The organism is Streptomyces murinus, assembly GCF_002154555.1.
GTDB lineage: Bacteria > Actinomycetota > Actinomycetes > Streptomycetales > Streptomycetaceae > Streptomyces > Streptomyces murinus.
Map to the genome: position 1 here is coordinate 1 of NZ_MUNF01000015.1, position 55,518 is coordinate 55,518.

At 70.9% G+C, this 55,518-nt stretch carries 57 protein-coding genes, 1 tRNA gene and 2 pseudogenes (1 of these 60 only partly in view); 31 read left to right on the forward strand and 29 right to left on the reverse strand.

Translation table 11 applies throughout. From position 1 onward, the window contains the following. From CCN72_RS01345 to CCN72_RS01355, 3 genes and pseudogenes are all read left to right on the forward strand, one after another. Nucleotides 1-353: pseudogene (locus tag CCN72_RS01345) on the forward strand (hypothetical protein); the annotation flags it as partial. Nucleotides 354-424: 71 nt separating this feature from the next. Further along, nucleotides 425-1,141 carry a molybdopterin-dependent oxidoreductase gene (locus CCN72_RS01350; RefSeq protein ID WP_086805967.1) on the forward strand — a complete coding sequence of 239 codons (717 nt, stop codon included), beginning with the start codon at nt 425-427 and terminating at the stop codon, nt 1,139-1,141. Then, nucleotides 1,125-1,763 carry a cytochrome b/b6 domain-containing protein gene (locus CCN72_RS01355; protein WP_086805968.1) on the forward strand — a complete coding sequence of 213 codons (639 nt, stop codon included), beginning with the start codon at nt 1,125-1,127 and terminating at the stop codon, nt 1,761-1,763. Before CCN72_RS01350 ends, CCN72_RS01355 begins: the two co-directional genes overlap by 17 nt. Nucleotides 1,764-1,835: 72 nt before the next feature. Here CCN72_RS01355 and CCN72_RS01360 read toward each other — a convergent pair whose 3' ends face one another. Both CCN72_RS01360 and CCN72_RS01365 read right to left on the reverse strand, forming a co-directional pair. Further along, nucleotides 1,836-3,233: a GntT/GntP/DsdX family permease gene (locus CCN72_RS01360; protein WP_086805969.1), complete on the reverse strand. Its 1,398-nt coding sequence runs from the start codon at nt 3,231-3,233 to the stop codon at nt 1,836-1,838. A 37-nt stretch (nt 3,234-3,270) separates the two neighbouring features. After that, on the reverse strand, nt 3,271-3,795 hold the full coding sequence (locus CCN72_RS01365) for a gluconokinase (RefSeq protein ID WP_085563993.1): 525 nt from the start codon (nt 3,793-3,795) through the stop codon (nt 3,271-3,273). A 141-nt stretch (nt 3,796-3,936) separates the two neighbouring features. Here CCN72_RS01365 and CCN72_RS01370 point away from each other — a divergent pair, with 141 nt between their 5' ends. Then, nucleotides 3,937-4,638, forward strand: a complete 702-nt coding sequence (locus tag CCN72_RS01370; protein ID WP_037661936.1) for a FadR/GntR family transcriptional regulator — start codon at nt 3,937-3,939, stop codon at nt 4,636-4,638. 35 nt (nt 4,639-4,673) lie between these two features. On the opposite strand, the gene CCN72_RS01375 is transcribed toward CCN72_RS01370, so the two are convergent. Continuing rightward, nucleotides 4,674-5,048 carry a YchJ family protein gene (locus tag CCN72_RS01375; protein ID WP_086805970.1) on the reverse strand — a complete coding sequence of 125 codons (375 nt, stop codon included), beginning with the start codon at nt 5,046-5,048 and terminating at the stop codon, nt 4,674-4,676. 181 nt (nt 5,049-5,229) lie between these two features. Between CCN72_RS01375 and CCN72_RS01380 the strand changes: the two genes are divergently transcribed. Next, a complete protein-coding gene (locus CCN72_RS01380) occupies nt 5,230-5,547 on the forward strand; it encodes a dsRBD fold-containing protein (protein WP_037661940.1) in 318 nt (105 codons plus the stop codon). A gap of 9 nt (nt 5,548-5,556) precedes the next feature. Next, a complete protein-coding gene (locus CCN72_RS01385; protein ID WP_086805971.1) occupies nt 5,557-6,888 on the forward strand; it encodes a phosphoribosyltransferase family protein in 1,332 nt (443 codons plus the stop codon). A gap of 165 nt (nt 6,889-7,053) precedes the next feature. Here CCN72_RS01385 and polX read toward each other — a convergent pair whose 3' ends face one another. Then, nucleotides 7,054-8,778 carry a DNA polymerase/3'-5' exonuclease PolX gene (gene polX, locus CCN72_RS01390; RefSeq protein WP_086805972.1) on the reverse strand — a complete coding sequence of 575 codons (1,725 nt, stop codon included), beginning with the start codon at nt 8,776-8,778 and terminating at the stop codon, nt 7,054-7,056. A gap of 67 nt (nt 8,779-8,845) precedes the next feature. Next, nucleotides 8,846-8,933, reverse strand: a tRNA-Leu gene (locus tag CCN72_RS01395). A gap of 213 nt (nt 8,934-9,146) precedes the next feature. Here CCN72_RS01395 and CCN72_RS01400 point away from each other — a divergent pair. The 3 genes from CCN72_RS01400 (at nt 9,147) to CCN72_RS01410 (ending at nt 11,821) form a co-directional block, all read left to right on the forward strand. Next, complete coding sequence (locus CCN72_RS01400; protein ID WP_086805973.1) at nt 9,147-10,472, forward strand: M20/M25/M40 family metallo-hydrolase; 1,326 nt, start codon at nt 9,147-9,149, stop codon at nt 10,470-10,472. Nucleotides 10,473-10,637: 165 nt separating this feature from the next. Further along, complete coding sequence (chpH, locus tag CCN72_RS01405) at nt 10,638-10,871, forward strand: chaplin ChpH (RefSeq protein ID WP_085563988.1); 234 nt, start codon at nt 10,638-10,640, stop codon at nt 10,869-10,871. A 140-nt stretch (nt 10,872-11,011) separates the two neighbouring features. Continuing rightward, entirely contained in the window at nt 11,012-11,821 is an 810-nt protein-coding gene (locus CCN72_RS01410) for a chaplin (RefSeq protein WP_086805974.1), read from the forward strand. A gap of 151 nt (nt 11,822-11,972) precedes the next feature. Here CCN72_RS01410 and CCN72_RS01415 read toward each other — a convergent pair whose 3' ends face one another. Beyond that, nucleotides 11,973-12,161 (reverse strand): DUF5703 family protein, encoded by a 189-nt coding sequence (locus tag CCN72_RS01415; protein WP_037661951.1) that lies wholly within the window; start codon nt 12,159-12,161, stop codon nt 11,973-11,975. A gap of 47 nt (nt 12,162-12,208) precedes the next feature. On the opposite strand from CCN72_RS01415, the gene CCN72_RS01420 reads away from it, so the two are divergent. Continuing rightward, nucleotides 12,209-12,967 carry a hypothetical protein gene (locus CCN72_RS01420; RefSeq protein WP_086805975.1) on the forward strand — a complete coding sequence of 253 codons (759 nt, stop codon included), beginning with the start codon at nt 12,209-12,211 and terminating at the stop codon, nt 12,965-12,967. A gap of 94 nt (nt 12,968-13,061) precedes the next feature. Here the strand turns inward: CCN72_RS01420 and CCN72_RS01425 are convergent, their stop codons facing one another. Both CCN72_RS01425 and CCN72_RS01430 read right to left on the reverse strand, forming a co-directional pair. After that, nucleotides 13,062-15,449 carry an ATP-dependent DNA helicase gene (locus tag CCN72_RS01425; protein ID WP_086805976.1) on the reverse strand — a complete coding sequence of 796 codons (2,388 nt, stop codon included), beginning with the start codon at nt 15,447-15,449 and terminating at the stop codon, nt 13,062-13,064. After that, the gene (locus CCN72_RS01430; RefSeq protein ID WP_086805977.1) at nt 15,446-16,429 is read right to left on the reverse strand and encodes an aldo/keto reductase; all 984 of its coding nucleotides are present in this window, start codon (nt 16,427-16,429) and stop codon (nt 15,446-15,448) included. The genes CCN72_RS01425 and CCN72_RS01430 overlap by 4 nt, the downstream gene beginning before the upstream one ends. A 139-nt stretch (nt 16,430-16,568) precedes the next feature. On the opposite strand from CCN72_RS01430, the gene CCN72_RS01435 reads away from it, so the two are divergent. Beyond that, on the forward strand, nt 16,569-17,624 hold the full coding sequence (locus CCN72_RS01435; protein ID WP_085563983.1) for an LLM class F420-dependent oxidoreductase: 1,056 nt from the start codon (nt 16,569-16,571) through the stop codon (nt 17,622-17,624). 172 nt (nt 17,625-17,796) lie between these two features. On the opposite strand, the gene corA is transcribed toward CCN72_RS01435, so the two are convergent. After that, nucleotides 17,797-18,798: a magnesium/cobalt transporter CorA gene (corA, locus tag CCN72_RS01440; protein ID WP_161216214.1), complete on the reverse strand. Its 1,002-nt coding sequence runs from the start codon at nt 18,796-18,798 to the stop codon at nt 17,797-17,799. Between the two features lie 62 nt (nt 18,799-18,860). Between corA and CCN72_RS01445 the strand changes: the two genes are divergently transcribed. The 4 genes from CCN72_RS01445 (at nt 18,861) to mshC (ending at nt 22,364) form a co-directional block, all read left to right on the forward strand. Continuing rightward, entirely contained in the window at nt 18,861-19,547 is a 687-nt protein-coding gene (locus CCN72_RS01445) for a histidine phosphatase family protein (RefSeq protein WP_086805979.1), read from the forward strand. A 97-nt stretch (nt 19,548-19,644) separates the two neighbouring features. Continuing rightward, complete coding sequence (locus tag CCN72_RS01450; RefSeq protein WP_037661964.1) at nt 19,645-20,235, forward strand: DUF3090 domain-containing protein; 591 nt, start codon at nt 19,645-19,647, stop codon at nt 20,233-20,235. Then, entirely contained in the window at nt 20,199-21,026 is an 828-nt protein-coding gene (locus tag CCN72_RS01455; RefSeq protein ID WP_086805980.1) for an SCO1664 family protein, read from the forward strand. The genes CCN72_RS01450 and CCN72_RS01455 overlap by 37 nt, the downstream gene beginning before the upstream one ends. 108 nt (nt 21,027-21,134) lie before the next feature. Next, nucleotides 21,135-22,364, forward strand: coding sequence for a cysteine--1-D-myo-inosityl 2-amino-2-deoxy-alpha-D-glucopyranoside ligase (mshC, locus tag CCN72_RS01460; protein WP_086806009.1), 1,230 nt, complete (start codon nt 21,135-21,137; stop codon nt 22,362-22,364). A 182-nt stretch (nt 22,365-22,546) separates the two neighbouring features. Here mshC and CCN72_RS01465 read toward each other — a convergent pair whose 3' ends face one another. From CCN72_RS01465 to CCN72_RS01485, 5 genes are all read right to left on the reverse strand, one after another. Continuing rightward, entirely contained in the window at nt 22,547-23,476 is a 930-nt protein-coding gene (locus tag CCN72_RS01465) for a PAC2 family protein (protein WP_086805981.1), read from the reverse strand. 249 nt (nt 23,477-23,725) lie between these two features. Then, a complete protein-coding gene (locus CCN72_RS01470) occupies nt 23,726-25,342 on the reverse strand; it encodes a glycerol-3-phosphate dehydrogenase/oxidase (protein WP_086805982.1) in 1,617 nt (538 codons plus the stop codon). A gap of 48 nt (nt 25,343-25,390) precedes the next feature. Next, nucleotides 25,391-26,929: a glycerol kinase GlpK gene (gene glpK / locus CCN72_RS01475; RefSeq protein ID WP_086805983.1), complete on the reverse strand. Its 1,539-nt coding sequence runs from the start codon at nt 26,927-26,929 to the stop codon at nt 25,391-25,393. A gap of 76 nt (nt 26,930-27,005) precedes the next feature. Beyond that, nucleotides 27,006-27,797, reverse strand: a complete 792-nt coding sequence (locus tag CCN72_RS01480) for an MIP/aquaporin family protein (protein ID WP_037661973.1) — start codon at nt 27,795-27,797, stop codon at nt 27,006-27,008. Nucleotides 27,798-28,151: 354 nt separating this feature from the next. Continuing rightward, nucleotides 28,152-28,916, reverse strand: a complete 765-nt coding sequence (locus CCN72_RS01485; protein WP_086805984.1) for an IclR family transcriptional regulator — start codon at nt 28,914-28,916, stop codon at nt 28,152-28,154. 303 nt (nt 28,917-29,219) lie between these two features. On the opposite strand from CCN72_RS01485, the pseudogene metH reads away from it, so the two are divergent. From metH to CCN72_RS01510, 5 genes and pseudogenes are all read left to right on the forward strand, one after another. Beyond that, a pseudogene (gene metH, locus CCN72_RS01490) lies at nt 29,220-32,706 on the forward strand (methionine synthase). Continuing rightward, nucleotides 32,703-33,560, forward strand: coding sequence for a methylenetetrahydrofolate reductase [NAD(P)H] (metF, locus tag CCN72_RS01495; RefSeq protein WP_086805985.1), 858 nt, complete (start codon nt 32,703-32,705; stop codon nt 33,558-33,560). The pseudogene metH and the gene metF overlap by 4 nt, the downstream one beginning before the upstream one ends. Continuing rightward, nucleotides 33,550-34,980, forward strand: coding sequence for an adenosylhomocysteinase (gene ahcY, locus CCN72_RS01500; RefSeq protein WP_086805986.1), 1,431 nt, complete (start codon nt 33,550-33,552; stop codon nt 34,978-34,980). The genes metF and ahcY overlap by 11 nt, the downstream gene beginning before the upstream one ends. A gap of 3 nt (nt 34,981-34,983) precedes the next feature. Then, nucleotides 34,984-35,766 carry a methylmalonyl-CoA mutase family protein gene (locus CCN72_RS01505; protein ID WP_086805987.1) on the forward strand — a complete coding sequence of 261 codons (783 nt, stop codon included), beginning with the start codon at nt 34,984-34,986 and terminating at the stop codon, nt 35,764-35,766. Nucleotides 35,767-35,958: 192 nt separating this feature from the next. Further along, entirely contained in the window at nt 35,959-36,846 is an 888-nt protein-coding gene (locus CCN72_RS01510; RefSeq protein WP_086805988.1) for a Bax inhibitor-1/YccA family protein, read from the forward strand. A 76-nt stretch (nt 36,847-36,922) separates the two neighbouring features. On the opposite strand, the gene CCN72_RS01515 is transcribed toward CCN72_RS01510, so the two are convergent. After that, a complete protein-coding gene (locus CCN72_RS01515) occupies nt 36,923-37,153 on the reverse strand; it encodes a DUF4287 domain-containing protein (protein WP_037653570.1) in 231 nt (76 codons plus the stop codon). Nucleotides 37,154-37,252: 99 nt separating this feature from the next. Here CCN72_RS01515 and CCN72_RS40185 point away from each other — a divergent pair, with 99 nt between their 5' ends. Beyond that, nucleotides 37,253-37,564, forward strand: a complete 312-nt coding sequence (locus CCN72_RS40185) for a hypothetical protein (protein ID WP_232987413.1) — start codon at nt 37,253-37,255, stop codon at nt 37,562-37,564. 65 nt (nt 37,565-37,629) lie between these two features. Here CCN72_RS40185 and CCN72_RS01525 read toward each other — a convergent pair whose 3' ends face one another. The 3 genes from CCN72_RS01525 to CCN72_RS01535 form a co-directional block, all read right to left on the reverse strand. After that, the gene (locus tag CCN72_RS01525) at nt 37,630-38,409 is read right to left on the reverse strand and encodes a hypothetical protein (RefSeq protein WP_086805989.1); all 780 of its coding nucleotides are present in this window, start codon (nt 38,407-38,409) and stop codon (nt 37,630-37,632) included. Between the two features lie 308 nt (nt 38,410-38,717). After that, nucleotides 38,718-39,938 carry an acetyl-CoA C-acetyltransferase gene (locus CCN72_RS01530; protein ID WP_085565085.1) on the reverse strand — a complete coding sequence of 407 codons (1,221 nt, stop codon included), beginning with the start codon at nt 39,936-39,938 and terminating at the stop codon, nt 38,718-38,720. Between the two features lie 291 nt (nt 39,939-40,229). Further along, nucleotides 40,230-41,249, reverse strand: coding sequence for an SGNH/GDSL hydrolase family protein (locus tag CCN72_RS01535; RefSeq protein ID WP_208637889.1), 1,020 nt, complete (start codon nt 41,247-41,249; stop codon nt 40,230-40,232). A gap of 158 nt (nt 41,250-41,407) precedes the next feature. Here CCN72_RS01535 and CCN72_RS01540 point away from each other — a divergent pair, with 158 nt between their 5' ends. Continuing rightward, a complete protein-coding gene (locus CCN72_RS01540; protein WP_086805990.1) occupies nt 41,408-42,799 on the forward strand; it encodes a cystathionine beta-synthase in 1,392 nt (463 codons plus the stop codon). A 70-nt stretch (nt 42,800-42,869) separates the two neighbouring features. On the opposite strand, the gene CCN72_RS01545 is transcribed toward CCN72_RS01540, so the two are convergent. From CCN72_RS01545 to CCN72_RS01580, 8 genes are all read right to left on the reverse strand, one after another. Further along, nucleotides 42,870-43,160 (reverse strand): DUF6087 family protein, encoded by a 291-nt coding sequence (locus CCN72_RS01545; protein ID WP_086805991.1) that lies wholly within the window; start codon nt 43,158-43,160, stop codon nt 42,870-42,872. A 123-nt stretch (nt 43,161-43,283) separates the two neighbouring features. Next, nucleotides 43,284-43,535 carry a hypothetical protein gene (locus tag CCN72_RS01550; protein ID WP_086805992.1) on the reverse strand — a complete coding sequence of 84 codons (252 nt, stop codon included), beginning with the start codon at nt 43,533-43,535 and terminating at the stop codon, nt 43,284-43,286. Nucleotides 43,536-43,714: 179 nt separating this feature from the next. Then, nucleotides 43,715-43,903: a DUF397 domain-containing protein gene (locus CCN72_RS01555; protein ID WP_086805993.1), complete on the reverse strand. Its 189-nt coding sequence runs from the start codon at nt 43,901-43,903 to the stop codon at nt 43,715-43,717. After that, a complete protein-coding gene (locus tag CCN72_RS01560; protein WP_086805994.1) occupies nt 43,900-44,094 on the reverse strand; it encodes a DUF397 domain-containing protein in 195 nt (64 codons plus the stop codon). The genes CCN72_RS01555 and CCN72_RS01560 overlap by 4 nt, the downstream gene beginning before the upstream one ends. Next, nucleotides 44,091-44,285 (reverse strand): DUF397 domain-containing protein, encoded by a 195-nt coding sequence (locus CCN72_RS01565; protein WP_086805995.1) that lies wholly within the window; start codon nt 44,283-44,285, stop codon nt 44,091-44,093. Before CCN72_RS01565 ends, CCN72_RS01560 begins: the two co-directional genes overlap by 4 nt. After that, nucleotides 44,282-44,473, reverse strand: a complete 192-nt coding sequence (locus tag CCN72_RS01570) for a DUF397 domain-containing protein (RefSeq protein WP_086805996.1) — start codon at nt 44,471-44,473, stop codon at nt 44,282-44,284. Before CCN72_RS01570 ends, CCN72_RS01565 begins: the two co-directional genes overlap by 4 nt. Beyond that, nucleotides 44,470-44,664 carry a DUF397 domain-containing protein gene (locus tag CCN72_RS01575; RefSeq protein WP_086805997.1) on the reverse strand — a complete coding sequence of 65 codons (195 nt, stop codon included), beginning with the start codon at nt 44,662-44,664 and terminating at the stop codon, nt 44,470-44,472. The genes CCN72_RS01570 and CCN72_RS01575 overlap by 4 nt, the downstream gene beginning before the upstream one ends. After that, entirely contained in the window at nt 44,661-45,497 is an 837-nt protein-coding gene (locus CCN72_RS01580) for a helix-turn-helix domain-containing protein (RefSeq protein WP_086805998.1), read from the reverse strand. Before CCN72_RS01580 ends, CCN72_RS01575 begins: the two co-directional genes overlap by 4 nt. Before the next feature lie 121 nt (nt 45,498-45,618). Here CCN72_RS01580 and CCN72_RS01585 point away from each other — a divergent pair, with 121 nt between their 5' ends. The 4 genes from CCN72_RS01585 to CCN72_RS37830 all read left to right on the forward strand — a co-directional run bounded on the left by CCN72_RS01585 (nt 45,619) and on the right by CCN72_RS37830 (nt 47,063). Next, nucleotides 45,619-46,077 (forward strand): hypothetical protein, encoded by a 459-nt coding sequence (locus CCN72_RS01585; RefSeq protein WP_086805999.1) that lies wholly within the window; start codon nt 45,619-45,621, stop codon nt 46,075-46,077. 160 nt (nt 46,078-46,237) lie between these two features. After that, nucleotides 46,238-46,411, forward strand: a complete 174-nt coding sequence (locus CCN72_RS38825; protein ID WP_158101310.1) for a hypothetical protein — start codon at nt 46,238-46,240, stop codon at nt 46,409-46,411. Between the two features lie 35 nt (nt 46,412-46,446). Continuing rightward, nucleotides 46,447-46,824, forward strand: a complete 378-nt coding sequence (locus tag CCN72_RS01590; protein WP_086806000.1) for a hypothetical protein — start codon at nt 46,447-46,449, stop codon at nt 46,822-46,824. Nucleotides 46,825-46,835: 11 nt separating this feature from the next. Continuing rightward, the gene (locus CCN72_RS37830; protein ID WP_107430044.1) at nt 46,836-47,063 is read left to right on the forward strand and encodes a hypothetical protein; all 228 of its coding nucleotides are present in this window, start codon (nt 46,836-46,838) and stop codon (nt 47,061-47,063) included. Nucleotides 47,064-47,452: 389 nt separating this feature from the next. Here the strand turns inward: CCN72_RS37830 and CCN72_RS01600 are convergent, their stop codons facing one another. The 3 genes from CCN72_RS01600 to CCN72_RS01610 form a co-directional block, all read right to left on the reverse strand. Then, complete coding sequence (locus CCN72_RS01600; protein ID WP_085565083.1) at nt 47,453-47,896, reverse strand: hypothetical protein; 444 nt, start codon at nt 47,894-47,896, stop codon at nt 47,453-47,455. Nucleotides 47,897-48,012: 116 nt separating this feature from the next. Continuing rightward, nucleotides 48,013-48,666 carry a carbonic anhydrase gene (locus CCN72_RS01605; RefSeq protein ID WP_086806002.1) on the reverse strand — a complete coding sequence of 218 codons (654 nt, stop codon included), beginning with the start codon at nt 48,664-48,666 and terminating at the stop codon, nt 48,013-48,015. Between the two features lie 99 nt (nt 48,667-48,765). After that, the gene (locus CCN72_RS01610; RefSeq protein ID WP_086806003.1) at nt 48,766-49,206 is read right to left on the reverse strand and encodes a MerR family transcriptional regulator; all 441 of its coding nucleotides are present in this window, start codon (nt 49,204-49,206) and stop codon (nt 48,766-48,768) included. 68 nt (nt 49,207-49,274) lie between these two features. Between CCN72_RS01610 and CCN72_RS01615 the strand changes: the two genes are divergently transcribed. The 5 genes from CCN72_RS01615 to CCN72_RS01635 form a co-directional block, all read left to right on the forward strand. Continuing rightward, nucleotides 49,275-50,486: an MFS transporter gene (locus tag CCN72_RS01615; RefSeq protein ID WP_244174100.1), complete on the forward strand. Its 1,212-nt coding sequence runs from the start codon at nt 49,275-49,277 to the stop codon at nt 50,484-50,486. Between the two features lie 526 nt (nt 50,487-51,012). After that, nucleotides 51,013-52,941: an AAA family ATPase gene (locus tag CCN72_RS01620; RefSeq protein WP_086806005.1), complete on the forward strand. Its 1,929-nt coding sequence runs from the start codon at nt 51,013-51,015 to the stop codon at nt 52,939-52,941. Between the two features lie 148 nt (nt 52,942-53,089). Further along, nucleotides 53,090-54,226, forward strand: coding sequence for a hypothetical protein (locus CCN72_RS01625; protein WP_244174101.1), 1,137 nt, complete (start codon nt 53,090-53,092; stop codon nt 54,224-54,226). Between the two features lie 163 nt (nt 54,227-54,389). After that, complete coding sequence (locus tag CCN72_RS01630; RefSeq protein WP_172427541.1) at nt 54,390-55,232, forward strand: MurR/RpiR family transcriptional regulator; 843 nt, start codon at nt 54,390-54,392, stop codon at nt 55,230-55,232. A 147-nt stretch (nt 55,233-55,379) separates the two neighbouring features. Then, nucleotides 55,380-55,518: the 5' portion of a hypothetical protein gene (locus CCN72_RS01635; protein WP_086806006.1), read on the forward strand. Its footprint extends 416 nt past the window's final position; the window shows 139 of its 555 coding nt (coding positions 1-139); the start codon lies at nt 55,380-55,382; its stop codon lies off the right edge, out of view.

Below are 55,518 nucleotides of genomic sequence, written 5' to 3' on the forward strand. Positions count from 1 at the left end.
TGCCGGTCGTCGCCCTCGCCGAGCGCTACCGGGTGCTCGCCGCCACCGGCCTCGCCCCGGCCGACCCCACCGCCTCGGCGCACTGGTCCGGGCCGCGTGCCCGCCGGATCCTGCGGGCCGGCTTCGACTGGTGGCTGGAGTGGGAGCAGGACGAACACCCCCGCCGCCACATCGACCTCAACCACCTGGCGTTCGCGCTGTCCTGCGCGGGCCGCCCGGCCGAGGCCGCCGTCCTCTTCCGGCGCATCGGCGCCCACGCCACCCGGGCCCCCTGGAGCTACCCGCACCGCGACCCGCGCGCCGCCTTCCGCGCGGCCCGCGCCCAGGCCTCGGCATTCCTTGCGCATCCCTGAATTCCTTACGAATCCCTGACCGGGGCCCCGATTCCCTGGCCACCCCGCAGGCCCGGTGTTCGAATGAGGAGGTGAACCCCGAACCCTCCGAGGAGCGGGACGGCACCCCCGTCGGCCGCCGTGTCTTCCTCGGCACCCTCGGCCTGGGCGCCCTCGGCGTGCTCGCCGCGCCCACCCTGCAACGCGCCCTGGAGGGCATCGCGGGCAAGGACCCGACGGGCCTGACCGGTCTGCTGCCCAACGGCGGCGGCTTCCGCTACTACTCGGTCGCCGCCTCCGTCCCCGACAAGAACGCCACGGACTACCGCCTGACCGTCGGCGGCCTGGTCGACCGACCTCGTGCCTACACCCTCGCCGAGCTGCGCGCCCTGCCACAGACCCGGCTGGTCAAGGACGTCCAGTGCGTCACCGGCTGGCGGGTCCCCGGCACCCCCTTCGAGGGCGTACGCCTCGCCGACCTCCTCGACGCGGCCGGGGTCCGCCGCGGCGCCAAGGCGATCCGCTTCACCTGCTTCGACGGCACCTACAGCGAGAGCCTCACCCTCGACCAGGCCCGCCGCCCGGACGTCCTGGTCGCCCTGCGCATGCAGAACAAGGACATCGGCCACGACCACGGCGGCCCCGTCCGCCTCTATGTCGCGCCCATGTACTTCTACAAGTCCGCCAAATGGCTCTCCGGCATCACCGTCACCGACCGCGTCGAGCCGGGCTACTGGGAGAACCTGGGCTACGACGTCGACGCCTGGGTCGGCCGTTCGAACGGACGCACCGATGAGCCTACGAGCTGACACCCCGGCCCGCCCCGCCGCCCGGATCCGCCGCTTCTCCCGGGCCGAACGCTGGGTGCACCGGACCACGGCCGCGCTGATGGGCGTGTGCGTGGTGACCGCGGCCGTCCTCTACATCCCCCAGCTCGCCGTCCTGGTCGGCCGCCGCGCCCTGGTCGTCCGCGTCCATGAGTGCGCCGGGCTCGCGCTGCCCGCCCCCGTCCTGCTGGGCCTGGCCTCCCGCGCCTTCCGCGCCGATCTGCGCTTCCTCAACCGGTTCGGCCCGCACGACAAGGTCTGGCTGCGGGCCGCCCTGCGCCGCGACCGACGCCCGCAGGTGCGCCCGGCGGGCAAGTTCAACGCCGGGCAGAAGATCTACGCCGCCTGGATCGCCGGGGCGACCCTGGTCATGCTCGGCACCGGCCTGCTGATGTGGTTCACCCATCTCGCCCCACTGGTCTGGCGCACCTCCGCCACCTTCGTCCACGACTGGCTCGCCCTCACCATCGCGGTCGTCCTGGCCGGCCATATCGGCATGGCGCTGGGCGATCCGGAGGCGCGGGAGGGGCTGCGCACGGGCACGGTCAGCGAGGAGTGGGCTAAACGGCAGCACCCGCTGTGGCGAACCCGCCCGCGCCCCTGAACGGGTCCGGGTCCACGAAGAGGCCCGCCCCCCGGAAAAGGGGGGCGGGCCTCCGTCGTCGTACCGCCGTCGCTACACCACCAGTGACAGCACCAGCACCAGCGCGCCGCCGACCACCGACAGGATCGTCTCCATGATCGACCAGGTCTTGACGGTCTGGCCGACGGTGAGTCCGAAGTACTCCTTGACCAGCCAGAACCCGGCGTCGTTGACGAAGCTGAAGAAGAGCGAGCCGGCGCCGATCGCCAGGACCAGCAGCGCGGTGTGCGCGGTCGACATGTCGGCCGCGAGCGGGGCGACCAGACCGGCCGCCGAGACCGTCGCCACCGTCGCCGAGCCCGTCGCGAGCCGGATCACCACGGCGATCAGCCAGGCCAGCAGCACCGCCGGGATCGACCAGCTCCTGGAGACGTCAAGGATCATCTGGCCGACACCGCAGTCGATCAGCGTCTGCTTGAAGCCGCCGCCCGCGCCCACGATCAGCAGGATGCCGGCGATGGGCATCAGGCCCTTCTCCACCGTGGCCTGGAGCCGCTCCTTGCTGAACCCGGCGGGCCGGCCCAGCGTGAAGAAGCCGACGATCACCGCGGCGAGCAGCGCGATCAGCGGGGCACCGATGACGTCGAAGGCACGCTGCGTGGTGTTCGCCGGGTCGTCGATGACGATGTCCACCAGCGCCTTGAGCAGCATCAGCGCCACCGGCAGCAGGATGGTCACGAGCGTCGCGGCGAAGCTCGGACGGCGGGTCAGCTCCTGCGAGGGCCGCTGCGGCAGCATCCGCTCGGGCGCCGGGACGTCCACCCAGCGGGCCGCGACCTTCGAGAACAGCGGGCCGCCGACGATCACCGTCGGGATGGCGACCAGGATGCCGAACGCCAGCGTCACCCCCAGGTTGGCGTGCAGCGCGGAGATCGCGACCAGCGGGCCCGGGTGCGGCGGGATCAGACCGTGCATCACGGACAGACCGGCCAGCGCCGGGATGCCGATGCGCATCAGGGAGTAGTTGCCGCGCTTGGCGACCATCAGCACGACCGGGATCAGCAGCACGATGCCGACCTCGAAGAAGATCGGCAGCCCGATCACGGAGGCGATGAGCACCATCGCCCACGGCATCGCCCGGCCGCTCGCCCTGGCCAGGATCGTGTCCACGATCTGGTCCGCGCCCCCGGAGTCGGCGAGCAGTTTGCCGAGCGTGGCGCCCAGCGCGATCAGCACACCGACGCTGGCGACCGTGGCGCCGAGCCCGGTGGTGAAACTGGTGAGCACCTTGTCGAGGGGCGCGCCGGCGGCCGCGCCGAGCGCCAGCGACCCGATGGTCAGCGCCAGGAAGGCATGCAGCTTGAACTTGGTGATGAGCAGGACGATCACCGCGATGCCCACCAGGACGGCGATGCCCAGCTGGGCGTGTCCTGCGGTGGAGATCGGCGGAGGGGCGTCCGCTGCCAGCATCTCGACGCTGAGTCTGGTCACGGGGGTTCCTTGCGGTAACAGGGAGTTGGGGAGGGCGCTACTGCGGCGCGGATGCGGTGGACAGCCCGTCCAGTGCCAGTACGGCGCGTTCGGTGATCTCCTCGGGGCCGCCGGCGACGTCCACGGCGACACCCGCCTCGTCCGGCCCGAGGGGCTCCAGCGTGGCGAACTGCGAGTCCAGCAGCGCGGTCGGCATGAAGTGGCCCTGCCGGTGCGCCATCCGGTCCTCGATCAGCTTCCGGTCACCGGTCAGGTGCACGAACACGACCCCGGGCGCCACCGCCCGCAGCCGGTCCCGGTACGCCCGCTTCAGCGCCGAACTGCTGACCACCCCGCCGAGCCCCGCCCGCCCGTGCGCCCAGTGGCCGATGGCGTCCAGCCAGGGCAGGCGGTCGCTGTCGTCCAGCGGTATCCCGGCCGTCATCTTGTCGATGTTGGCCTTGGGGTGGAAGTCGTCGCCCTCGGCGTACGGGACGCCCAGCCGCGCGGCGAGCAGGGGACCGATCGTGGTCTTGCCCGTCCCCGCGACGCCCATCACGACGACGACCTGGGGGGTTCGCATGTACTGCCTCGCTGTCTTCCTCGACATCCGACGCCACGGCGGCGTCGCCACACTGAAACCTATTAGGTACGACGAATTCAAGAGTCTGTGATGTATAAGTCTGACTTTTTGTTTCCGTGACCTACGCCGTACGCTGAGTGCATGAGCACACCGGGCCGGGGGCTGCACGGCCGCGTACTGGACAGCCTCGGCCCCGCGATCACCGCGGGCGAGTACCCGCCGGGCAGCATCCTGCGCACCGACGAACTCGCTCAGCACTTCGAGGTGTCACGCTCCGTGATGCGCGAGGCGGTGCGGGTCCTCGAATCCATGCACCTCGTCGAGTCCCGCCGCCGCGTGGGCGTCACCGTCCGCCCCAAGAGCGAGTGGAACGTCTACGACCCGCAGGTCATCCGCTGGCGGCTGGCCGGCGCCGACCGCCCCCACCAGCTGCGCTCGCTCACCGTGCTGCGCTCCGCGATCGAACCGGCCGCGGCCGGACTCGCGGCCCGGCACGCCACCGCCGAGCAGTGCGCCGAACTCACCGAGTGCGCGCTCGGCATGGTCGCCCACTCACGCGGCCACCGGCTCGCGGAGTACCTGTTCCACGACGTCGCCTTCCACCGGGTCATCCTCACCGCCTCCGGCAACGAGATGTTCGCCCGCCTCGGCGATGTCGTGGCCGAGGTGCTGACCGGCCGCACCCAGCACGAGGTCATGTTCGAGGACCCCGACCCGGCGGCCGTCACCCTGCATGTACGGGTCGCCGAGGCGGTGCGCGCCCGGGACGCGGTCCGCGCCGAGGAACTCACCCGGCAGATCACCGTGGGCGCGCTCCAGGAACTGGACATCCTGGCACCCTGACCGGGGCGCGGCAGACGGGAACTGTCAGACAGGCCCTAGTCCAGGAAGTCCCCGTCCACGTACACCCACGCCCCGTCCACCCGCTCGAACCGGCTGCGCTCATGCAGCGAGCCGCCCCGGTAGGAGGCGCGGAAGGTCACCGTCCCGGTGGCGTGGAAGGCGGACCCGTCGGCGCCGCCGAGGATCTCCAGACCCGTCCACCGCATCCGCGGATCGAGGTCGAGCCGCTCCGGCCGGGTCCGCGGATGCCAGGTGCGCAGCAGATACCCCGTGTCCCCCTTGACGAAGGCGCAGTACCGCGAGCGCATCAGCAGCTCGGCGGTCGGCGCGTCCGCGGCGCCCGAGTGGAAACGGCCGCAGCAGGCGTCGTAGGACTGAGGCAGTCCGCAGGGGCAGGTACGCGTGGTCATGCGCCCCATTGTGCCGGGACGGGACGGGCGCACCGGGCCCGGGGGCAGGGGAGGCGTCCGCCGCCGGGCGGGTGCACAGTGGAGAACGGGCGGACCCGCGAAGCGCAGAACGGGCGGACCCGCGGCGGACGTACGGCCCGGCGCGCCCGGGGGCCCGCGCCGCGAGGAGGAGGGACGGACGATGACCCGACCCGTCAGCAGCCATCACCCGCCGGCCGTCAAGGAGTGGCGGCTGAACCTGTACCTGTCCGAGCACGACCCGGACACCACGGCCCGGATCGTCCTGGACACCGGGGACAACGTCCTGGAGAGCCACGCCGAGGCCCGCCGCAACCCGTACGACCGCGACATACCCGAGATCGGCGACGAACTCGCCGCCGGCCGCGCCCTGATCGCCATGGGCCGGCTGCTGGTGCGCGCGGCCAACGGCGACATGCGGGCGCTGGGCGCGATCGACACGGAGAGCAGCCCCACACCGCTCTGGCTGCCCCGGGAGTGAGGTGCCGCCGTGCGGTTCGCCGACCGGCTGGAAGCGGGGCGCAGGCTCGGCGCCCGCCTGGAACAGCTGCGGGGCCCGGACGTGGTGGTGCTCGGACTGCCGCGCGGGGGAGTACCGGTGGCCGCCGAGGTCGCCGACGCCCTGGACGCCCCGCTGGATGTCTGCCTCGTGCGCAAACTCGGGGTGCCGTACCAGCCCGAACTGGCGATGGGCGCGATCGGCGAGGACGGCGTACGGGTGCTCAACGCGGACGTGCTGCGCGGCACCGGCGTCCGCGACGACGAACTCGCCCGGATCGAGGAGCGCGAGCGCCGGGTGCTCGCCGAACGCGCCGAACGCTACCGGGGCGAATGCCCCTCCGTGCCGCTCACCGGCCGCACCGCCGTGGTCGTGGACGACGGGGTGGCCACCGGCTCCACCGCCCGGGTCGCCTGCCGGGTCGCCCGCGCCCGCGGCGCCGCCCGTATCGTGCTCGCGGTCCCCGTCGCCCCCCGCGACGTCGCCCGCCGCCTCGGTGGCGACGCCGACGACGTGGTCTGCCTGGAGACACCCTGGGACTTCGCCGCCGTCGGACAGTTCTACGACGACTTCACCCAGGCCGAGGACGTGGAGGTCACGGCGTGTCTGCGCCGGGCACGGCGACGTCGCCCGAGCGCCGGACCGGGCGGCCGGGCCGCCGAGCGGGAGGTGACCGTGCCCGCCGGTGCGGTACGGCTGGGCGGCGGCCTGACCGTGCCCGAGGGCGCCACCGGCGTCATCGCCTTCGCGCACGGCAGCGGCAGCAGCCGGCACAGCCCCCGCAACCGGCAGGTCGCCGAGGGCCTGCACCGCGCCGGGCTCGGCACCCTGCTGTTCGACCTGCTCACCGACGCGGAGGCACGGGACCGCGACAACGTGTTCGACATCCCGCTGCTGGCCGGCCGGCTGCTCGCCGCCACCCAGTGGCTGCGCGCGGAACCCGCGACCTCCGGCCTCGCCCTCGGCTACTTCGGCGCCAGCACCGGCGCGGCCGCCGCCCTGTGGGCCGCCGTCGAGGGGCATCCCGCCGCCGTCGTCTCCCGGGGCGGCCGCCCCGACCTCGCCGGACCCCGGCTCCCCGAGGTCACCGCGCCCACCCTGCTGATCGTCGGCGGCGCCGACCCCCTCGTCCTCGACCTCAACCGGGACGCGCGGTCCCGGCTGCGCTGCGAGAACCGGCTGGAGACCGTCCCCGGCGCCACCCACCTCTTCGAGGAACCCGGCACGCTGGAGAGGGTGACCGAACTGGCCCGCGACTGGTTCACGGACCATCTGGCACCCGCGCACGTCCAGGGTCCCTCGACCCCGGCACCGGACGGCTGACCGCCCCGAGACCGCTGCCCTTCAGGCCCGCCGGACACGCCTCGAACCCGCCGCCCCCGAGGACACCGTCTGGCTGCGCAGGACCTTCGACGCGCAGACCCGGGGCGCCCACGTCGAGCCGGGGCCCGACGGCACCCTCGTCGTCTCGTCGTCCCTCGGTGAGGCTCAGCGACCGCCCTTGCGCAGAAACCGCCGCAGCCGGGTCAACGGCCAGGTGTTGATCACCTCGTCCGGGGTCAGCCAGCCGCGCTGGGCGGTGCCGATGCCGTAGCGCAGCTGCGCCAGCTGCGGCACCGAGTGCGCGTCGGTGTTCACCGCGAACCGCACCCCGTGCGTCCGCGCCCGCAGGATGTCCTCGTCCCCGAGGTCCAGCCGGTCCGGCTGGGCGTTGACCTCCAGCGCGGTCCCCGTGCGCGCGCAGACCGCGAACACCTCGTCCCAGTCCGCGTCCACCCCCGCCCGACGGCCGATCAGCCGGGTGGTCGGATGCCCGAGGATGTTCACGTACGGGTTCTCCACCGCCCGCACCAGCCGCCGCGTCATGGTCTTGCGACCGAGGTCGAAACGCGAGTGCAGCGAGGCCACGCACAGATCGAAACCGGCCAGGAACTCGTCCGGCCAGTCGAGCCCGCCGTCCGGTCCGATGTTCAGCTCGGTGCCGTGCAGCAGCCGCATCCGGTGATGCGTCCCGTCCAGCTCCCGCAGCCGCTCCCGCTGGGCGAGGATCTTCTCGTCCGTCATCCGCTGCATGGACAGATCCGGCGCGTGATCGGTCACCGCGTAGTACGCGTACCCGCGTTTCGCCGCCGCCTCCACCATGGCGTCCAGAGACGCCAGACCATCGGTGAGATCCGTATGGGTGTGCAGATCACCGCGGACGTCCCGCTCGGCAACTACCTCGGGCAGCTCCCCGCGCAGCGCCGCCTCGATCTCCCCGCGGTCCTCCCGCAGCGTCGGCACGATCCACGGCAGCCCGAGCCGCGCGTACACCTCTTCCTCGGTGCGCGAGGCCAGCGACTCCCCGCTCTCCGCGTCGAACACGCCGTACTCCGACAGCTTCAGCCCTTCGCGCACGGCGATCGTCCGGGTGCGGATGTTGTGCGCCTTGGACCCGGTGAAGTACTGGAGCCCCGCGCCCCACGACTCCGGCGGCAGCACCCGCAGATCCACCTGGAGCCCCTTGCCGGTGCGCACGGATGTCTTCTTCGTCCCCCGCGCGATCACCTCGGCGGTGCCCGGCAGCTCGCACAGCGCCGCCATGAACGGCGCCGACTTCCTCGCCGCCACCAGGATGTCCACATCCCCGACGGTCTCCCGCATCCGCCGCAGCGACCCCGCGTACGCGCACCGCCGGCACCCGGTCACCGCTTCCAGCGCGGCGACGATCCCCTCTGCGGTGTCCAGCGCGAGCGCCAACGGCACCCGCGCCCCGGCCCCCCGCAGCAGCTCGATCCCGTGCCGGATGTTGTCCTGCGTCTTCTCCCCGAACCCCTTGAGATCCGCCAGCCGGTCCGCCTCGATGGCCGCGGCCAGTTCGCTCACCGAGGAGATGTGCAGATCCTCGTACAGCCGCAGCGCCTTCTTCGGCCCGAGCGTCGGGATGGCGATCAACTCCCGCACCCCGGCGGGAATCCTGGCCCGCCGCTCCTCCACGGCCGCCATCTTCCCGGTGCGCAGATACTCGACCACCTTCTCGGCGATCGACCGCCCCACATTCGGAATCTCCCGCAGCCCCTCCTCGTCGAGCTTCGAGACATCCGCCGGATACCCCCCGACGGCACGCGCCGCCTTCTCGTAGGCACGCGCCTTGAACGCGTCACCTCCGGTGATCGCGATGAGATCCGCGTACTCCCGCAGAACCGCCTCGACCTCGTCATTGACCCGGGCCACACATCGAGTCTAGGAACCCGGCCGCGTCCGGGCATGCGAAAGGCCCCCGCAGAGCAGGGGCCTTCACTGGTGTCCGAGGGGGGACTTGAACCCCCACGCCCGATAAAGGGCACTAGCACCTCAAGCTAGCGCGTCTGCCATTCCGCCACCCGGACAAGGTGTCTGTCGTGCGCGGTTTTCCCTCGGCGGGGTTTCCCTCGCGGCGACAGAGGAAACATTACCAGGCTTTCGGGGGTGGCTGATCACCCCCCGGCCAGGGGCGGGCGGGCGTGAACGGCGTGTGACGGGCCGGGACCGGTCTTGGGCCGGGAGCGGGCGCGGAGAGAGGATGAGGGGGACCCACCAGCAGGGAAGCGGGAGGAAGCAGCGTGAGCGAGAAGGACACGGCCCAGGGCGTCACCGGTGAGGACGAGGTCGTGGACCTCTGCCGCGATCTGATCCGGTTCGACACCAGCAACTACGGCGACCACTCAGGACCCGGCGAGCGCCAGGCCGCCGAGTGGGTCGCCGAGAAGCTGGCGGAGGTCGGCCTGGAGCCGAAGATCTACGAGTCCCACCCCGGCCGCGCCTCCACCGTGGCCCGCATCGCGGGGGAGGACCCCTCCCGGCCCGCCCTGCTGATCCACGGCCACCTGGACGTCGTACCGGCCAACGCCGACGACTGGACCCACCACCCCTTCTCCGGCGAGATCGCCGACGGATGCGTATGGGGGCGCGGGGCGGTCGACATGAAGGACATGGACGCCATGACCCTCGCGGTGGTGCGCGACCGGCTGCGCAGCGGGCGGCGGCCTCCGCGTGACATCGTCGTCGCCTTCCTCGCCGACGAGGAGGCGGGCGGCACCTTCGGCGCCCGCCACCTGGTCGACCACCACCCCGAGCTGTTCGAGGGCGTCACCGAGGCGATCAGCGAGGTCGGCGGTTTCTCCTTCACGGTGAACGAGCACCGGCGGCTCTACCTGATCCAGACGGCCGAGAAGGGCATGCACTGGATGAAGCTCACCGTGGCCGGCACCGCCGGGCACGGCTCCATGATCCACCGGGACAACGCCATCACCGAGCTGTCCGAGGCGGTCGCCCGGGTCGGCCGGCACAAGTTCCCGGTGCGGGTCACCAAGACCACCCGGGCCTTCCTCGACGAGCTGGGCGACGCGCTCGGCACCGAGCTGGACCCCGAGGACATGGAGGCGACCATCGCCAAGCTCGGCGGCATCGCCAAGCTGATCGGCGCGACCCTGAGCAACACCGCCAACCCGACGCAGCTGAACGCCGGTTACAAGGTCAACGTCATCCCCGGCGAGGCCACCGCGCACATCGACGGCCGTTTCCTGCCCGGGTACGAGGAGGAGTTCCTCGGCGACCTCGACCGGCTGCTCGGCCCGCATGTGCGCCGCGAGGACGTGCACGCCGACAAGGCCGTCGAGACCAGCTTCGACGGGGCGCTGGTCGAGGCCATGCAGTCCGCGCTGCTCGCCGAGGACCCCATCGCCAAGGCGGTCCCGTACATGCTCTCCGGCGGTACCGACGCCAAGTCCTTCGACGACCTCGGCATCCGCGGCTTCGGCTTCGCCCCCCTGAAGCTGCCGCCGGAGCTGGACTTCGCCGGCATGTTCCACGGCGTGGACGAGCGGGTGCCGGTGGACGGCCTTCAGTTCGGTGTGCGGGTGCTCGACCGGTTCATCGACGCGTCCTGAGCGGCCGCCGGGGCGTTCGAGTCGGGCCGCCTCGACTTCGGGCACGCGTTCGAGATCGACTGAGAAGGGTGAATGCGACCATAAGCTCGTAGCTCCATTACTCCCTCCTCGTTACAGGTGATGCGACCCCGCACCTTGGGGCCGCTTTGCCAACGAGGAGGAACAATGATCAAGAAGGTCGTCGCTGCCGCGGCTGCCACCGGTGGGCTGGTTCTCGCGGGCGCGGGCCTGGCCGTCGCCGACTCCGGTGCCCAGGGTGCCGCCCTGCACTCCCCGGGTGTCGTCTCCGGCAACGTCATCCAGGTGCCCGTGCACGTTCCGGTGAACGTGTGCGGCGACACGATCAATGTGATCGGGCTCCTGAACCCCGCCTTCGGCAACACCTGCGTCAACAGCTGACACCGGTTCCCCGGAGGGGCTTTCCACCCCGAGGGGCGTCTTCTTTCAGCCGTCGGCCTCGGAGCGCGCGCCATGCGCTCCGAGGCCGACCGGCCTTTTCCAGACAGTGAAGGCAAGCGAAGGCAGGGGGGTACGCAGCAATGCGACAAGGAACCCGTAAGGGTCTGATGACCATGGCGGCGGCGACCGGGGTACTCGCCGCCGCGACCGGTATGGCACACGCGGACGCGGGCGCGTCCGGCGCCGCCACCGGCTCACCCGGCGTGCTGTCCGGCAACACCGTCCAGGTGCCGGTGCATGTGCCGGTGAACGTCTGCGGCAACACCGTCAATGTCGTCGGGCTCCTCAACCCGGCGATGGGCAACGCCTGCGCCAACTCCGGTGGCGGCCACGGAGGCCAGGGCCACGGCGGCGCCGGCGGTTCAGGGGGAGCGAGCGCCGGCGGACACACCTCCGGCTCGCCGGGCGTGGGATCGGGCAACACCGTCCAGGTGCCGATCGACGTCCCGGTGAACGCGTGCGGCAACAGCGTCGACGTCATCGGCGTGGGCAACCCCGCCATGGGCAACGACTGCTCCAACGGCGGCGGTACGCACGGCCTTCCGCCGGGCGGCGGCCACACCACCCCGCCGAGCCACCCCGGTCACCCGGGCCACCCGAGTCACCCGGGCCACCCCGGTCACCCGAGTCACCCTGGCCACCCGACTCAGCCGGGCACGCCCACCACCCCGGGCGCGCCGACCACCCCGGGCACTCCGCACCACCCGGGCACCCCGGCGACCCCGCCCGCCCACCAGGTGCATGTCCCGCAGGCGCCCTCGGCGTCCCTGACCACGGGGCAGCTCGCGCACACCGGCAGCGACCTGCCGCTGGGCCTCGCGCTGCCGGCCGGTGCGGGCGCGCTGATCGCGGGCGCCGTGCTCTACCGCAAGGCACGGGCCAGGGTCTGATCCGGCGTACGGTCACGCCGCGACGAGCGGCGAACAAGCCGTGACGGATGGCGAACAAGCCGTGACGAGCGGCGCATGAGGAGCGGGTCCGGCCCTGTCGGCGGGCCCGCTCCGACTCTTTCGCGCCTCCGCCGGCCTCAGGGGTCCCGCCTCACCAGGTGGCCCGCAGCTGGCGGATGATCCGCCGCCGCAGCCGCACCTTGCGGCTGCCGTCGCGCAGCAGGCTCAGGCGGTCCAACTCCCAGTGTCCGTACTCGGCATGGTCCGTCAGCAGACGTGTGGTCTCCTTGCGGGACACCCCGCGAGGCACATACACGTCGACAAATTCGTATTCCGGCATCGCATCTATTGTGCGGGCTGGTGCCCGGTACGGATAGCGTCTGCACTATGTCTGATGCTGCGCAGCCCACCGCTGCCGAGGTACGCGCCGCCGCCGAGGCGATCAAGACCGCGCTCGACCGTCACCTGGCGGCGGTCGAACGCAGGTCAGGAGACGACGACCCGGCCGTTTTCGAGGCGTTCAACCAGCTGGCCGCGGCCGCCGAGGTGTACGACGAGCTGCTCTACGACCGCTACGACGAGGTCACCCCCTTCGAGATCCCCGGCGCCGACGAGACGCTGCCGCCGTACGCGGGCCCCGAGGAACCCCACGCGATCAGTGTGCTGATCCGCCGCGACTACACCGTGGCGGAGCCCCAGCGGCTGCTGGCCCAGGCCGAGCGGGTCGAGGCCGCGGAGGACTTCGAGGACCTCGCCGGTCTGGACGAGGACGCCGCGGGCACCGTTCCCGGGGCGCTGGGCCTGCTCTTCGGCGAGTTCGAACCGGACGAGATCGCCTCCCGGCACAAGGAGTTCGGCCTGGAGGAGGGCGACTCCACGCTCTGGGTCACCGCGGCCGACGAGGCCCCGGAGGCCGGGGAGTGGCTGGAGGCCCCCTTCGAGCACTTCGATCCACAGGCGGTGGTCTGCCGCTTCGACGTCAGCGCGGTGTTCGACGACGAGGACGACGAACACGACGATCACGACGGCACCGACCCGGACGCCGAGGACGACGACCTGGAGTTCGTGGACGACGAGGATCTGGACGAGACCGACGAGCACGACGGCGAGGCCGACGGCGCGGGCGTCCGGGGCGTCGGCCGGTGACCTCGGCGGCGGTGCCGTGACGGCGCGAAACCGGTACGGCACCGCCGCACAGCGCCCTCCCGGATGGTCCCCACCCCGCCGGCGCCGGGGCGTCTCAGTCCGTGGGGGACTGCGGGCGCAGCAGAGTCGCCAGCCGGGTCGTACGGGGCTTCGCCGGGATCTCCGCGACCGCCCGCGGCAGCGCACCCTCCGCGCCCTGGACCACGGAGAGATGCCGCTCGCCCCGGCCGAACGCCGTGTACACCCACGGCCTGCTCAGCGCCTGCGCGGCATCGCCGGGCAGCACCACGACCGCCGCCGGCCAGCGCCCGCCCACCGCCTGGTGCGCGGTCAGCGCCCATCCGTGCCGCACCCACGCCTCGACCCGCTCTCGCGGTACGACCACGGGGGCGCCCGCGCAGGACAGGTGCAGCCCCTCGGCGTCGGCCTTCACCACCGTGCCCGGCAGGGTACGGCCCGGGGCGGGGGAGTAGGCGATCCGGTCGCCGGGGTCGAAACCGCCGAACCGGCCGGGGCCGGGGTTGAGGCGTTCCTTCAGGGCGGCGTTGAGGGCCCGGGTACCGGCCGCGCCGCCATGGCCCGGCGTGATCACCACGGTCCCCTCGACGGGCACCCCGAAGGCCCGCGGCACCGAGTCCGCGACCAGCTGCACGGTACGGTGCACGGCCTCGCCCGCGTCCCGCACCGGCACGATCACGACCTCCTTGCCGGGCGCCTCGACCTGGTTCAGCTCGCCGATGCCGATCCCGGAGACCAGTTCGCCGATCGGTCCGGGGTCGGGCAGCCGGGAGGCGATCTGGGGGCAGGCGCGGGCCGCGAGCAGATCGGCGAAGACCCGCCCGGGACCGGCCGACCACAGCAGCGCCGGATCCCCGCCGAGCACCAGCCGCGCCCCGTCGGGCAGCGACTCCACCAGCATCGCCGCGCTCTCCACGTCCAGTTGGGGCGCGTCCGGCACGATCAGCAGATCCAGCTCCAGCGCTCCGTCCCCGTCCCGGCCGGGTCCCTCGGCACCGGCCAGCAGCCCGGCGACCGTGCCCACGCCCGCTCCCCGCGTCGGCGGCAGCGCGGCGAGCCGGTCGCGGCCGTCGGCGGTGTGGCACACGGCGAGGGCCCGCAGGCCCGCGTCCCGGGCGGCACCGAGCAGGGCGGCCGGTTCGGCACGGGAGGCGTCGCCGCCGGTGTGCAGGACCAGACCGTGCCCGGCGACCGCGCGGGCCAGCTCGGCGGCACCGCCCGACAGCGCCGCGACGACCTGCGCCCAGGTCTCCTTACCGTCCTGGGACGGGGAGCTGATCAGCCGGGCCAGGCCATCGGCGAGGCTCTCCTCGGCCATCGCGTACCGCTCCAGGGCGATCAGCACCCGCACCGGGCGCTCCGCCTCCTCCTCGTCGTCCGCCGGCTGCGCGGCCGGGGCGCCCGGCTCCTCCAGGGCGTCCTCGAACACCAGCGCCTCACCCTCGGCCAGGGTGCTCTGCACGGCCTCGTCCGGGTCCGGCACCCCTCGCTGGGCCAGCGCCGCGGTGAGCGCGGGCGCCTCCAGGGCGGTGTGTCCGGCGAGGGCAGCCTGCTCCAGCAGCCAGACCGTCACCGCACGCCCCCGCCGCTCGTCCTGCGGACCGCACTCGGCACCGAGCAGCGCCCGCGCGAAACCGTCCGCCTGCTCGGGCCGCACCCCGGGGACCCGCAGCAACTGCCAGGGGTCCGCCCGCAGCAGTTCCCCGGCACCCTCGCCGAGCGTCACGGCCGCCTGCTGCCCCAGCGCCTCCGGCGCACCACCCTCCGCGAGCACCCGCCGTACGGCATCCACCGTCCGCGGTGAGGGCCCGACCGGCGCGGGGGCGGGAGCGGGCCGCTCCTGGCGCACCGGCACCGGCTCCGGCTCGGGTGCCGGGCGGACCGGGGCGGCCGCGGTTGCCGCGGGGCCCGGCTCGGGTGTCCGCTCGGGCGCGGGCCGCGAGGGCGCGGCGAACACCGTGGACGCCGGCTTCCCGCCCGCCTCCACCGCCCGCACCGCGGCCAGCAGATCGGCGGCCTTCCCGCTCAGCTTGGCGCCGCTCTCGACGGGGCCGTCCCGCTCCGCCCTGCGCCGCTCGATCCGCTCCCGCTCCAGCCGCTGCGCGGCCAACTCGGCCGCCGCCTCGGACAACTCCGGCTTCCCGGCACCATCGGCAGCCGCCTCAGCCGCCTCAGCCGCCTCAGCCGCCTCAGCCGCCTCAGCCGCCTCAGCCGCCTCAGCCGCCTCAGCCGAGCCCGCTCCTTCGGCCGACTCCGCCGTCTCCTCGCCCGCGCCGCCGTCCGTCACCTCGGACGTCTCGGCCGCCCCGGACACCTCGGCCGCACCGTCACCGCCGTCCGCCGCGAGCTCACCCTCGTCTGCCGCGAGCCCACCCCCGGCCGCCTCGTCCGGCGCTCCCGGCGTTCCCGGCGCCTCCGGCGTCCCCGGCCCCGTTTCCTCCGTGGTCTCCGGTTCCGTGCTCACAGCGTGCTCCAGTCGTGATCGGGATAGCGGTGCAAGGGCGCCGACACATCGTCCAGCGCCCGGCAGATCTCGTCAGGAAGACTAAGCGCCTCCACTGACAATGCCGCCGTGAGCTGCTGCGCGGTGCGCGCGCCGACGATCGGGGCGGTGACTCCGGGGCGGTCGCGGACCCAGGCGAGCGCCACCTGGAGCGGGGTGACCGCGAGCCCGTCGGCGGCCGTCGTCACCGCGTCCACGATGCGCGTCGCGGTGTCGTCCAGATACGGCTCCACGAACGGCGCCAGATGCTCGGACGCGCCACGCGAGTCCCCGGGCGTGCCGTGCCGGTACTTTCCGGTCAGCACGCCCCGGCCGAGCGGGGAGGAGGGCAGCAGGCCCACCTCCAGGTCCAGCGCGGCGGGCAGCACCTCGCGCTCCACGCCCCGCTGGAGCAGCGAGTACTCCATCTGCGTGCTGGCCAGCCGGGTGCGGGTGCCCGGCGCCGCGAGCTGCCAGGTGGCCGCCTTGGCGAGCTGCCAGCCGCAGAAGTTGGACACCCCCGCGTACCGGGCCCGGCCGCTGGCCACCGCTATGTCGAGGGCCTGGAGCGTCTCCTCCAGCGGGGTCCCGGTGTCGTACGCGTGGATGTGCCACAGGTCCACATGGTCCGTGCCCAGGCGGACCAGTGAGGCGTCCAGCGCGGCGAGCAGATGGCCGCGGGAGCCGTCGAAGCGGCGCCCGGGGTCAGGGACGCTGCCCGCCTTCGTGGAGATCACCAGGTCGCGGCGCGGCACGAGCCGTTCCATGAGCCGCCCGAGCAGATACTCCGCCTCCCCGCCGCCGTACACGTCCGCGGTGTCGACGAGGGTGCCGCCGGCCTCCCAGAACGCCTTGAGCATGTCCGCGGCGTCATGCTCCTCGGTGTCCCGGCCCCAGGTGAGGGTGCCGAGTCCGATCCGGGACACGCGCAGGCCGGTACGGCCGAGATGCCTCTGCTCCATGACCGCGAGATTACTGGCCGGAACGAGTGGGGCGGGATGCCTGTGGACAACTCGCACGGGCCCGCACGGGGCGCCGCCCGCGCCCCCGCGCTAAGGTCTGCACCACAGGGACGTTACTCATGGGTAAGGGGATTCGGCCATGCAACTCGGACTCAACCTCGGCTACTGGGGTGCGGGAATGGACGGGGACAATCTGGCCGTGGCCCAGGAGGCCGACCGGCTGGGCTACGCCGTGTGCTGGGCCGCCGAGGCGTACGGCTCCGACGCGGCCACCGTGCTCAGCTGGGTCGCCGCCCAGACCGAGCGCATCGACGTCGGCTCGGCCATCTTCCAGATCCCGGCCCGCCAGCCCGCGATGACCGCGATGACGGCGGCCACCCTGGACACCCTCTCCGGCGGCCGCTTCCGGCTCGGCCTCGGCGTCTCCGGGCCCCAGGTCTCGGAGGGCTGGTACGGCGTCAGGTTCGACAAGCCGCTGGCCCGCACCCGCGAGTACGTGGAGATCGTCCGCAAGGCGATGACCCGTGAGCGGCTGTCGTACGAGGGCGAGCACTGGACGCTGCCGCTGCCGGGCGGCCCCGGCAAGCCGCTCAAGCTGACCGTGCACCCGCAGCGCGAGCACATCCCGCTGTACATCGCGGCGATCGGCCCGAAGAACCTGGAGCAGACCGGCGAGATCGCCGACGGCGCCCTGCTGATCTTCCCCGCCGCCGAGCACCTGGAGGAGACCACCCTCACGCATCTGCGCGCGGGCCGGGCGAAGGCGGGCAAGACCCTCGACGGGTTCGACGTGTGCCCGACCCTGCCGCTGGCCGTCGGCGACGACAAGGACGTGGCCGCGCTCGCCGACACCTTCCGCCCCTACACCGCGCTGTACGTCGGCGGCATGGGCAGCGCCAAGCAGAACTTCTACAACAAGCTCGCGCAGCGCATGGGGTACGAGCGGGAGGCCGCCGAGATCCAGGAGAAGTACCTGTCCGGGGACAAGCAGGGCGCGGCCGCCGCGATCCCGCAGGACCTCATCGACAAGACCACGCTGCTGGGTTCCGTCGACCGCATCGCCGACCGGATGAAGGCCTACGCCGAGGCCGGTGTCACCACCCTCAGCCTCGCGCCCGCCGGGTTCACCCTTCAGGAGCGGCTCGCCTCCCTGCGCGCCGGCACCGAGGCCCTGGAGCGCGCCGGACTCGCCTGAGCAAGGGGGCTTCTACGGCCGTGGTGGGGGCTCGGGGGTCTTCCCCGCCACGGCCGTCACCGGGAACAACGCGCCCGGCGACGAGCGGTTACGACTCCCCGGCCCCCTTCTTCCGAGGTTTTCCGGAGGTCGTCCGGAGGTCTTCCGGAGATCCCCTCGCGGCCGAGGCGGCTCACAGCCACTCGCGCCGCTTGAACAGCCGGTACAGGAGCACCTCCAGCAGCGCCATCACCAGGATCACCACCGGGTACGACCACAGCCAGTGCAGCTCGGGCATGTGGTCGAAGTTCATGCCGTAGATACCGGCGATCATCGTGGGCACCGCGGCCATCGCCGCCCAGGCGGAGATCTTCCGCATGTCGTCGTTCTGCCGCACGCTCGTCTGCGCCAGATGCGCCGACAGCACGTCCGACACCAGCCGGTCCAGGCCCTCCACCGACTCGTTGACCCGGGCGAGATGGTCGCCCACGTCCCGGAAGAACGGCCGCGCCTCCTCGTGCACGAACGGCACCCCGCCGCCCGAGCCGAGCGGCCCCGTCCCCGCCAGCCGGTTCAGCGGCACCGTCAACGGCCCGGTCGCCCGGCGGAACTCCACGATCTGCCGCTTGAAGCCGTAGATCCGCGAGGCGGTGTTGCGCGCGCCGCCCCCTTCGGGCCGGAACACCTCCGCCTCCACCTCCTCCAGATCCGTCTGGAGCTCGGTCGCCACCTCCAGGTACCGGTCCACGATGGCGTCGGCGATCGCGTACAGCACCGAGGTGGGCCCCTTGTGGAGCATCTCCGGCTCCTCCTCAAGGCGGTGCCGCACCGCCGCGAGCGGCGAGGCCTCGCCGTGCCGCACCGTCACCACGAAGCAGTCCCCGACGAAGACCATGATCTCGCCCGCCGAGACCGTGTCGCTCTCCGGTTCGTACGCCACCGGTTTCAGCACCACGAACAGCGAATCCTCGTACACCTCCAGTTTGGGCCGCTGATGAGCCTTGAGAGCGTCCTCCACCGCCAGCGGGTGCAGCCCGAACTCCTGGGTCACCAGGCCGAACTCCCGCTCGGACGGCTCGTACAGCCCGATCCACACGAAGCCACCCGCCGCCCGCGCCTCGGCGAGCGCGTCGGACAGGTCCTCGGGACCCTCGGTCCGCTGTCCGTGCCGGTAGATGGCACAGTCGACGATCACGGAGCGCATTCTCCCTTCACGAGATCAACAGCGCACCACCTGATGCGCCTACCCTGGTCCGCATGCCCACGCTGATCCTCGTAAGGCACGGACGTTCCACCGCCAACACCTCCGGCGTGCTCGCCGGCTGGACCCCGGGGGTCGCCCTGGACGAGCGCGGCACCGCCCAGGCCGCCGCCCTGCCCGCCCGGCTCGCCGCCCTGCCGCTGGCCGAGATCGTCACCAGCCCGCTCCAGCGCTGCCAGGAGACCCTGGCCCCGCTCCTCGCGGCCCGGCCCGGCCTGAGCCCCCACACCGACGACCGGATCGGGGAGTGCCACTACGGCGACTGGTCCGGCCGCAAGCTCGCCGAACTCAAGGACGAGCCGCTGATGGACGTCGTCCAGGCCCACCCCTCCGCCGCCGCCTTCCCCGGCGGGGAGTCCATGCGCGCCATGCAGACCCGCGCCGCCGAGGCGGTCCGCGAGTGGAACGCGCGCGTCGAGCGCGATCACGGCGCCGACGCCACCTACCTGATGTGCTCCCACGGTGACATCATCAAGTCCCTGGTCGCCGAGGCCCTCGGCCTCCACCTCGACCTCTTCCAGCGGATCTCCGTGGAGCCGTGTTCCGTCACCGCGATCCGCTACACCCGGCTGCGCCCCTTCCTCGTCCGCCTCGGCGACACCGGCGATCTCGCCTCGCTCGCCCCGCGCGAGGAGCACCCCGACGGCGACGCACCGGTCGGTGGCGGTGCGGGCGCACCGTGATCGTCGCCCGCAGTAGGGTGAAGCGATCCGCGCCGTCGCGTATCCGCAGCGGCCCGCACCCGCACCGCCGAAACTCTCGACCCAATGGAGACAGGACGTGTCCCGTCAGGTGTTCCTCTACGATCCGCCGGACCGCTTCGTGGCCGGCACGGTCGGACTGCCCGGACGCCGTACGTTCTTCCTCCAGGCCATGGCGGGTCCCCGGGTGACCAGCGTGGTCCTGGAGAAGACCCAGGTCGCCGCGCTCGCCGAGCGCATGGACGAACTCCTGGACGAGGTGGTGCGCCGCAGCGGCGGCAGCGCCCCCGTCCCGGCCATGGCGCCCAGCGAGATCTCCGACACCGCCCCGCTGGAGAGTCCCGTGGAGGAGGAGTTCCGGGTCGGCACCATGGCCCTGGCCTGGGACGCCGAGGAACAGCGCATGGTCGTGGAGGCGCAGGCCCTGGTGGAGCTGGACGCCGACACCGAGGAGGACCTCGCCGAGGCCGAGGAACGGCTGCTCCAGGACGAGGAGAACGGGCCCCCGATGCTGCGGGTCCGGCTGACCGGCGCGCAGGCCCGTGCCTTCGCCAAACGCGCCCTCGACGTCGTCAACGCCGGGCGGCCGCCGTGCCCGCTGTGCAGCCTCCCGCTCGATCCGGAAGGACACGTATGCCCGCGCCAGAACGGATACCGCCGCGGGGCGTGACCGCCGCCGACCCGGGCGCCGCCGAACTGCTCGCCCGCGGTGAGCTGACCGTGCGCGGCCGCATCCGCGACGCCTCCAACGCCGCCCTGTTCTGCACCGTCGCCCACGACGGCCGCGAAGCCGACTGCGTCTACAAGCCGGTGGCGGGGGAGCGCCCCCTGTGGGACTTCCCCGACGGCACCCTGGCCGCCCGGGAGGTCGCCGCCTACGAGGTCTCCGAGGCCACCGGCTGGGGCCTCGTCCCGCCCACCGTGCTGCGCGACGGCCCCTACGGCGAGGGCATGTGCCAGCTGTGGATCGAGGTCTCCCCGGAGCCCGAACTCCTCGCCCTGGTCGACGGCGAGGAGCCCGAGCCCGGCTGGAAGGCCATCGGCTTCGCCGAGGTCGGCGAGGGCCGCACCGCGCTGCTCGTGCACGCCGACGACGAGCGGCTGCGCCGGCTCGCCGTCCTGGACGCCGTGATCAACAACGCCGACCGCAAGGGCGGCCATCTGCTGCCCACCGCCGACGGCCGGCTCTACGGCATCGACCACGGCGTCACCTTCAACGCCGAGGACAAACTGCGCACCCTGCTGTGGGGCTGGGCAGGCGAACCCCTCACCGCCGAGGCCGTCGGAGTCCTCAAGGGGCTCCGTGACGCCCTGGACGGCGCTCTGGGCGAGCGCCTGGGCCCGCTGATCACCACCGCGGAACTGGACGCCACCCGCGCCCGTGTCGCCGCCCTCCTCGCCTGCGGGCTGCACCCGGAACCCGGCGGGGACTGGCCGGCGATCCCCTGGCCGCCCGTGTGAGCACAGCCCGTGTGAGCACAGTGCGACCGAAGATACAAGAGCGCACAACCGGCCATCCGACTCGATCCCGGTCGTGTACGCCACGCGCGGCCGGTTAGGCTCATGTACATGCATGCCTGGCCCGCTTCCGAGGTCCCCGCCCTGCCTGGTCAGGGCCGCGACCTGAGGATCCACGACACCGCGACCGGCGGCCTGGTCACCCTCCAGCCCGGTCCCGTCGCCCGTATCTACGTCTGCGGTATCACCCCGTACGACGCGACCCACATGGGTCACGCGGCGACCTACAACGCGTTCGACCTCGTTCAGCGCGTGTGGCTCGACACCAAGCGGCAGGTCCACTACGTCCAGAACGTCACCGACGTCGACGACCCGCTCCTGGAGCGCGCGGAGCGCGACGGCGTCGACTGGGTCGCCCTCGCCGAGAAGGAGACCTCCCTCTTCCGCGAGGACATGACCGCCCTGCGGATGCTTCCGCCCCAGCACTACATAGGCGCCGTCGAGGCCATACCCGGCATCGTCCCGCTCGTGGAACGGCTGCGCGACCTCGGCGCGGCCTACGAGCTGGAAGGTGACATCTACTTCTCCGTCGAGTCCGACCCGCACTTCGGCTCGGTCTCGCATCTCGACGCGGCGGCCATGCGGCTGCTGTCCGCCGAGCGCGGCGGCGACCCGGACCGCCCGGGCAAGAAGAACCCGGTGGACCCGATGCTGTGGATGGCGGCCCGCGAGGGCGAGCCCAGCTGGGACGGCGCCTCCCTCGGCCCCGGCCGGCCCGGCTGGCACATCGAGTGCGTGGCCATCGCCCTCGACCACCTCGGCATGGGCTTCGACGTCCAGGGCGGCGGCTCCGACCTCGCCTTCCCGCACCACGAGATGGGCGCCTCGCACGCCCAGGTGCTCACCGGCGAGTTCCCGATGGCCAAGGCGTACGTACACGCCGGCATGGTCGCCCTGCACGGCGAGAAGATGTCCAAGTCCAAGGGCAATCTGGTCTTCGTCTCCCAGGTGCGGCGCGACGGCGTCGATCCGGCCGCGATCCGGCTGGCCCTGCTGGCCCACCACTACCGGGCCGACTGGGAGTGGACCGACCAGGTCCTCCAGGACGCCGTCGACCGCCTCGACCGCTGGCGCGCCGCGGTCTCCCGCCCCGACGGCCCCTCCGCCGACGCCCTGGTCGAGGAGATCCGCGACGCCCTGTCCAACGACCTGGACGCCCCCACGGCGCTTGCCGCGGTGGACCGCTGGGCGGCCCGGCAGAACTCCGAGGGCGGCCAGGACACGGGCGCCCCGGGCCTGGTGACGAGGGCCGTGGACGCCCTCCTGGGCGTCGCCCTGTAAACACCGCTGACCCCCGCGCCCCAAAGGGGCGCGGGGCCGTATCGATGTGCGGCTCCGCCGCGTGGGCGCGAGAAACCACGACGACGCGGCAGCCGCCCGACGACCTCGGGCGGCACCCCGTAGCGCATCGGCAACACGAAGAAGGGGCGGCCCCCAACCCGGGACCGCCCCTTCGCCGTACCTCAGTCCTCCGACCCGTCACCCTCGTCATCGCCGGCCGAACCACCGGAGGCATCCGCATCGGGCTTCGAGGGCCGCGCCTTGCCGCCCGGGGCGTCCCGGCGCCGCAGATACCGCTCGAACTCCCGCGCGATCGCCTCACCGGACGCCTCCGGCAGCTCCGCGGTGTCGCGGGCCTCCTCCAGCGTCTGGACGTACTCCGCGACCTCGCTGTCCTCCGCCGCCAGCTGGTCCACGCCCACCTGCCAGGCCCGTGCGTCCTCCGGCAGCTCGCCCTGCGGGATCCGCAGGTCCAGCAGATCCTCGAGACGGTTGAGCAGCGCCAGCGTGGCCTTCGGGTTGGGCGGCTGGGAGACGTAGTGCGGCACCGCCGCCCACAGCGACACCGCCGGCACCCCGGCATGCGTGCACGCCTCCTGGAGGACCCCGACGATGCCCGTGGGACCCTCGTACTTCGTCTCCTCCAGATCCATCCGCTGCGCCAGATCCGTGTCCGAGGTGACCCCGCTGACCGGCACCGGACGGGTGTGCGGGGTGTCCCCGAGCAGCGCGCCCATGACGACCACCAGCTCCACGCCCAGCTCGTGCGCGAAGCCCAGCAGCTCGTTGCAGAACGAGCGCCATCGCATGGACGGCTCGATGCCCCGGACCAGCACCAGGTCGCGCGGCTTGGCACCGCCGACGCGGACCACCGAGAGCCGGGTCGTCGGCCAGGTGATCTTGCGTACCCCGTCCTCCATGAACACCGTCGGCCGGTTCACCTGGAAGTCGTAGTAGTCCTCGGCGTCCAGCGCCGCGAACACCTCGCCCTTGAACTCGCGTTCCAGGTGCGCGACCGCCGTGGAGGCGGCGTCACCTGCATCGTTCCAGCCCTCGAACGCGGCCACCATGACTGGGTCGATCAGCTCGGGAACCCCCTCCAGCTCGATCACCCAGTGCCTCCTTCCGACGTGCCCTCGCTTGACTCACCAACCTTACGGCGTCCGGCAAGGGCGTCCGCAGTCCCCTTGTAGGGGCAGTGAACGGATCACTGCCCCGCGCTCCCCGCTCGAACACCCCTCGCGCCCCTGAGAAAGCCCGGACCCGGAACCCGGATCCGGGGCCCGCGCGGACGGGCGCGCGGAAGGGGCGGCCCGTGCGTACGGCGCCGCCCCTTCCCCGATGTCGCTGTCCGGCCGGGACTACTTCTCGTCGAGCAGACCCTGGACCTTCGCCCGGACCTCGTCCGTGGCCAGGCCGCGGATCGTCAGCGTGGTACGGCGGCGTAGCACATCGTCCGCCGTCTCGGCCCACTCGTGGTCACGGGCCCACACGACCTGCGCCCAGATCTCCGGCGCGTCCGGGTGCACCCGCTGCGCCAGCTCCGGGTTCTCGTTCGCCATACGGGCGATGTCGAAGGCCAGCGAGCCGTAGTGGGTGGCCAGGTGCTTGGCGGTGTCGGCGGCCATCCGCGGGCCGGGCGCCGGACCGTCCACCAGCAGCCGGTGCGCGACCGCGCGCGGGTTGGCGACACCGGGCAGCGGCAGCTTCTTCGGCAGCGAGGAGATCGGCTCGAAGTCGTCGCCCAGCGGGTGGCCCGGCAGCGCCTCCAGCTTCTTCATGATCGTACGACCGATGTGGCGGAACGTGGTCCACTTGCCGCCCGCGACGGACAGCATGCCGCCCTTGCCCTCGGTCACCACCGTCTCGCGCTTGGCCTTCGCGGTGTCACCGGGACCGCCCGGCAGCACCCGCAGACCGGCGAACGCGTACGTGATCAGGTCCTTCTTCAGCTGCTGGTCCCGGACGGAGAACGCCGCCTCGTCCAGGATCTGCGCTATGTCCTTGTCGTTGACCGAAACATCCGCCGGGTCGCCCTCGTACTCCTCGTCGGTGGTGCCGAGCAGCAGCATGTCCTCCCACGGGAGGGCGAAGGTGATCCGGTACTTGTCGATCGGCGTGGCCAGCGCGGCCTTCCACGGCGAGGTCCGCTTCAGGACCAGGTGCGCGCCCTTGGACAGGCGGATGGACGGCGCCGCGTTCGGGTCCTCCAACTTGCGCAGGTGGTCGACCCAGGGGCCGGTCGCGTTCAGCACCAGACGGGCGTCGACACCGAACTCGTCACCGGACGTACGGTCCTTCAGCTCCGCGCCCGTCACCCGGCCCCGGGTGAAGCGCAGGCCGGTGACCTCGGCATGGTTCAGGACGACCGCGCCCGCCTCGACGGCCGCGCGGACCGTCATCAGCGCCATGCGCGCGTCGTTCATCTGGTCGTCGCCGTACACGGCCACGGCCTTGAGGTTCTCGGTACGCAGCTCGGGCACGTCCTGCGCCGCCTTGGCGGGGGAGAGCAGGTGGCCGACGCCGTCGCCGAACGCGGACAGCGCCGAGTAGGCGAAGACGCCCGCGCCGAGCTTCGCCGCGCCGTGCGGCCCGCCCTTGTACACGGGGAGGTAGAAGGTCAGCGGGTTCGCCAGGTGGGGAGCCACCTGACGGGACACCGCACGGCGCTCGAAGTGGTTCTCCGCCACCAGCTTCACCGCGCCGGTCTGCAGGTAGCGCAGACCGCCGTGGAGCAGCTTGGAGGAGGCGGAGGACGTGGCACCGGCGAAGTCGCCGGCATCGACCAGCGCCACCCTGAGCCCGGACTGCGCGGCGTGCCAGGCGGTGGAGATGCCCAGGATGCCGCCGCCGATCACAAGAAGGTCGTACGACGCCTTGGAGAGCTGCTCCCTGGTCTCGGCGCGACTCGGGTTGGAGCCGGAGGCCGGGCGCGTTCCCAGGGCAGGCACGGACTGCAGGGTGGACTGACTGGTCATGTGGGGTACTTACTCCTCGTCAGAGCGGTCTGCGCGGAAAGAGGCAGCTCAGCTCTCGTCCTCGATCCAGCCCATGGTCCGGTCGACGGCCTTGAGCCAGTTCTTGTACTCACGGTCGCGGGTCTCCGCGTCCATCTGGGGGGTCCACTCGGCGGCCCGGCGCCAGTTGGCGCGCAGCTCGTCGGTGCTGGACCAGAAGCCGACGGCGAGGCCGGCGGCGTAGGCGGCGCCGAGGCAGGTGGTCTCGGCGACCATCGGGCGCACCACGGGTGCGTCCAGGACGTCGGCGAGCGTCTGCATCAGCAGGTTGTTGGAGGTCATGCCGCCGTCGACCTTCAGGGCCACCAGCTCGTCGCCGGAGTCCTTCACCATGGCGTCGGCGATCTCCCGGGTCTGCCAGGCGGTGGCCTCCAGGACGGCGCGCGCGAGGTGCGCCTTGGTGACGTACCGGGTCAGACCGGCGATCACACCGCGGGCGTCGGAACGCCAGTGCGGGGCGAACAGGCCGGAGAAGGCCGGCACGAAGTAGGCGCCGCCGTTGTCCTCGACCGAGAGCGCGAGCGTCTCGATCTCGGCGGCGGTGGAGATCAGGCCCATCTGGTCGCGCATCCACTGCACCAGCGAACCGGTGACGGCGATCGAGCCCTCCAGGGCGTAGACCGTGGGCTGCTCGCCGATCTTGTAGCCGACGGTGGTCAGCAGACCGGCGTACGAGTTGATGATCTTGTCGCCGGTGTTCATCACCATGAAGGTGCCGGTGCCGTAGGTCGACTTGGTCTCGCCCTCGGAGAAACAGGTCTGGCCGAACAGGGCCGCCTGCTGGTCGCCGAGCGCGGAGGCGACCGGGATGCCGCCCAGCAGGTCGCCGAGCTTGCCGCCGGTGACCTCGCCGTAGACCTCGGCGGAGGAGCGGATCTCGGGCAGGATGTTCAGCGGCACACCGATCGACTCGGCGATCTTCTCGTCCCACTGCATCGTGTGCAGGTTCATGAGCATGGTGCGCGAGGCGTTGGTGACGTCGGTGACGTGCCGTCCGCCGTTGACACCGCCGGTCAGGTTCCAGATGACCCAGGTGTCCATGGTGCCGAAGAGGATGTCCCCGGCGGCGGCGCGCTCCTTGAGGCCCTCGACGTTGTCGAGCAGCCAGCGGGCCTTGGGGCCGGCGAAGTAGGAGGCCAGCGGCAGGCCGGTCTCGCGGCGGAAGCGGTCCTGGCCGACGTTGCGGCCGAGCTCCCGGCACAGGCCGTCGGTGCGGGTGTCCTGCCAGACGATGGCGTTGTGGACGGGCTCACCGGTGTTCTTGTCCCACAGCACGGTGGTCTCGCGCTGGTTGGTGATGCCGATGGCCTTGATGTCGTCGCGGGTGATGCCGGCCTTGGCGACGGCTCCGGCGACGACCTCCTGGACGTTGGTCCAGATCTCGTTGGCGTTGTGCTCGACCCAGCCCGGCTTCGGGAAGATCTGCTCGTGCTCCTTCTGGTCGACGGAGACGATACGGCCGTCCCGGTCGAAGATGATGCAGCGCGAGGAGGTGGTGCCCTGGTCGATCGCCGCGATGAAGGGGCCTGCGGTGTGGGCGTCGGTCACTGTGTGCTCCTGAAGGGTCCGTGGTTTGAGGGGCTGAACGTACGGCGCGTGCGCGAATTCCCTGTGGGGGGTTTCGTCAGAAGGCGACGTTGTAGATACCCGCCGCGATGGCGGCGCCGATCAGCGGGCCGACCACCGGGATCCAGGCGTAGCTCCAGTCGGAGCCGCCCTTGTTGGGCAGCGGCAGCAGGGCGTGCACGATGCGCGGGCCGAGGTCACGGGCCGGGTTGATCGCGTAGCCCGTCGGGCCGCCGAGGGACAGGCCGATGGCCACCACCACGAAGGCGGTGATCAGACCGCCGAGCGCGCCGAGGCCGTCGCCGTTGTTGTTCAGGCCCTGCGTGAGGACCGCGAGGATCAGCACGATGGTGCCGATGATCTCCGTGACGAGGTTCTGCACCACGTTCCGGATCTCCGGGCCGGTGGAGAAGATGCCGAGCACCGGGCCGGCGCCCTGCTCCTGGGCCTCGACCGCCTTGGCCGACGTGGCCTGGGCGCCAGGACCGCCGACGATCTCCTTGTCGGTGAGGTGCGCGTGGAACTGCCCGTAGTAGGCGAGCCACACGAGGACCGCACCGATCATGGCGCCGAGCAGCTGGCCGCCGAGGTAGTACGGAACGTTGCTCCAGTCGCTGTTCTTGATGGCCAGGGCGACGGTGACGGCCGGGTTCAGATGGGCGCCGGAGAGCGGCGCGGAGATGTAGACGGCCGTCATGACCGCGAAGCCCCACCCGAAGGCGATGGCGACCCAGCCGGCGTTACGGGCCTTGGAGGCCTTCAGCGTGACAGCGGCGCAGACGCCGCCGCCGAGCAGGATGAGTATGGCGGTACCGAGGGTCTCGCCGATGAAGATGTCGGAGCTGGACACCCGCGACTCCTTTGTCCTTCGTCCAGGGGGAAGCGAACCCCGGTCCCACCGGGGGTTCTGGTGCCCTCGGGGATGAGAGCGATGCCGGCCCTTGGCGTTGTCACACTCTAACGCGTATTACCGATAGGTGTTCGACAATGCCGACCGATGGACGGGAGTCTCGCTTCGGTGTTACGCGTGCGTCAAGAGTTCTCTTATCGAAAACCGGATCGTTATTGATCGTTGTCGGCTATCACTCTTCGCCACGCTATGTAGTTTTAGCCCCAGTTTGTCCACTTCAGGGTAGGCCGAGAGCCGGAACGCCGCCCGGCGTCCCGGTCATACCCACAACAGAGCGTGATCCCTCAGGGACCTTCAGAACCGCCCGGCGCCCAGGTCCCTGGAGACCGCACGGGCGCAGTCACGCACCGCGGCGATCAGCTCGGGCCGCAGCTCGCCGTCCCGGCACAGCCGCTCCACCGCACCCGTGATGCCGACGGCACCCACGGGCATCCGGCGCCGGTCGTGGACGGGCGCGGCGATCGACGCCACGCCCTCCCATGTCTCCTCCACGTCGGCCGCGTAGCCCCGCGCGCGCGTGAGGTCGAGGATCTGCTCGAACTCTGCCGCGTCGCACACCGTGCGGTCCGTGAACGCCTTGCGCTCGGTCTCCAGCGCCTCGCTGTGCGCCACCGGGTCGTACGCCGAGAGCACCTTGCCCAGCGCCGTGCAGTGCAGGGGCTGCATGGCCCCGATCTCCAGCACCTGCCGGCTGTCGTCGGGCCGGAAGACGTGGTGCACGATCAGCACGCCGTGCTGGTGCAGCACGCCCAGGTGCACGCTCTCCCCGCTGGAGCGGGCCAGATCGTCCGTCCACACCAGGGCACGCGCCCGCAGCTCGTGGACGTCCAGATAGGTGGTGCCCAGGCGCAGCAGCTCCGCGCCCAGCTGATAGCGGCCCGAGGCGTCGTCCTGCTCCACGAAGCCCTCCTGCTGGAGGGTGCGCAGAATGCCGTGCGCGGTGCCCTTGGCGAGGCCGAGCGAGGAGGCGATGTCCGACAGCCCGAGCCGTCGCTCGCCGCCCGCGAGCAGCCGCAGCATCGCGGCCGCGCGTTCGAGCGACTGGATGTTCCGTGCCATCGCCGTCCTGCCTCCGTCCCCTTCGACTGCCGAAACACATCTATGGGCGAAGCGCCGCCGACTTCCTGCGCTTCGCTACCACCGTTCGGCAATGTCGAACACTACCGGTCCATGTCGACCTCCCGCTAATGGTCGGTCGACACCTGTTACATCACATGTGGCGCCAGGGCCATCCGCGTCCGTCTCGTGGACGCCTGTGCCCATCCAAGCCCACTCCCGGTTAGTCTGGCGCCGTGCGGCCCTCCCGCCCGACGTGGGGGCACCGCATAGCCGACAGCCGTCGCACCTTCAGGGAGCCCTTACATGGCCTCGTTGCCAACGTCCCCTATCGCCGACAGCCGGACCCGTGCGTCCGCGCTCCGAGAGGCCCTCGCCACCCGCGTGGTGGTCGCCGACGGAGCCATGGGCACCATGCTCCAGGCCCAGGAACCGACCCTGGACGACTTCCAGCAGCTCGAGGGCTGCAACGAGATCCTCAATCTCACCCGTCCCGACATCGTCCGCTCGGTCCATGAGGCCTACTTCGCGGTCGGCGTCGACTGCGTCGAGACCAACACCTTCGGCGCCAACCACTCCGCCCTCGGCGAGTACGACATCTCCGGCCGCGTCCATGAACTCTCCGCGGCCGGCGCCCGCCTCGCCCGGGAGAGTGCCGACGCGTTCACGGCCCGCGACGGCCGCCCCCGCTGGGTCCTCGGCTCGATGGGCCCCGGCACCAAGCTGCCCACCCTCGGTCACATCGGCTACGCCACGATCCGCGACGGCTTCCAGGCGAACGCGGAGGGCCTGATCGAGGGCGGCGCGGACGCGCTGCTCGTGGAGACCACCCAGGACCTCCTCCAGACCAAGGCGTCGGTCATCGGCGCCCGCAGCGCCCTGGCCGCCCTCGGTGTGGACGTGCCGGTGCTGGTGTCGATGGCCTTCGAGACGACCGGCACGATGCTGCTGGGCTCCGAGATCGGCGCCGCGCTGACCGCGCTCGAACCGCTCGGCATCGACATGATCGGCCTCAACTGCTCGACCGGACCTGCCGAGATGACCGAACACCTGCGTCATCTGTCCCGGCACTCCCGCGTTCCGCTGCTCTGCATGCCCAACGCCGGCCTGCCGATCCTCACCAAGGACGGCGCCCACTTCCCCCTCGACCTCCGAGGGCCTGGCGGACGCGCAGGAGACGTTCGTCCGTGAGTACGGCCTCTCGCTGGTCGGTGGCTGCTGCGGTACGACCCCCGAGCACCTGCGCCAGGTCGTGGAGCGGGTGCGGGGTCTGACCCCGCCGGCGCGTGATCCGCGTCCCGAGCCGGGTGCGGCGTCGCTGTATCAGTCGGTGCCGTTCCGGCAGGACACCTCGTATCTGGCGATCGGTGAGCGGACGAACGCGAACGGGTCGAAGAAGTTCCGCGAGGCGATGCTGGAGGCCCGCTGGGACGACTGTGTGGAGATCGCCCGGGAACAGATCCGTGAGGGCGCGCACATGCTCGACCTGTGTGTGGACTACGTCGGCCGCGACGGCGTGGCGGACATGGCGGAGCTGGCCGGGCGCCTCGCGACGGCGTCGACGCTGCCGATCGTGCTGGACTCCACCGAGGTGAACGTCATCGAGGCGGGTCTGGAGCGGCTGGGCGGTCGTGCGGTGATCAACTCGGTGAACTACGAGGACGGCGACGGGCCCGAGTCCCGCTTCGCGAAGGTCACCGACCTCGCCCGCCGCCATGGTGCCGCGCTGATCGCGCTGACGATCGACGAGGAGGGCCAGGCCCGTACCGTCGAGAACAAGGTCGCGATCGCGGAGCGGCTGATCGAGGACCTGACCGGGAACTGGGGGATCCTGGAGTCGGACATCCTGATCGACACTTTGACGTTCACGATCTGCACGGGTCAGGAGGAGTCCCGCAAGGACGGTGTCGCGACGATCGAGGCGATCCGTGAGCTGAAGAAGCGGCATCCGGACGTGCAGACCACGCTGGGCCTGTCGAACATCTCCTTCGGTCTGAACCCGGCCGCACGCATCCTGCTCAACAGTGTCTTCCTGGACGAGTGCGTCAAGGCCGGTCTGGACTCGGCGATCGTGCACGCCTCGAAGATCCTCCCCATCGCGCGTTTCAGCGAAGAAGAGGTGCGAACGGCGCTCGACCTCATCTACGACCGCCGCGCCGAGGGCTATGACCCGCTCCAGAAGCTGATGCGGCTGTTCGAGGGGGCGACGGCGAAGTCGCTGAAGGCGGGCAAGGCCGAGGAGCTGGCGGCGCTGCCGCTGGAGGAGCGTCTCAAGCGGCGGATCATCGACGGTGAGCGCAACGGTCTGGAGGCCGACCTGGATGCCGCGCTCCGGGAGCGTCCCGCTCTGGACATCGTCAACGAGACGCTGCTGGACGGGATGAAGGTCGTCGGTGAGCTGTTCGGGTCGGGGCAGATGCAGTTGCCGTTCGTGCTCCAGTCCGCCGAGGTGATGAAGGCCGCGGTCGCTCATCTGGAGCCGCACATGGAGAAGTCGGACGCGGACGGCAAGGGCACCATCGTGCTGGCCACCGTGCGCGGTGACGTCCATGACATCGGCAAGAACCTGGTCGACATCATCCTGTCGAACAACGGCTACAACGTGGTCAACCTGGGCATCAAGCAGCCGGTCTCCGCGATCCTGGAGGCCGCCGAGGAACACCGCGCGGACGTGATCGGGATGTCCGGGCTGCTGGTGAAGTCCACGGTGATCATGAAGGAGAACCTCCAGGAGCTCAACCAGCGCGACCTGGCCGGCACCTACCCCGTCATCCTCGGCGGCGCCGCCCTCACCCGCGCCTACGTCGAACAGGACCTCCACGAGATCTACCAGGGCGAGGTCCGCTACGCCCGCGACGCCTTCGAGGGCCTGCGCCTCATGGACGCCCTGATCGGCGTCAAACGCGGCGTGCCCGGCGCGAAGCTCCCCGAACTCAAGCAACGCCGGGTCCCCAGGAGGGCGCCGGTCCTCATGGAACCGGAAGGCGAAGGACGCTCGGACGTCGCCTCGGACAACCCGGTACCGGCCCCGCCGTTCTGGGGCACCCGCGTCATCAAGGGCATCCAGCTCAAGGAATACGCCTCCTGGCTCGACGAGACCGCTCTCTTCAAGGGGCAGTGGGGACTGACGAACGACCTGGTCGAGACCGAGGGCCGGCCCAGGCTGCGCGGACTGCTGGACCGGCTCCAGAGGGAGAACCTGCTCGAAGCGGCCGTGGTCCACGGCTACTTCCCCTGCGTCTCCAAGGGGGACGATCTGATCGTCCTGGACGAGCACGGCGGGGAACTCACCCGCTTCACGTTCCCCCGGCAGAGCCGTGGCCGCCGGCTGTGCCTGGCCGACTTCTTCCGCCCGGAGGAGTCCGGCGAGCGGGATGTCGTCGGCTTCCAGGTCGTCACCGTCGGCTCCCGCATCGGCGAGGAGACGGCCAAGCTGTTCGAGGCCAACGCCTACCGCGACTACCTCGAACTCCACGGCCTGTCCGTCCAGTTGGCCGAAGCCCTCGCCGAGTACTGGCACGCACGCGTCCGCACCGAACTCGGCATCTCCGCTGCCGACCCGGCGTCCATGGCCGGCATGTTCCGTACCGAGTACCAGGGTTGCCGCTATTCGTTCGGCTATCCGGCCTGCCCCGACCTGGAGGACCGCGGCAAGATCGCGGCCCTGCTGGAGCCGGAGCGGATCGGTGTCCACCTCTCCGAGGAGTTCCAGCTGCACCCCGAGCAGTCCACGGACGCCCTCGTCGTCCACCACCCCGAGGCGGGCTATTTCAACGCGGGGCGGCGCTCATGATCACCTTCTCCTTCGAGTTCTTCCCGCCCAAGACCCCCGCGGGCGAGCGCACTCTGTGGCAGACGATCCGCCGGGTCGAGTCCCTGCGCCCGGACTTCGTCTCCGTCACCTATGGCGCGGGCGGCTCGTCCCGGGACCGTACGATCGAGGTCACCCGGCGCATCGCGGCCGAGACGACATTGCGCTCGGTCGCCCATCTCACCGCCGTGGGCCACTCGGTGGCCGAGCTGCGGCACATCATCGGCAGCTACGCGGCCGCCGGCATCCGCGACGTCCTCGCGCTGCGCGGAGATCCCCCGGGCGACCCCAGGGGCCCCTGGGTGCCGCACCCGGACGGCTTCACCCACGCCGTCCAACTGGTCGAACTGGTCCGCTCACTGGGTGACTTCCGCATCGGTGTCGCGGCCTTCACGGAACGGCACCCGCGCTCGCCCGACTGGGACAGCGAGATCCGGCACTTCGTGGCCAAGTGCAAGGCGGGCGCGGACTACGCCATCACGCAGATGTTCTTCCACGCGGACGACTATCTGCGGCTGCGCGACCGAGCGGCGGCGGCCGGCTGCGACATCCCGATCATCCCGGAGATCATGCCCGCCACCGACGTACGCCAGATCCGGCGGTTCGCCGAACTGAGCGGAGCCGCCTTCCCCGAGGACCTCGCCCACCGCCTGGAAGCGGCCCGCGACGACCCCGCCGCCGCCCACCGCATCGGCGTCGACCACGCCACCGCCATGGCCGACCGGCTCCTCACCGAAGGAGCGCCCGGTCTGCACTACATCACCCTCAACCGTTCGACGGCGGCCCTGGACATCCACCGGGCCCTCCACGTTTCAAGGAGCACAAGTGTCCGCTGAACCCACCGACTTCAAGGTCGCCGATCTCTCGCTGGCCGAGTTCGGCCGCAAGGAGATCACCCTCGCCGAGCATGAGATGCCCGGTCTGATGGCGATCCGCAAGGAGTACGCCGAGAGCCAGCCGCTGGCCGGCGCCCGCGTCACCGGCTCTCTGCACATGACCGTGCAGACTGCCGTGCTGATCGAGACCCTGGTGGCCCTCGGCGCCCGGGTCCGTTGGGCGTCCTGCAACATCTTCTCCACCCAGGACCACGCGGCCGCCGCCATCGCCGTCGGCCCGAACGGCACGCCGGACAACCCCCAGGGCGTCCCGGTCTTCGCCTGGAAGGGCGAGACCCTGGACGAGTACTGGTGGTGCACCGAGCAGGCGCTGACCTGGCCGGACAGCCCCACCGGCGGTCCGAACATGATCCTGGACGACGGTGGCGACGCCACCCTCCTCGTCCACCAGGGCGTCGCCCACCAGAAGACCGGCCAGCTCCCGCCCGCTGACAACGACGAACTCGCCGTCGTCCGAGCCCTGCTCGAACGCAGCACCCTCGACTGGACCGCCCTGGCCGCCGACATCAGAGGTGTGACCGAGGAGACCACGACGGGTGTGCACCGTCTGTACGAGATGCAGCGCGACGGTGAACTCCTCTTCCCGGCGATCAACGTGAACGACGCGGTGACGAAGTCGAAGTTCGACAACAAGTACGGCTGCCGTCATTCCCTGGTGGACGGCATCAACCGTGCCACCGACGTGCTGATCGGTGGCAAGACGGCCGTCGTGTGTGGTTACGGCGATGTGGGCAAGGGCTGTGCGGAGTCGTTGCGTGGTCAGGGTGCGCGGGTGATCGTGACGGAGATCGACCCGATCTGCGCGTTGCAGGCGGCGATGGACGGTTACCAGGTCACGACGCTGGACGAGGTCGTGGACAAGGCCGACATCTTCGTGACCACGACGGGTAACAAGGACATCATCATGGCCTCGGACATGGCCAGGATGAAGCATCAGGCGATCGTGGGGAACATCGGTCATTTCGACAACGAGATCGACATGGCGGGTCTGGCGAGGATTCCGGGGATCGTCAAGGACGAGGTGAAGCCGCAGGTCCACACGTGGACGTTCGCGGACGGCAAGGTGATCATCGTGCTGTCCGAGGGGCGCCTGTTGAACCTGGGCAATGCGACGGGGCATCCGTCGTTCGTGATGTCGAACTCGTTCGCGGACCAGACGCTGGCCCAGATCGAGCTGTTCACCAAGCCCGATGAGTACCCGACCGGTGTGTATGTGCTGCCCAAGCACCTGGACGAGAAGGTCGCCCGTCTCCACCTGGACTCCCTCGGTGTGAAGCTGACGACGCTGCGCCCGGAGCAGGCGGCGTACATCGGTGTCGAGGTCGAGGGCCCGTACAAGCCGGACCACTACCGCTACTGACCCATGAGTCTCGCGACCCGGACGACAGTGACCGCGGGCCCCCTCGCGTATCCCGCGCGGGGTTCCGCCGGTGACTGCAATGCGCACCTGAGCCGGCAGGTGGAGCGCGGCGCACGGCACCTGCTGATCTGCGCCGACCGGCCCACGGGCCTGGGCATGGACAGCGACGACCCGGCCGTGCGCGGTTCCGTGGGCCGCTGCGGTGGGGCGGTCGACTCGATCGACGACATGCGCGTCCTGCTGCGCGGCCTGCCGCTGGACGAGATCACCGCGACGCTCCTCGCCGAGCCGCCCGGCGCGGCGTTGCTGGTGGTCCTGTGGGCCCTGGTGGCGCAGGAGCGGGGCGTCGGCGGGCGGTGCCGCGTCGAGGTCCTGCTCCGTCCGTCACCGGGGCCGGCGACGGACGGGTACGACGCCCCGTCGATGTCGCTGCTGACCGCGGTCTGTGCTCCGGCCGGCATTCCGGTGCGCGCGGCATCACCCGGCGAACTCCGGCAAGGGGGGCAATTCCCTCGAACGGGGTGGGACATGGAGTCGTACGGGCCGGCCCTGTCCCCCTTGGGGGTGATCGAGGTCGCCCAGGCCGAGCGTCTGGCCAAGCTGCGGGCCTGGCGCTGCGAGGACCGGCTCGACGCGGCCCTCGCCGCGCTGCGCGACGCGGCGGGGCGCCCCGCGGACATGTGGCTCCGGGCCGCGCTGGGCGACGCTTTGGCCGCGGGTGCCACCCTCGCGGAGGTGTCCGGCGTCCTTGACGCGGCCCGGCGGGCGGCCCGTGTCCGTACATGAGGAGGCGCGAACCCGGCGGGTGCTTCTCGGGTTTGTCACGGAGTGCCGCCCGGCGTGGCCGTGAGCGGGTCCTGCGGCTAGCGTGTGGGTCAACACGGCACGGGAAAGATCCTCCTCAAGTACCACGATCGATCCTTTGCCAATCCATTACGCTTGAGCCAAGGCTGCGCGAGGCAGCCATGGAGGAGTGAGATGAGGAGCAGCAACCCGGTCTTCTCGCGACGGGGCTTCAGCCGCGACAACGGCTACGCCGGCTTCAACGCCGCACCGCAGGCCGGGTACGCAGGCGGCAACCCGTACGCGCAGAACCCCTACGCGCAAGGTGGCCAGAACCCGTACGCGCAGCAGGGCGGTTACGGACAGCCCGGCGCCCAGTACGGCGCCCCGCCGCAGGCCCCGGCCACCACCGGCCGGATGACGATGGACGACGTCGTCGTCCGCTCGGCCCTGACGCTCGGCACGGTCGCCCTGGGCGCCGTCCTGGCCTGGGCCCTGCTGCCGGTCTCGCCCACGAGCTACGGCCTGGCCGTCGGTTCCGCGCTGATCGCGTTCGTCCTGGCGATGGTGCAGAACTTCAAGCGCACCCCGGTGCCCGCGCTGATCCTCGGATACGCGGCCTTCGAGGGCGTCTTCCTCGGCGTCATCAGCGAGATGTACAACAGCCGCTGGCAGGGCGCCCCCTTCCAGGCGGTGCTCGGCACCATGGCCGTCACCGGCGCCACCCTCCTTGTCTACAAGGCCGGCTGGATCCGCGTCACCGCGCGCTACGCCCGCATCGGCATGGCCATCGCGATGGCCTTCGTGGGCGTCATGGTGGTCAATCTGCTGCTGGTCGTGTTCGGCGTCGCCGAGGACGGCGGCCTGCGCAGCTTCGGCCCGCTCGGCGCGGTCGTCGGCATCATCGCGATCCTGCTCGGCGCGTTCTTCCTGACCCTCGACTTCAAGCAGATCCAGGACGGCATCGCCTACGGCGCGCCGCGCAACGAGTCCTGGCTCGCCGCGTTCGGTCTCACCGTCACCCTGGTGTGGATCTACCTGGAGATGCTGCGCCTGGTGGCGATCTTCACCAACAACGACTAGCGCGCGTACGGCACGCAGTTCAGGCAAGGGCCCCGGGCTTCCCGTCCGGGGCCCTTCGCCGTCCGGGGGCGGTGTCTCAGAGCAGCTTGCGGGCCGCCCTGCGCAGGTCGTACTCGTGCACGATGGCCTTGGCGTGGCCGTACGCCAGGTCGTACTCGTGCCTCAGCCAGGTGACCTTCTCCTCGAAGCGGAACAGGGCGGGGCCTTCTTCGACGGTCCGCAGCCAGTCGGAGACCTCACGACCGGTGCAGTGCGGGATGCGGGCGAGCATGTTGCGATGGGTCTCCTCGGAGAAGACTTGGGACATCGGCACCTCCGGGCGCAAAGGGGATGTGGGCCGGTCCTTCACGTCACCGTGCCCGAGGGTTCGCCTCTTGGCAACAGTGCGGCGCGTTACGCTCGGCGCGTGGTTGATACGACACCCCTGACCCAAGCAGTGGATCACTTCGCCGACCGGCTGCGGGCCGCGCCGCAGAGCAGGCTTCAGCGCAGCGCCGCCGGGGCCGCGCTGGAACTGGCCCGGGAGTTGGCCCGCCGGGCACAGGCGGTGGAGGAGCCGGGCACCGAGCCGCGGGAGATGCCGGACGCCGGGATGTTCGCGGTGGCCGATCAGATCGTGGTGGCCGCACACGACTTGGCGCTGGTGCTGAAGAACGACGAAGAGGTCGGCGAGGCGGTGCGGCTGGTCGAGGAGGCGCGGGGGCGGGCGGGGGTCTGAGCGCGCCGCCCGGGTTTCGAAAGGGATCGGGGACCAAGGCGCCGTGAGCCGGCGCCGCCGTCCCGCTACAGGGACGCGATGACGCGGTCCGCCAGGATGTAGATCATGTCCTCGCCGCAGGCGAAGGTGAGCGTGTAGGCGCCGGAGACACCCGAACCGCCCAGCAGATAGGGGGCCTCGCCCGCCGCCACGGCCCCCGCGAGGCGCTCGGCCGTCTCCCGGTGACCCGGCGTCATGCACAGCGTGGTGCCGTCGGCGAAGACATAGACGTCCAGGGTGCCCAGCGGACCGGGGCGCACATCGGCCAGCTCTACGCGCTCGTCGGCCAGATGCTCCAGCGTGGTGGCCGTGCGCTCCTGGTCGCCCGCGGCCGACTGGGCCGGGACGAAGTCCGGGTGGGAGGGATGCCGGCGGCGGGCCGCGGCCAGCTCCGGGGACTCCCCGGCGAACTCGTCGGTGTCGGCGGCGGACTCCGCCACCGGCTCCAGACCCGCGAAGTCGGACTGCCGCGGCAGGAAGGGCTCATGGTCGGGCAGGCCCAGCACCGAGGGCGCGTCGGAGGCGTCCCGGGCCTCCTGCGCGGCCCAGAAGGCACGTGCCTCGGCGAGTTCCCGCTCCCGCTCCTCGGCGAGCGCCTCGGCCACGGCCGCCCGTATCCGCTCGGTGTCGGCGTGGGTGCGGGCGTGCGGCAGCAGTGCCTGCGTCGCCGCGGACTGGTTCTCCGCGAGCTGTGCCTGAAGCTCCGTGAGCTGACGGCGCAGCTTCAGCACGGTGCGCAGGACGGCGACGCCCACGGCGCCCGTGGCGGCCGTGGTGAGCAGCAGGGCGATCGGCATGGCGCTCACTGACGTACTCCCAGGTTCAAAAGTCGACCCCCGACTTCCTACATCAGCTTGAAGGGCGGACTACCCAGCTGTCAGTGCGTAACGTCACGAAACGGACAGTTCTTTGGTCTCGCGATCACCTTCGGCGGTCTGCCGTCCGGTGCTGACCTGCGCCGATACCCGGGGCGGGGGAGATAGGTCACATCCTGGGGGAGATTGGATCACAGAAAGGCCCAGAACCCGGTGGTTTTGCGGGTTCTGGGCCGATCCCTGACGTAAAGTGCCCGATTCGCTACGGACGGTTGGTCAGCCGGTGCGGGCGGGCCGGGTCAGCTGAGGCGCTCGATGACCATCGCCATGCCCTGGCCGCCGCCGACGCACATCGTCTCCAGGCCGAACTGCTTGTCGTGCCACTGGAGGGAGTTGATCAGGGTGCCGGTGATCCGGGCGCCGGTCATGCCGAAGGGGTGGCCGACGGCGATCGCGCCGCCGTTGACGTTCACCTTGTCGAGGTCGAAGCCCAGCTCGCGGTAGGAGGGGATCACCTGGGCGGCGAAGGCCTCGTTGATCTCGACCAGGTCGATGTCGTCCGAGGTCAGACCGGCCCGGCGCAGCGCCTGCTTGCTGGCCTCGACCGGGCCGAGGCCCATGATCTCGGGGGAGAGGGCGGAGACGCCGGTGGAGACGATGCGGGCGAGCGGGGTCAGGCCCAGCTCGCGGGCCTTGGTGTCGCTCATGACGACCAGGGCGGCGGCGCCGTCGTTGAGCGGGCAGCAGTTGCCGGCGGTGACCAGGCCGTCGGGGCGGAAGACCGGCTTCAGGCCGGAGACGCCCTCCAGGGTGACGCCGGCGCGCGGGCCGTCGTCCTTGCTGACCACGGTGCCGTCGGGCAGCGTGACCGGGGTGATCTCGCGCTCCCAGAAGCCCGCCGCGATGGCCTGCTCGGCGAGGTTCTGCGAGCGGACGCCGAACTCGTCCATCTCCTGGCGGGTGATGCCCTTCCAGCGGGCCAGGTTCTCGGCGGTCTGGCCCATCGCGATGTACGCGTCCGGGACAAGACCGTCCTCGCGCGGGTCGTGCCAGCTGGTGCCCTCCTGCCGCGCGACGGCCTCGGTACGGGCCTCGGCCTCGGCGAAGAACGGGTTGCGGGTGTCCGGGAAGCTGTCGGAGCTGCCCTTGGCGAAGCGCGAGACCGTCTCGACACCGGCCGAGATGAAGACGTCGCCCTCGCCGGCCTTGATGGCGTGCAGGGCCATCCGGGAGGTCTGGAGCGAGGAGGAGCAGTAGCGGGTGATGGTGCAGCCGGGCAGGTGGTCCATGCCCATCTGCACGGCGACGATCCGGCCGAGGTTGTTGCCCTGCTCGCCGCCGGGCAGACCGCAGCCGAGCATCAGGTCGTCGATGTCCGTCGGGTCCAGCTCGGGCACCTTGGCGAGCGCGGCCTGGATGATCGTGGCGGCGAGGTCGTCGGCGCGCAGATCCTTGAGCGACCCCTTGCCGGCGCGGCCGATGGGGGAGCGGGCGGTCGAGACGATCACGGCTTCGGGCATCGGGGCTCCAGATGAACGGGGTGTTGTGCAGGGCCGGTCTGGAAGTTACCCGGCCGTAGTTGACAGGTCATCGGTGTGGGGGTGTGACTCTGACCGCAGTTTCTAAGCGCTTGCTTTGGCTGCTCGGTGTCTTCGGCGGACGGGACGGGTGCCGGTCGGTGGGCCGGACGGGTGCCATGGGTCGGCGGGGGCGGGCGCCGGGCGGCTCCGAGTGGGCTCCGGACCTGCGCCGGGCGGGCGCCGGCGTGTGAGGCCCAGGGTACGGCGCACTCGCCCGGCCGGTGCCCGCCGTCAGGAGGACGGCGTCGCCGCCTCCGGCTCCGGGACGCGGCGGCGATGGCGCCGCTTGAGCAGAGCCCAGGGGCCGCGCGGCCCGGTCGGCATCGCGGCCGTGACCTCCGTACCGGCCTCCGCCGCGGCCTCGGCCGCCGCCCGGGCCACCGGCAGGAAGCCCTCGCGACGCAGGAGATCCGGCCGCTCCTCCTCCGCCGGCCACAGGCCCAGCGCCGCGCACACCGTGGGCAGCACGGCCATCGCGGCCGTGGCGTAGCCCTCGGCCGAGGGGTGGTAGTTGTCCGGGCCGAACAGCTCCCGGGGATTGGCCGCGAACTCCGGGCCCAGCAGATCGCCCAGCGAGACCGTGCGCCCGCCCTGCTCCACCACCCCGATCGTCTGCGCCGCCGCCAGCTGCCGCGAGGCCCGCCGCGCCAGCCAGCGCAGCGGCTGCTGCACCGGCTCGATCGTGCCGAGGTCGGGACAGGTGCCGACCACCACCTCCGCGCCGGCCGTGCGCAGCCGCCGTACGGCCGCCGACAGATGCCGTACCGAACGCGTCGGCGGCATCCGGTGCGTCACATCGTTCGCGCCGATCATGATCACGCAGATGTCCGGCGCGGGCGGCCCGGCCGACAGCACCAGCGCGACCTGGCGGTCCAGATCGTCGGACTGCGCCCCGGTCTGCGCCACGTTCCGCAGCTCCACGGGGCGTTCCGCGACCGCCGCGAGCCCGGAGGCCAGCAGCGCGCCCGGCGTCTGCCCCGACCGGTGCACGCCCTGCCCCGCGGCCGTGGAGTCGCCGAGCATCACCAGGCGCAGGGGCGGCTCACCGGGTACGTCGTACACCCGGCCGTACGTCCCCTCCGCGCCCGGTACCCGCTCGCCGGTGCCGTTGCCCACATGGCGCCGGGCCAGCCGCATCTCCGCGAGCAGCAGTCCGACCGCGGCCGCTCCGACCAGTCCGGCCCCGCCCCCGCCGTACGCCGCCCCGGCCGCGATCCGCCGGGCCACCCGCGCCCTCGACATGTTCGTCATGCGTCGCCGCCACCTCCTCGTAGCCGTACACCCACTCCTTGCCCCGTACAGGGCGTGCGCCAATCTCGACGGGGAGTGAACGACCGCCCGAGCCGCGCCTTGGGCCTTAGGCTGACGGCACCACTACGACCACTTTTTTGCAGCGACCGGAGACAACGGTGCGATTCCACGACTCGATGATCAGCCTCGTCGGCGACACCCCGCTGGTGAAGCTCAACAACGTGACCAAGGGCATCCAGGCGACCGTCCTGGCCAAGGTGGAGTACTTCAACCCGGGCGGTTCCGTGAAGGACCGCATCGCCCTGCGCATGATCGAGGCCGCCGAGGAGAGCGGGGAGCTCAAGCCCGGCGGCACCATCGTGGAGCCCACCAGCGGCAACACCGGTGTGGGGCTGGCGATCGTGGCCCAGCAGAAGGGCTACAAGTGCATTTTCGTATGCCCTGACAAGGTGAGCACGGACAAGATCAACGTGCTGCGTGCCTACGGCGCCGAGGTCGTCGTCTGCCCGACCGCCGTGGACCCTGAGCACCCGGACTCGTACTACAACGTCTCCGACCGCCTGGTGCGTGAGACCCCCGGCGCCTGGAAGCCCGACCAGTACTCCAACCCGAACAACCCGCTGTCGCACTACCACTCCACCGGCCCGGAGCTGTGGGACCAGACCGAGGGCAAGATCACCCACTTCGTGGCGGGCGTCGGCACCGGCGGCACCATCTCCGGCACCGGCCGCTATCTGAAGGACGCCAGTGACGGCAAGGTCCAGGTCATCGGCGCCGACCCGGAGGGCTCCGTCTACTCGGGCGGCTCCGGGCGCCCGTACCTGATCGAGGGCGTCGGCGAGGACTTCTGGCCGACCGCCTACGACCGCACCGTCGCCGACGAGATCGTGGCCGTGTCCGACAAGGACGCCTTCCAGATGACCCGCCGCCTCGCCAAGGAGGAGGGCCTGCTGGTGGGCGGCTCCTGCGGCATGGCCGTGGTCGCCGCGCTGCGCGTCGCCGAGCGGCTCGGCCCGGACGACGTCGTCGTGGTGCTGCTCCCGGACAGCGGCCGCGGCTACCTCTCGAAGATCTTCAACGACGAGTGGATGGCCGACTACGGCTTCCTGGAGGACGAGGGCCCGAGCGCCCGCGTCGCCGACGTCCTCAAGGACAAGGCGGGCGCGACCATCCCCTCCCTGGTGCACATGCACCCGGAGGAGACCGTCGGCCAGGCCATCGAGGTGCTGCGCGAGTACGGCGTCTCGCAGATGCCCGTGGTCAAGCCGGGCGCGGGTCACCCGGACGTGATGGCCGCGGAGGTCGTCGGCTCGGTCGTGGAGCGCGAGCTGCTCGACGCGCTGTTCTCCCAGCGGGCGTCCCTGTCGGACCCGCTGGAGAAGCACATGTCCGCTCCGCTGCCGCAGGTCGGCTCCGGTGAGCCGGTCGGCGACCTGATGCAGGTGCTCGGCACGGCGGACGCGGCGATCGTCCTCGTCGAGGGCAAGCCCAAGGGCGTCGTCAGCCGCCAGGACCTGCTGTCCTTCCTGGCCAAGGGCGGCACCAAGTAGTCCGACCGACACGGGCCCCTTCCCGGGTGGGAGGGGGCCCGTTCCGGTATCCGGGGTACACCGGTTCCGATCACATGCCCGAGTCGTCCTCGACCTGGAGCCCATTCGTCCACGCCTGGGCCGAGGCGAGGTCGGGTGCGGTGCCCACCACCTGGTACGCGAAGCCGTCCCACGTCTCCAGGACCCGCGGCTCGTCGGGCCGGAGGTGCCCGGCGCCGCCGTGCACCGGCCGGTGACGGCTGTACTGGTCCAAAGGCGGGCGGCGCCGCTTGTTGTACGCGGCGAGCGGGTCGTCGGCGTTCACACGCGGGACGGCGCGGGACGGCTGGTTGGGGGGCCCGGGTCGGCGGTGCTTGCCCATGGCCTCGATGCTCTCAGGCCGCGACCCCGCACGTCTGGATTCCGCCGGAGACCACGGGGACGGGCCCCTTCCACGACCAGGTGGGAGGGGGCCCGTGCCTGTGCGCGATGTACGAGTCCCTCTTCAGCCGAACATCTTCATCTCGATCTCGACGCGCGCGATCTGCACCCCGGTCTCCTGACGGAGCCGCCGCGCGGCCCACGTCACGGCGTCCTCCAGGCATGGCGCTGCCACCGTGCAATGGAAGGACACGCCGTTCGGGTCCTGCTCCCATCCGATCTCGCCGCTGGCGAGCACATCCGAGTTGCAGAACCGGTCGGACTGCTCAGCCGACGGCCGCACCTCGGGGTACAGGGTGAACCACCACTCACGCACAACCGCTGTGCTTACGTGTGAACTCGTCAATGCGCCTCGCCTCCATGCCCGCGCTCCTCTAACGGGCGGGGGCCCCTTCGGATACGCCGTCTCGCAGGGACAGCACGCCGCCGCCCGGCCGTGTACGGGAACGGGCCCCTCCAACTCGTTCGGAGGGGCCCGTTCCTGCGTGCGGCGTGTCAGGCGCGCTGGTCCGAGGCGAACTGGACGAACGCGGACCAGGAGTTGGCGCGGAAGGTGAGGGTGCCGGCGTCGTGGTCCTTGGTGTCGCGTACGGGGACGGTGCCGGGGATGTTGGTGGCGACCTCGATGCACTGGCCGCCGTTGTTGCTGTACGAGGACGTGAACCAGCGGGGGAAGTCCGTCACAGGGTGTCCTTCTGGGAGGCGAACTGGACGAACGCGGACCAGGGGTCCGTGCTGAAGGTGAGGGTTCCGGCGTCGCGGTCCTTGGTGTCGCGTACGGGCACGATGCCGGGGACGTTGGCGGCGACCTCCACGCAGGCGCCGCCGTTGCTGCTGTACGAGGACGTGAACCACTGCGGGTTGTCGGTCGTCACGAGGTGGCCTTTCGAGAGGCGAACTGGACGAACGCGGACCAGGAGTCGGTACGGAAGGTGAGGATTCCGGCGTCGTGGTCCTTGGTATCGCGGACGGGGACGGTGCCGGGGATGTTGGTGGCGACCTCGACGCAGTTGCCGCCGTTGCTGCTGTGCGAGGACGTGCACCAGCGCGGGTTGTCGGTCGTCACGAGGTGGCCTTTCGAGAGGCGAACTGGACGAAGGCGGACCAGGAGTTGGCGCGGAAGGTGAGGGTGCCGGCGTCGTGGTCCTTGGTGTCGCGGACGGGGACGGTGCCGGGGATGTTGGTGGCGACCTCGACGCAGTTGCCGCCGTTGTTGCTGTAGGAGGACGTGTGCCAGCGGGGGAAGTCCGTCACAGGGTGTCCTTCTGGGTGGCGAGCTGGACGAAGGCGGACCAGGAGTTGGTGCTGAAGGTGAGGGTGCCGGCGTCGCGGTCCTTGGTGTCGCGTACGGGCACGGTGCCGGGGACGTTGGTGGCGACTTCCACGCAGTCGCCGCCGTTGTTGCTGTAGGAGGAGGTGAACCAGCGGGGGGAGTCGGTCGTCACGGGGTGCCCTTTCGTACCTCATGGATCATGGCCACCGATGCCGCCTGGGGCAGAGCTTCGGCCTGCAACTGATGGTAGGCCGACAACAGGGGCAGTACGGCTGCCGTATCGCGTTCCACATGCCCTCGCATCTGGGATTCCGCGTACGCGACGACTGACAGGTCCGACATCGTCAGCAAGTTCATGGGAAAGTCGAACGTGCGGCGCTCCCCTATGCCGTATGGGGCGATCTGGAGGACGGTGTTCGGCAGTTCGGCGAACTGAGTCAGCCGATCAAGCTGGGCGTTCATGACTTTGGGGCCGCCGATCGGTCTGCGAACGCAGCTCTCATCCATCACCACCAGCATCATGGGCAGGCGGGGCCGCTCCAGGGCGGCTTGCCGCTCCGCCAGGAACGCGACGCGCTCATCTGCCTGTTCGCGCGTGATGGCGCCTCGTCGCGCTGCGCTGTCTGCCAGCACCCGGGCGTACTCCGGTGTCTGTAGCAACCCAGGGATGATCCCGATCTGAAACAGCCGGATCTCCGCGGCCCGCCCCTCGTACTTGATGTACTCCGGGAAGCCCTCCAGCAGGTTGCCGTGCTTGATCTCGCGGTACTCGCGTTCGAACGACTCCGCCGTGTCCGCGATGCCGAACGCCCTGTCAGCACTACGCGAAAAGCGAAGGGTTGGAGGCTTCCGACCAGTTTCGATGGCCGAGATATGCACGCTGGAATATTCCGTGAGGGTGGCCAGATCCTCCTGGGTCCAGCCGCGTGTCTCGCGCTTGCTGCGCATACGCGCCCCGAAGGCCGCCTGAGGCGAGGCGTCGGGGTTCAACTCCTTGCGGTTCAAGAGTCGTTCGACGTCCTTCCGTTCCAGCCTGACCAGTTGAAGGGGTTTCCACTGTAGGTCACTCTGAAGGCGCTCGGTAGCGACTCCGCTACACAGAGGAGTGGTTGAGAAAGGCTGGGCGATGCACCCCCACACCAGCACGGCCATCGAGGTCGCGGAGATCACCAACTCTCTGGCTGCGGTTTTGAACGACGCGGCCATCAAACTCCCCCAGTTCCACGCGAGGTTGGCTCCGAACGAGGGCCGGGATTTCGTCATTCGACTGGGTGACTGCAACGTACGGCAGGGACGTGCCCTGCTCTACCTGCTGCTCGACGGACTGCTCCTGCGGCAGCGGTACCCCTCCGAGTTGCCGACGGGCGCTCCGGTGAGATCCGCGGAGTGCGGGCTGAGCCCGGACGACATGCTGGCCAGACTGAAGTGCGCCTTCAGCCAGGCCGGTTGGCTGGTCGATGTGGACGTCGTCCAGACGGCCTGGGGGCCCCGCCTCGCGTTCCGCAACGGCCTGCGGCTGGACCACGTGGAGGAGCTGATTCTGACGGTCGAGGCCGGCGTCAGGGCCAGGGTGATCAAGGTTTGATGACCCTCGCCGTGTACCGGGTGGACCGTCAGGGGAACCGGCACGTGGTGCGGAAGGCGCACGAGGTGACTCCCCTCAAGTGGCCCGAGTTCTCCAGCGCCTGGCCGCCGTGCCGATGTCTGAGGCACCGCAACAGCAACCGCCCATGAGGGCCCGGCCTTTGACACGAGGCTTCTGCCTCCTGTGCCGCCACACCAAGTACGTCCTCTGGATCGGTCCGGTCGAGCACGACGGACAGCGCGCGCCGGCCTACGCCTGCGAGGACTGCTGCGCGTTCGTACGGACCTACATCCACCAGTGCAACCAGCGGTGGGACCAGCGTCCCGCCACCTGACCGACCTTCACCGCAACCGCGCCCGGGAGCCCACGATGTTCCGATGCAAGGCCACGACCGCCCTGGACGACGCCGTCCTCGCCCTCGCGATGCAGATTCCGTCCCCGCGAGCGGACATCGACTGGGCGGCGTCCCGCTCGCTGCGGTGCCTGCTCGAAGACGTTCCGCACGACCACCACGCGGCGTTCCTCCGCACCGGCGCGAGCGCGGCCCCGGACTCCGACGTCTTCGTGTGCTGGCGCGACGGGGCGTCCGAGCAGTGGTTCGAGGACATCGAGTGCTGCATGAACAGGCCGACCCCGCTGGCCCCGGGCTGCACCCTCTTCAAGAACCACCCCGGCCGGTGCGACTGGCAGTACGCCGACCCCGAGGACAAGGCCATCCAGGAGGCCGCCGAGCGCCTCACCCTGTGAGGCGGCCACAGATGCCGATGCTGACGCCGCCTTCATGCCCCGCCTGCCCGGACTCGCAGCCGCTGTGGAAGGACGTCACCCGGATCACCGAGCCCATGCCGGACAACTGGTTCTGGTACTGCGCGAACTGCGAACGGTTCTGGCGCCCCAGCGCGGAACACAAGGAGGTGTTCACCCATGGGCCACCAGGAGGACCGAGCGGTCCCGTGCAGCGCGACCCCCGGGTGTCCCGGGACTAAGAGCACGGTGTACCTCTACGACGACCACGGGAACTGCGTCTCCCAGCAGTCCTTCGCGTGCGGCGTCTGCGGCAGGCAGTAGCCCCCCGCCCACCTCGCCCACGAGTCCGTGACCTCGGCGAACTCACGGTGACCAGGGGCGTTCGAATCGCCGCGCAAGTGGTACGAGGGTGTCACGTGTACGCAGCACCGTCTTAACACGCGTCCGGCAGATTAGGGGTTGTCGGCGTCACGGACCTCCGGAGCGGCTCCCGGACCTCCATGGACGCCAAGGATGCGCGGCCCGGCCCTGACCCGGCCCGCATCCCCCGCGGGGACCGCCGTCGTCCCGCCCCCCGGCAACGGGGGTGCGGCGGTCCCCGCGCAAATCTCTCCCGTGGCCCGGGACCTCAGTCGTCACCGCCGGAGCGGCGCCGTCCCGACAGCAGTTCGGGGTGCTGGCGTATCGCCTGGGTCGCGTTGACCCCGACGATCCCGATCCAGGTGGCCACCATTCCGGCGAGTCCGGCGAGGGCGCCGGCGATCGCGGACAGCGGGACGGCGAGGACCAGGGTGAGCAGGGCGAAGCCGTACCGCTCGCCCCAGGAGTCCACCGGATTCCGGCGCCCGGCCGCACCGCGCGCCGCCGCCATCTGCTGTTCGGCCACCTGCCGCCGCACCCGCCGGTCCACCGCGCCGTCGAGCCGCTGCTCGACCTTCTCCAGGAAGGATTCGACCAGGGCGGAGTCATAGTCGTCCCCCAGGTCCCGGCGGGCCCGGACGGTCGCGTCGAGGTCCTTCCGCAGCTCGGCGTCGCCCTTGAGTCCGACGTCCTGCGGGTCACGTGCGCTCATGCCCTCACCCTAGAAAACGCCGGGCCCCCACCGCACTGGGGAAAGCCCCCCTCTTGAGGTGGTGCGAACCCCTCAGGGCGGACTCAGGGAGGGCTCGGAGTGGCCTCAGGGCGGACTCAGGGCAGCAGCGACACCAGCCCCGGCCCGGCGTCCACCCGTGCGGCCACCACCCGGGCCGCCCCGAACGCGGGGTCGGCCCGGATCGCGTCCCGCACCCAGGTGGTCTGGGCCCGCAGGGTGTGCTCCGCCCAGTCGCCGGGCCGGTCCCGGGTGCGGCGGGCGGCGGGGGCGATCTCCTCCACCAGCAGCTCCAGATGGCCCGGCACCGGCGCCCCGGTGCGCAGCCGCTCCAGCGTGGCGGCCACCGCGGCGCACCGCTCGTGTCCGAGGACCAGCACGAGCGGCGCGCCGAGTTCCTGCACGCCGTACTGCACGGACGCCAGCACGGCCTCGTCCAGGACCAGCCCGGCGGTACGGACGCACAGCAACTCCCCGAGCGGCTGGTCCAGGACCAGCTCCGGCGGTACGGGCGCGTCCACACAGCCGATGACCACCGCGCACGGTCGCCGCCCGGTGGGACGGACGTACGGCTGCCGGGGGCGGCCACCGGTGGAGCGGGCGTTGCCGGCGAGGAGTTCGTCCAGGACGGCGGCCGCGGTGGGTCGTGGCTCGTCCGCGCCGGGTGGGGGGACGAGCGAGGGAAAGGGAGGACAGGGCGGACGGGGAGCGGGCGCGGTCGGCGTCCGTAAGGCCCGGTGGGGGGTGGCCATGACGCTTCCTCGGTGTTCGTGCCAGTAGTGTTCACCGTAGGCACGCGAACCATCACTCAGGGTGGCGATTTAACGACACTTGGCCGTTTCCGCGCCGGATCATCGCCGCCCGGATACCGCCCCTTGAACGGCGTCCTCTTGAACGGCGTCGTCACAGGAAACCTCCGACGCGCCCCGCGCCTGGTTCACCCGGACGGCCTCGACATAGTCGGAGATCGCGTCCCGGCTGCGCAGCAGGCACTCGATGCGCTGCGTCATCCGGTCCCGCTCGCGCTCCAGCGTCGCCATCGTCTCGGGCGTGGCGTCCGTGACGTGGATCGCCCGGGGCTCCTTGAGGCAGGGCAGGATCTGCTTGATGACGCGGGTCGGCAGCCCGGAGTCGAGCAGCCCCCTGATCTGGAGGACCCGGTCCACACAGGGCTCGCCGTACTCCCGGTAGCCGTTCGCGGCGCGGTCCGAGACGAGCAGCCCCTGCTCCTCGTAGTAGCGCAGCATCCGGCGCGGTGTGCCGGTGCGTTCGGCCAGTTCCCCGATGCGCATGACGTCGTCTCCTCGGACCGGCTTGACCTTCACATAAATGTGAGGGTTGAACCCTAACAGTCATGTCAATGTCTCAGGCATCCCCGCACACCGCTGTTCTGCCGGCTCCCGCCGCCAAACTGCCCCTTTCGGCGCTGCTCGCGCTGGCCGCGGCGGCCTTCATGGCCATCCTCACCGAGGCGCTGCCCGCGGGCGTCCTGCCGGAGATGGCCCGCGGTCTCTCCGTCGGCGAGGCCGCGGCGGGCCAGACCCTGACGGTCTACGCGCTCGCCACCGGCCTCTCCGCGATCCCCGTGTCCCTGGCCACCGCGACCTGGCGCCGCAAGCGGCTGCTGCTGCTCGCGGTCCTGACCATCACCGTCGCGAACGCCGTCACCGCCCTGTCCTCCAGCTACCTGCTCACCATGGCCTTCCGGCTGGCCGCCGGCGTGGCCGCGGCCGTGATCTGGGCCGAACTCGTGGGCTACGCACGCCGGCTGGCGCCCCCGCGGCTGGTGGGCAGGGCCATCGCGATCACCATGGGCGGGGTCCCGCTGGCGCTCTCCGTGGGCATCCCCGTCGGCACCTTCCTCGGGTCGGCGATCGGCTGGCGGGCGACCTTCGGCCTGACGGCCCTGGTCTGCGTGCTGCTGCTCGGCTGGATCACCGTCTCGGTGCCGGACCACCCCGGCCGACGGCCCGGACGGAGCGCGTCGATCCTCGGCGCGCTCCGGCTGCCCGGTGTGCTCCCGGTGCTGTTCGTGGTCGCCGCCTACGTCCTGGCGCACAACATCCTCTACACCTACATCTCCGCGTTCCTCGGCCGGCACGGCATGGGCGGCTCCCGCGATCTCGTGCTGCTGGTCTTCGGCATCGCCTCCGTGGTGAGCATCCTCGTCACCGGCGCCCTGGTCGACCGCCGGCTGCGGGGCCTGACCGTCGCAGGCACCGCGCTGTTCCTGGTGGCGGCCGTACTGCTGCTCACAGGGGCAGGCAACGGCTTCGCGGTGTACGGCGCGACGGTGCTGTGGGGGCTCGGCTGGGGCGGCATGGGCACCCTGCTCCAGACCGCGGTCACCGACGCCGGGGGCGACCGGGCGCAGGCGCTGCTGGTCACCACGTGGAACTCGGCCATGGCCGGCGGCGGCGCGGCCGGCGGCCTGCTGCTCGACACCCTCGGCCCCGGCTCCTTCCCCTGGAGCGCGCTCGCCCTGCTGGTCCCCGTCCTGGCCGTCGTCCTCGGAGCCCGCGCGCACGGCTTCCCCGTCGAGCGCCCCGGGCGGCGGGCCTCGGCGTCCTGACGTCGAGGTTCGTCCGGTGAGGGCCGCCGCTGAAAATAAGAGTTGACAAGGTTTCTGACCTGGGCACTGTTAGTTCGACAGATTTCGTACTAGTGCAAGTTCGGGGCTTTTGAAATGAGAGTGGTGCTGACCTGCTCTTATCGAGAGGCGCAGCGGTGACCTTTGCTTTGGCATCTCCGTCTGCCGCCGGCGGTCGCTGCGCTTCTCCGGCCTCTCTCTGCGGGCGACGACCACGCGTGTGAACCCACGTTGTGCCGAGGGTGTTCTGCGCTCAACGCCGAGGTGAGATCTCCCGGTGCGACAATTGCTGAGGCATTGTCAGTGGCGGGCGGTACCCTCAGATTTGGCTCAAATGAGGACCCCGGCGGCGTCGAGGTCGACGGGCACCGGGGTCGCTCCTGATTGGCGTCTGGAACATACCTCGAACGCAACGCCGAAGGCACCCAGTGTCATTCGGTTGTGATCACCGCCTCTCGATCTGGCACGCCGGGCCTCCTCGCAGAACAGAGGAAGGAACCCAGGCAAAGTGCAACTGGTCAAAGCTCAGGTGACCGACTACAGATCGGTCGAGGACTCCGAGATATTCGACGTCGAGGAGGACGTGACCTGCCTCGTCGGGAAGAACGAGTCAGGCAAGACGACGCTCTTGCAGGCACTCTTCCGGCTCAACCCCGTGGAGCCCGCTGGCTTCGACGAGGTTGTCGACTTCCCGGCCCGCAAGACCCGGGAGCGTAAGCAGCTCCCGGCCAACAAGAGGATTCCGGTGGTCCGGGCGACGTTTCGCTTCGACGACACCGAGTTGAAGGCGATCCAAGACGAGCTCGGCCCGAAAGCCATGAGAAGCGCCGAGTTCGAGGTCGTAATCGGCTACCGGGAGGGCGGCAGGACCTGGACGCTGCAGTGCAACGAGCCCGCGGTTGTCGATCACCTGCGTTCTACCTTGGACCTGCCGACTGCGGCAGCCAAGGCCATTGGCGGCGCGAAAAGTATCGCGGATCTTCTCGACGCGCTCGACGAACTGGATGAACCGCCGTCAGACGCGACCGTGCTCGCCGATCGCATCCGGGACTGGCGTGACAGCAGCCTCCAGAAGCACCTGATCGACGAGTACGCACTCCCGTCCCTGCCGAAGTTCGTCTACTTCGCTGACTACGACACGATGCCGGGCAAGGTCGCGCTGCCCGACCTGATCCGTCGACGGGATTCCGACGAGCTCACTCGTGGCGAACGCGCTCTGATGAGCCTGCTGGACATGGCGGGGGTCTCGCCGGAGGAGTTCAAGGACGCCGACCAGCACGAACGGCTTCTGCGCGAGCTGGAGAACTCCGGCAACGTCATCTCGGACGAGGTCTTCGAGTACTGGTCTCAGAACACCGAGCTCGAAGTCCAGCTGAAGGTCCTGCCACCCGAAACCGGGGCCCTCCCGCCTTTCGATGAGGGACCGATCCTTCAGATCCGTGTTTTCAACCGCCGCCATCGCGCCTCGGTGCCCTTCGACGATCGATCCCGCGGATTTGTCTGGTTCTTCTCCTTCCTCGCCTACTTCAACGAGTTGGAGGCGGCGGGCTCCACGGACCTGATCCTCCTCCTGGACGAGCCGGGGCTGTCCCTCCACGGCCGTGCCCAGGAAGATCTGCTCCGCCTGATCGACGAGAGGCTGGCCCCGAAGCACCAGGTCCTCTACACCACGCACTCGCCGTTCATGGTCGACCCCGGAAATCTCCAGAGGGTCCGGACGGTCATCGACATGGAGCGCGGCGGTGCGAAGGTCTCCTCGGAGATCTTCAAGGCCGACGAGGATACTGCCTTCCCGTTGCTGACCGCGATGGGCGTCGAGATGACCCAGACGCTGTTCGTCGGCGAGCACACTCTGCTCCTCGAAGGCCCGAGCGACCTGATCTACCTCGACGTCCTCACGGACGTCGCCGAGGCGAACGGCTCCACCGGACTCGACCCGCGCTGGGTCAAGACGCCCATCGGCGGCTCCGGGAAGCTGTCCACCTTCGTGACCCTTCTGGGCGCGAACAAGCTGAACGTCGCCGTCCTCGTCGACTCCAGCACCAAGGACGTCGGGGCCGTCCAGCGCCTGCGGGACAACGACCAACTCGCCAAGAACGGGCTCGTCGAGATCAGCGAGTTCACCAGCACGGCCGACGCGGATGTCGAGGATCTGTTCGACCGGGATTTCTACCTCGAACTCGTCAACCGCGCCTATGCCTCCGAGCTCACCAAACCGATCGCCGCCTCCGAGCTCAACTCCAAGGACCCCCGAGTCGTCCGGCAGATCGAGGCGGTGTTCAGGAAGCGGAAGATCGCCACGCGATTCAACCACTACAGGCCGGCCGCGGTACTCCTCCGTGAGCAGGCCGCGCTCACCTCGCGTATCGACCCGGCGACGGTCACGCGAGCCGAGCAACTATTCACGCGGCTCAACTCCCTGCTCCCCAGGCGGTGAGCTGAGCCTCCCTGGGACGTCGTCCTGCCCAGTGCCTTTCCTCTCGGCTCGACAAGTAGAACCTGGCGGGGAAGGCCTGGCAGCACGGACTGGGACGGGCCTCTTTGACTTGTCCTCGTGGTTCGCCTGGATGGGTGATGATGTTGTAATGAGCTTGGACCTCAGCAACTATGAACTCCGCTGGCCCACAGAGCTGTTCGTTGCCGAAGGCGAGCGCATCCTTCGAATCACCGGCTCTTCCTGGGAGGAGCAGGCGAAATGGCTTCTGACAGAGGCCCTCGGGGGCGGGGCGGCCCTGGACTTTGAGGAGGCTCCCGACCACAGGGATCCGGCAGACGACCCATGGGCCACCACGACCAGCCGCTGGCGCCGTCTGCCCAGCGCGGAGGACCGCTGCGACTGGTTCGAGGAACTCGTCAAGCGAGCGTCCGAGCTGCACCACGCAGTCGCCCCTCGGCCTTACTGGCCGGAGCGGCATGGCAGCGGCGTGTCTGCTGGCGGCCGGGCTGAGCGAGACGCCCGGGAGGACTTCGCCCGACTCATCGGGGACTTCTCCGAGAACGGATACTTGGCCGAGTTGTTCGGCCAGTACTGCGTAGACGATCACGATGAACTGCCCGACCCTTCCGGGGTGATCGAGCGCCGTCTGGGAATCCCCGGCCTGTGGCCCTTCGCGCCGCAGACCTGGGATGAGGACACTTTCTACGGCCTCATCGAGGTGTTCCACGACCTAGTCAGCCGCCCCCGGCGGCGACACTTTCACAGCTACGGCGGTTGTGGCTGGCACCACTCGGAGTTCCACAACGGCCCCGCACGCATCCTGTTCCGGTGGAGAGTGGACCGGCTGCTGCGCGAAGCTGGCATCGAGTATGAGTTGGCCGTAGAGGGAGAGGACCTCGGGCGCCTCGTCGCCGTCACCGACGACGCCCGCTCCGAGCTGGTGCACCGCGCCCTCCACGACAGCCCGACCGACATCACCGCCGGCGTGCGCCACGCCATCGCACTCTTCCGAGGACGCGAATCGTCGCCCGAGAGCAAGAGATCGGCGATCTTCAACCTCGCCCGCGTCCTGGAGGACCGCCGCGCTCTGATCAAGGAGCACCTCGGAAAGGACGAGGGCGCTCTCTTCGAGATCGCCAACCGCTTCGACCTACGTCACCGTCGGGCCGACCAGCGCGGCGACTACGACGAAGCCTTCCTCGACTGGATCTTCTGGTGGTACCTGGCCACGGTGGAACTGACCAACCAGCTGATCGCATCCCGCGACCCCCGCCCCGAGAAATGAGGCACTCCTCTTCTGCTCTCATCCGGCGCAGGGGCGCGGCGGACCGGGCGCACGCTGTATAACGGTATACAGCGAAACCTTGTCTGAATATCGGTCCGTGTTCGGTGCGGCCCCGGCGCTGTACTCTCCCGGGGCGGTGAGGACAACCGAGGGGGAGTACGTGATGAGCGTGACCGACAGCCCGGCCAACCGGTTGCAGGCGCTCTTCGAGGGTCACCGGCTCACGCCGACCCAGCGCCGTATCGCGCACAGCATGGTGCGGCGCGCCGCCGACGTGCCCTTCCTGTCCAGCGTGGAGCTGGCCGAACTGGCCGGGGTCAGCCAGCCGTCGGTGACCCGGTTCGCGGTCGCCCTCGGCTTCGACGGCTACCCCGCGCTGCGCCGGCACCTGCGCGAGGTGGTGCCCGCCGAACCGGCCCCCGAGAACGGTGTGCACAACGAGTACCAGCTCGCCGTCGAGGCCGAGATCGAGAACCTGCGCCACCTCGCCGATCTGCTCGCCGACCCGCGCCCGGTGCAGCAGGCCGGACGGATCCTCGCCGCCTCCCGCCCGCTGCCGGTGCTCGGCCTGCGCGCCGCCGCCTCCCAGGCGTACGGCTTCGCGTACTTCGCCGCCAAGGTCCACCCGGACGTCCGGCTGCTCGACGAGGGCGGCACGATGATCCAGGACCGCATCGACGCGGCCGTCCGCGCGGGCGCCAGCGCCCTGCTCTGCTTCGCGCTGCCCCGCCATCCGCGCGAGGTGGTCGACACCCTCGCCCACGCCCAGGACGTCGGCCTGACCGTCGTCACCGTCGCCGACTCCGCGTTCGCGCCCGTCGCCAAGCACTCCGACCTGCTGCTGCCCGCCGCCGTCGGCACCGGCCTCGCCTTCGACACCGCGTGCGCGCCGATGCTGCTGGGCCGGGTGCTGCTGGAGGCGGTCTGCGACGATCTGCCGGACGCGCAGGCCCGCCTGGAGGAGTTCGACGCGAAGGCCGCCGCCCGGGGGCTCTTCGTGGAGTGAGCCCTGGTGCTCTCAGGTTTGTCTCACGTTCGCCCGCTAACGTCCCCGCCGGACAGAGGCAGTGCGGGACTCGTGACACGGGAGGGTGACGTGGCGCGCGGAGAGCGTGGCGAAGGCAGGGAGCGCGGCGGCCGGGGACTGGCCCGGGTGGCCGTCGTCGTACGGGCGGGAGCCGCCCCGCTGTGGTGGTTCGGGGTGGTCGCCGCGGGCGTCGGCGCCGTGCCCGAGGGCTGGACGGGACGCCGGATCGGGGTGTTCGCCGGGGCCGCGCTGTTCGTCGTCGCCG

Coding starts and splice junctions, on each gene's coding strand:
- CCN72_RS01355 (WP_086805968.1), top strand. CDS start 1,125: ATGAGCCTACGAGCTGACACCCCGGCCCGCCCCGCCGCCCGGATCCGC.
- CCN72_RS01365 (WP_085563993.1), bottom strand. CDS start 3,795: ATGCGAACCCCCCAGGTCGTCGTCGTGATGGGCGTCGCGGGGACGGGC.
- CCN72_RS01370 (WP_037661936.1), top strand. CDS start 3,937: ATGAGCACACCGGGCCGGGGGCTGCACGGCCGCGTACTGGACAGCCTC.
- CCN72_RS01375 (WP_086805970.1), bottom strand. CDS start 5,048: ATGACCACGCGTACCTGCCCCTGCGGACTGCCTCAGTCCTACGACGCC.
- CCN72_RS01380 (WP_037661940.1), top strand. CDS start 5,230: ATGACCCGACCCGTCAGCAGCCATCACCCGCCGGCCGTCAAGGAGTGG.
- chpH (WP_085563988.1), top strand. CDS start 10,638: ATGATCAAGAAGGTCGTCGCTGCCGCGGCTGCCACCGGTGGGCTGGTT.
- CCN72_RS01410 (WP_086805974.1), top strand. CDS start 11,012: ATGCGACAAGGAACCCGTAAGGGTCTGATGACCATGGCGGCGGCGACC.
- CCN72_RS01415 (WP_037661951.1), bottom strand. CDS start 12,161: ATGCCGGAATACGAATTTGTCGACGTGTATGTGCCTCGCGGGGTGTCC.
- CCN72_RS01420 (WP_086805975.1), top strand. CDS start 12,209: ATGTCTGATGCTGCGCAGCCCACCGCTGCCGAGGTACGCGCCGCCGCC.
- CCN72_RS01430 (WP_086805977.1), bottom strand. CDS start 16,429: ATGGAGCAGAGGCATCTCGGCCGTACCGGCCTGCGCGTGTCCCGGATC.
- CCN72_RS01435 (WP_085563983.1), top strand. CDS start 16,569: ATGCAACTCGGACTCAACCTCGGCTACTGGGGTGCGGGAATGGACGGG.
- CCN72_RS01445 (WP_086805979.1), top strand. CDS start 18,861: ATGCCCACGCTGATCCTCGTAAGGCACGGACGTTCCACCGCCAACACC.
- CCN72_RS01455 (WP_086805980.1), top strand. CDS start 20,199: ATGCCCGCGCCAGAACGGATACCGCCGCGGGGCGTGACCGCCGCCGAC.
- mshC (WP_086806009.1), top strand. CDS start 21,135: ATGCATGCCTGGCCCGCTTCCGAGGTCCCCGCCCTGCCTGGTCAGGGC.
- CCN72_RS01470 (WP_086805982.1), bottom strand. CDS start 25,342: ATGACCAGTCAGTCCACCCTGCAGTCCGTGCCTGCCCTGGGAACGCGC.
- CCN72_RS01485 (WP_086805984.1), bottom strand. CDS start 28,916: ATGGCACGGAACATCCAGTCGCTCGAACGCGCGGCCGCGATGCTGCGG.
- metF (WP_086805985.1), top strand. CDS start 32,703: ATGATCACCTTCTCCTTCGAGTTCTTCCCGCCCAAGACCCCCGCGGGC.
- CCN72_RS01505 (WP_086805987.1), top strand. CDS start 34,984: ATGAGTCTCGCGACCCGGACGACAGTGACCGCGGGCCCCCTCGCGTAT.
- CCN72_RS01510 (WP_086805988.1), top strand. CDS start 35,959: ATGAGGAGCAGCAACCCGGTCTTCTCGCGACGGGGCTTCAGCCGCGAC.
- CCN72_RS01515 (WP_037653570.1), bottom strand. CDS start 37,153: ATGTCCCAAGTCTTCTCCGAGGAGACCCATCGCAACATGCTCGCCCGC.
- CCN72_RS01530 (WP_085565085.1), bottom strand. CDS start 39,938: ATGCCCGAAGCCGTGATCGTCTCGACCGCCCGCTCCCCCATCGGCCGC.
- CCN72_RS01535 (WP_208637889.1), bottom strand. CDS start 41,249: ATGACGAACATGTCGAGGGCGCGGGTGGCCCGGCGGATCGCGGCCGGG.
- CCN72_RS01545 (WP_086805991.1), bottom strand. CDS start 43,160: ATGGGCAAGCACCGCCGACCCGGGCCCCCCAACCAGCCGTCCCGCGCC.
- CCN72_RS01585 (WP_086805999.1), top strand. CDS start 45,619: ATGCACCCCCACACCAGCACGGCCATCGAGGTCGCGGAGATCACCAAC.
- CCN72_RS01590 (WP_086806000.1), top strand. CDS start 46,447: ATGTTCCGATGCAAGGCCACGACCGCCCTGGACGACGCCGTCCTCGCC.
- CCN72_RS37830 (WP_107430044.1), top strand. CDS start 46,836: ATGCCGATGCTGACGCCGCCTTCATGCCCCGCCTGCCCGGACTCGCAG.
- CCN72_RS01600 (WP_085565083.1), bottom strand. CDS start 47,896: ATGAGCGCACGTGACCCGCAGGACGTCGGACTCAAGGGCGACGCCGAG.
- CCN72_RS01605 (WP_086806002.1), bottom strand. CDS start 48,666: ATGGCCACCCCCCACCGGGCCTTACGGACGCCGACCGCGCCCGCTCCC.
- CCN72_RS01610 (WP_086806003.1), bottom strand. CDS start 49,206: ATGCGCATCGGGGAACTGGCCGAACGCACCGGCACACCGCGCCGGATG.
- CCN72_RS01615 (WP_244174100.1), top strand. CDS start 49,275: ATGTCTCAGGCATCCCCGCACACCGCTGTTCTGCCGGCTCCCGCCGCC.
- CCN72_RS01625 (WP_244174101.1), top strand. CDS start 53,090: ATGAGCTTGGACCTCAGCAACTATGAACTCCGCTGGCCCACAGAGCTG.
- CCN72_RS01630 (WP_172427541.1), top strand. CDS start 54,390: ATGAGCGTGACCGACAGCCCGGCCAACCGGTTGCAGGCGCTCTTCGAG.